Raw genomic sequence first — 56,748 nt, forward strand, 5'->3', positions numbered from 1 at the left:
TCAGACGCTACGCAACGTGAATAGCTACGCGTCTGCCCACGCCGCTCAACCCGCCCGACAGGGCCAAACCAACCGCCGGGACGAACTCAAGGCTGGATAGAAACTGGGGGCAACGTCACCGCCGCTCTGTCGGGAGCGGAGATTGCCTCCGAAATCGTAAGCCTTTCGCGTAACGTCGAACTGCTTACAGCGGCAGCGGAGGAATTTGTCGCTCTCCAGACCGAAGGGTCAATGCTGTCCGCTCAAGTGCAATCCGATCCGTCTTTTCGACGAATTGTCATGCTTTCGAATGAAATAGTTTCGACGGCCTCCAAGCTCAACGATCTGATCGCAACGAAGTACCAGCCCGCCAGGGAGGCTGCAGAGCATTCATTCCAGAACATGACGTCTGGCCTGATCGTCGTGTTGTTGGTGGGATACGTGTCGCTCATCATGATCCCCCTTTGGCGACGAATGCATGAGGAAGCCGCCCGTTTTAAAGCCATGTCCGCCGAGGTATGGAAGCTATCAACGGTCGCTCACAGGACAACGAACATCGTCATCCTGACGGATGTGGAAGGGCGCATTGAATGGACAAACAGCTCGTTTGAGAGGATCAGCGGCTATTCGCTCACAGAGGTCCGCGGTCGGAAGCCGGGGTCCTTCCTTCAGTTCGAAGAGACTGACCAATCGACGGTCGATCGGATCAGAGAGGCGGTTCGCGCCAAACGACCGGTTCAGGCCGAACTGCTGAACCGATCCAAGGCCGGCCAAGCATACTGGCTCAACCTAGACATTCAACCGCTCCATAGCGAAGGTGGCGAACACATCGGCTTTATGGCCATCGAAAGTGATATTACAGAATTAAAACGAGTGACAACTGATCTATTACGGAAAAATTTTGACCTCGCGGTGATGTCAGAGCTTGCCTGCATCGGTGAATGGGTTTTGGATCTTCAGAAGAACAGTGTCTATTGGTCGAGACAAGTGCGTCGCATTCACGAGGTCGATGAGGGGTATATCCCGACATTTGAAGCTGCAGTGGCCTTCTATCCCGTGCACGTCCGCCAACGACTGACCAGTGGTTTAGAATCCTGCATTGCGACCAAGGGTTCTTGGGAGTGCGAACTGCCGTTCTTGACTGCAAAAGGTAACGATCGTTGGGTGCGTGTTTACGCGACTGCCATCGAAGAGAAGGGGAGCGTTACTAAGCTCATCGGCGCGTTCCAAGACATAACCGACATTGTCCGCTCCCGCTCGGATCTCGAGATTTCTAGCCGCCGACTTGAAATGGCTGCTGAAGGCGCGTCGATCGGTCTATGGGAGTGGGACGTTGCAAGCAAAAGGCTATGGGTTCACCCTAAATGGTGGACCCATCTCGGGTTCGACGAACCCGGCGGCGCGTCGCCAATTACTATTGATGATCTGATCATCCATCCGGACGATCTGCGATCAGTGGTCGATAATCGTACCCGCTTTCTCCAAAATGGGGCGGCCCAGCTTACAAATGAGTTCCGCCAACGGGATGTGAACGGAGTTTGGCGATGGGTTTCGTCGACTGGGCGGGCGACTGCTTTCGACAAGCAGGGGAGGCCTTTGCGAGTATCAGGTGTTTATGTGGACATTCACGAACGAAAGTTGGCCGCCGAACGGGCTCAGTTCGCTGCCTCCCATGACCACTTGACTGGACTAATGAACCGAGCCGAGTTTGTCCGCCAGATCGATGCGCGAATCGCGCGCAGGCAGAATGCAGATGATACTTTTGCAGTTCTTGCCATTGATCTCGACCGTTTCAAGTACGTGAACGACTCTTTCGGCCACGCCGCTGGCGACGCAGTCCTGGCGGGCGTTGCAAGTAGGCTCCGGGCGATCCTGCGCGAGGCGGACATCCTTGCCCGTCTTGGGGGGGATGAGTTCGCGATCATTGTGGACGGAAGAGAGAACTGTCGTGAGAGGTGCGCGGCAGTTGCAGCCCGAATTCTCAACGAAATCAGGCGCGACTATGTCCATGAGGGCAAAAATCTTCAGATTGGCGCGAGTGTTGGTATAGCTGTTGCGGATGAAAATACCGTAGATCATGAGACGCTGATGCGTGCTGCTGATACGGCACTCTATGCCGTTAAGGAGAGCGGTAAGAACAGCTACCGCTTTTTCGACCAAGAGCTGGCCTTCAGAGCGCAGGAACGGCGCGACATTGAGGCGGATCTGCGCTTCGCACAAGATCGCGGAGAGTTCGAGCTGCACTTCCAGCCGCAGGTTGACCTGGTGTCCCGCCAATACACATCCTTCGAGGCGCTTATTCGCTGGCGCCATCCGCATCGCGGCCTCGTATCGCCGGACTTATTTATTCCCATCGCGGAGGAAACGGGCCTGATCGTATCGATAGGCCAGTGGGTTATTGAGGAAGCCTGCAGAATCGCTGCCCATTGGCCAGAGCCTTTACCGGTATCGATCAATCTATCGGCCGCGCAACTAGGACGGAGTGATCTGTTAGCCATTGTGACACAAGCTCTCTTGCAAACAAATCTTCATGCACATCGGCTGGAGATCGAGATGACAGAGTCGGTGTTCATGAATAAAGACGACACGCTTCTACGTGACATTCTTCAACTGCACGACCTAGGCGTACGGTTGGCCCTCGATGATTTCGGCACCGGCTATTCGTCACTCGGATATCTTCATAAACTGCCTTTCGACAAAATTAAAATCGATAAGAGCTTCATCGCCGATATCGCAACAAGCGCGCAGTCCGCCGCGATTATCTGTGCGATCGTCAACTTGGCGCGGAGCCTGGGGATCGAAACGACCGCCGAGGGCATCGAGACCGAAGAACAGGCGAGCTTGGTGCTAGCCGCCGGCTGCGCGATTGGCCAAGGATTTCTGTTCTCGCCACCAGTGCCAGAGGGTGAGGTCTTCACAGACGACCGGCTCACGACAGCAAATGGGGCCTTGCCCAACCGAACGCGTCGCCGTGCCGATTCAAATCGAGTTGGGGGGCTGAGCTAATGCTGCAGGACGGCTTCGATGAAATCATTAGCACTATTGATGCTGTCGGCGACAGCTCTAAGCGGCACGATATTGCGCTGGTGATCGCCAACATATTCGCCAATACACCATATAGATTATCAGCGGATCGCGTATCTGTGCTCGATAACGTATTACTTTATATGATTGATAGTTTAGACGATTGTACACGTTCCGTTATCGCAAATAAATTGGCTCAGATCGACACGGTGCCTATCGGCGTTATGAAGCGTCTTGCGAACGACGTCTGGCCCGATGTCTTCACGCCCGTTCTCCTCCACGCGCGCTGCCTTGATGGCAATTACCTCACAGAGCGGGCACTTTCGGCTACCGAGCGACATCTGCTTGTCATCGCTGATCGCGCTAACCTTATCGAGCTTGTAACTGACGCGCTAATCAGTCGGGCGTTGCCTGCAGTGCTACATCGCGTTGCCATCAATCCTGGCGCGCGCATGACCCAAGCCGGTTTTGCTAAATTGGTCGAACACGCGTCAGGCGATGACGCTTTAGCCAGGGCCATTTCGGATCGCCCGGACCTTCCACGCAATCTTCATCTGAGGCTGATCGCGACCGCATCTGCTAAATTACCATTGTGCGACAACAACGAAGCTGTACTTCAGCCAAAAATATTCCGCCGCGCTGGGCGCGATGATGCCAAGAAAATCACCGCCGACCAAACGTTAGATCTTAAAGCGCGCGCTGCAGCCCACGCGGAGTGCATAGCGCTTGCGTCCCAAGGCGCCTTAGACGATGCGGCAGTCGCAGCGTTTGCTTTGGCTCGGGATGGTGTGAGGGTGCGCGCGGCTTTGGTCGTTCTTGGCCACCTCAACCCCGAGGCAATCGATAGCCTCTTTCTGCAGTCCCGAACTGACGGTTTGATCGTTCTCGGTCGCGCACTGGGTTTGTCATGGACGACAATGCGCGCGGTCCTCCTCCTGCGTGAAGCCGGGGGGCATACTGCATTGGTAATGGAGAGATCGGCGTTCGCATTCGAACGACTTACCCCTGACACCGCACGCATGGCACTGGCAATCCAGCGAAGGCGATCGCACGAGTCAATCGCATGCGAATAGTCAGACACCTAACCGTGGGGTTCCTGTTTCGACGGGCTAAGGCACGTTGATCAAAAAAGCGGAGGGTCATTTAGTTCGTGAGCAGGAATACATGCGGAACTGGACCGCAGCGCGAGGCACCCTATAGGTTTTCTTGATAGTAGCAGCGTCATCGTTCCGGGTCTTGATCAAGTTAGCCTGAGCAGCCCTCACGAGGTCCGGTCCTGTCTGCCCGACTCTGAATGGCGGCTATTCGCACGCACTATGGATTCAGTCGCTGAGACGAAGCTGACGTTGCCCCTCTGGGCTAATCCAGTTTGAAGTTCGTTCTGGCCCATCGAGAGGACCAGAACATGAGGCGCAGCCGTTTTACGGAAGAGCAGATCATCGGCATCCTGAAGGAGCACGAGGCCGGGGTGCCGGTCTCGGACCTCTGCCGCAAGCACGGGGTCAGCGACGCCAGCATCTACAAGTGGAAATCGCGCTTCGGCGGGATGGACGTGTCCGAGGCCAAAAGGCTGCGGGCACTCGAGGACGAGAACGCGAAGCTGAAGCGCATGCTGGCCGACGCGATGTTGGACAACGTCGCGCTGAAGGATCTGCTGGGAAAGAATGTATGGTCCGCCCCGTCGTTGCAAGGTTCTTTGGAGCATTCTGACGGTCGACAGTTTGCGTAAATGTATCCGGCCTCTCGCGAGTGGGCTGCTGTTGCAGCCAGGCCATGATGAGATCCGCGCACACCGTTCCCAATAAATGGTTCGGGCTCAAACCCGCTTTTTTGCAGAGGGCTTACGGCATGCCGATCGACTGTCTCGTCATCACTCCTCGAGCCTCGCAATCTGTCGGCAGGAACGCTCAGGCGAAGGCGGGATCAACCCGCTCGTAGAGCGTCCCCGGACGGTTGATGATCGCCCAGGCTATGCGGGCGATCTTGTTCGCCAATGCAACGACCACCTTGTTGGCATGCATGCGGCGCTGGAGTTGGTCGAGCCAGACGCCAAGCCGATTTCGCGTGCGGTCAAGATGCAGCACACACGACCGTGCTCCGTGGATCAACAGGCGTCGAACGTAGCCATTGCCGCGCTTGCTGATGCCCCTGAGTGTCGTCTTGCCACCGGTCGAGTATTGCCGAGGCACGAGTCCGAGCCAGGCCGCGAGATCGCGGGCCTTCTGGAACTGACGGCCATTGCCAACGGCTGCGAGCAGAGCGCTAGCACCAAGAGGACCGATACCCGGCACGGTGAGCAGCCGCCTGGCCACATCGTCGCGATCAACAAGTGCCTCGATCTCTCGGGTAACCTCATCGATCCGGCCTTCCAGCCGCATCAGGTCCTCAAACAGCTCGGCCAGGAGGCGCCGAATCGGCACCGATAACCCATTGCTCTCGTCTCCGACCACCCGCGGTAGATCGAGCTTGAAGACACCCGCGCCCTGCCTGATTGCGACACCATACTCGATGCAGAAGGCACGCATTTGGCTGATCATGCGTGTCCGCTGCTTCACCATCATGTCCCTTGCCCGGTGCAGAGCTTGGATATCGATCTGCTCGACCGACTTCACTTCGACGAACCGCATCGTCGGTCGTGTCACGGCCTCAGCGATCGCCTCCGCATCCAGCGTGTCGTTCTTGTTCGACTTTAGGTACGGCTTCACGAATTGCGCCGGGATGATGCGCACGGTGTGACCGAGGGATCGGATCGTCCGCGCCAGCCACTGCGAGCCGGCGCACGCCTCCATTCCGACGATTGCAGGCTCGGCCCGTTCAAAGAATTGCAGCAGCGTCTCGCGACGGAATCGAACCCGCTGGGTCGGCTTACCACTCGCGTCGACACCCACGACGTGGAAGATGTTCTTCCCGATATCGACGCCATAAACATGCGCATCACGTGGCTTGTTGCAAAGCATGGCACTTCTCCCTCGGTTGCGACCTCAGCAGAATGAGGCGGAGAGACGGGGCGGACCATCCCATTAGTGGTGACGCCCGCGGCCGAGCGGAGAGCTGTCGCCCACCTCATGGACGCCCATGGGATGAGCGAACGGCGGGCGTGTAAAGCCACCGGCTTTTGCCGCATGACCATGAGGTACAAAACCGCGCGGGGGGATGACGCCTCACTGCGCGAGCGCATGAAGGCCATCGCCCGGGAGCGGCGACGGTTCGGCTACCGGCGTCTGCATGTGCTGCTCCGACGCGAAGGCTTCGAGGTCAACCACAAGCGGCTGTTCCGGCTGTACCGCGAGGAGCGGCTCACAGTTCGCCGGCGAGGCGGCCGGAAGCGGGCGATCGGGACGCGGGCGCCGATGATGATCCCGCTGCGACCGAAAGAGCGCTGGTCGCTGGAATTGGTCGCTCCGCGCCCGCCTTCGGCTGCGTCGCCGACCAGATGACCGACGGCAGGCGCTTCCGGATCCTGGCGATCGTCGACGACTGCACCCGCGAGTGCCTGGCACTGGTGGCGGACACGTCGTTGTCGGGTGTGAGGGTTGCTCGCGAGCTCGACAGGCTGCTGGCAGAGCGCGGCAGGCCGAAGATGATCGTGAGCGACAATGGCAGCGAGCTGACCTCCAACGCCATCCTGGCCTGGGCTGATGCGGCGAGGGTCGAGTGGCACTACATCGCGCCCGGCAAGCCGATGCAGAATGGCTTCATCGAAAGCTTCAACGGCCGCCTGCGGGACGAGTTGTTGAACGAGACGCTGTTCTCCAGCCTCGCCCAGGCCAGAGCCGCACTCTTGCGGTGGCAGCTCGACTACAACACCACAAGGCCATAGTCGAAGCTCGGATGGCAGACGCCGATGGACTTCGCGGCCAGATTCCACCGGCGGCGGGACTAGACGCTACGCCTCGCCAATGGCTCCGCGTCGGGCCACGGCGCTCAACCCACCCGAGGGGGCCAAACCAGCCGCCGGAACGAACTCAAAGCTGGATAAAGCCCGGGGCAACGTCAGCTATTTTGCTATCGGATTGTTGCCTCTATTCCCAGAACTCGTTGCGGATGGCGGCAACCTCGCCGGGAGCACGCTCTTCGCATCCCACGAAGGTGAAGGCGAGGCCTGGGCCACCGTCTCCGCCCGACAAGAGAAAATGACGAGGGAGCTCGGTCGTACCTGCATCCGAAGTGACAAGGCCGAAGCGCCGGATAACATCCGTCTCGTCGAGAGCCAAGGTGAGCCATTCCGTCGTTCGGCCATGGAGCACGTAGGCTTGCTCATCGTCGAAAACGACATGGAAAACGAAGATCGGCGGCGACACCGGCTGGTGCTGAAGAATGCCACTTTTCAGTATCCAGACCGATCGGTTGTTGGTCCCGGTATAGCGGGCTGCCCGATCGGCGCATTCGATCTCCGGCGTATGGGCCGCTGAAGGGTTCATGCCGAGCAACAACAACAAGGCCGCGATCGGCATTATCAGGGGTTGCCATCCACACTTGCCCACGTGTTCGGATGAGCGGCCGTCGCGTGCCGCGGCGCCGCGGTGGAGGCGGGAGATGCTGAAGGGGTTCGACTGCAAGCCGGCCTCCCGTCACCGTTGGTGATGGAACGCCGATCACATCTGCTCAATGCGCGGGCCAAATCCTGAAGAGCAGATGCACGATCGCTGAAAAAATGCTGAAATCAGCCTCTTGAACGATGCGTGGACAACAGCGCCATGGGCGTGATGGCTCGACGACTTCTTGTCTTTTCCAGCTTCACTCTTGATCTCGATCGGGCGTGCCTGATGAAGGACGGCGTCCGCCTTGCCCTCAGGCCCAAGAGCATGGAGGTCCTCCAGTATCTCCTGGAGCGAGCGCCAAGGCTTGTGACCAAGGATGAGCTGCTCGGCGCAATCTGGCATGATGTTGTCGTCGGCGAGGAGTCGCTGACACGCTGCATCAGCGACATTCGTGCGGTCCTTGGCGATCGGAATCACGAGATCATCAAGACCGTTCCGCGAAGGGGATACCTCATCGACATTGCGGTGGATGCCCCCCGGGCAACCGGCGATATCGCGATGGAGGTGCCCAACCTTGTCCATGCGAACGAGAACACCGGCCGCCGGAGCGGCGCCGCGCAAAGAGCCGTCAGGCCCATCGCGGCGATTGCCGGAGTTCTGTTCGTCTGCATCGCCGCCCTTGGCATTTTCCGAAGCCTCCAACCGGGTGTCGATCAGCAGGAGCCGTCGATCGCTGTCCTGCCCTTCGACAATATCTCGCGGGAAGCTGATCAGGCGCACCTGTCCTCCGGTTTGCCGGAGGACATTACAAGACGTCTCTCTGCATTTTCGGGCCTGCGCGTCATCGCGCGGCAGTCGTCCTCGCGTTTTGATGCCACGGCACAAGATGCCAGGGTCATTTCCGATCAACTCAAGGCGCGCTACCTCATCAGCGGCAGCTATCGCCGCGAAGGTTCGAGCGTCGTCATCACAGTCAATCTTGTGGACGGTTCAAACGCCGAGAATCTGTGGTCCCAACGCTACGATCGTGACTTCTCGGACCTGTTCTCCGTCTATGACGAGGTCGCGAGATCGATCGTCCTGCGATTGGCCTCTAGAATTACCCAGGCAGAAATCGAGCGCACCAACCTCAAGCCACCGGGCAGCCTCTCGTCCTATGAACTGCTGCTGCAGGGGCATCACAAGCTGACGCAAGTGTATGGAAGGGAGCGCGGCGCGACCCTGTTTGAAGCCCGCGAGCTGTTCGGGAAGGCGTTGGCGTCAGATCCGCAATCCGCACGCGCCATGCACGGCCTCGCTGTCACATATCTGATGTCCTATCTCGAGCCGACCAGCCATCCGGTCCTCAGAGCCGAGTATCAGGCCCCGTCGATAGCGGCGAAGGCCCTGGAGATGTCACGATTGGCGGTTTCCCTCGATGGGGAATTGGCTGAAGCGCGAACTACTCTGGCCCGTATTCTGTTCTGGAGGAACGAACGCGCCGAGAGCCTGGCCCAGTATGAGCGGGCGTTCGCCCTCAATCCCAATCTTGTCGATCCCCGTTACGCTATGGTCCTCGTCCACGAGGGACGGATAGATGAGGCTCTCGCGCACCTTGATAAAGCGATGAAGGTGGATCCGCTCTACACGCCGTTCACGAGCTTCGTCATGGGAAAGGCACACGCCGTCGCCGGGCGGAACAAGGAGGCGCTGCTCTGGCTTCGCCGGAGCACGACCGAAATGCCGCGATACCGGCCAGGTCTGGTCTGGCTGGCCGTCAGCGCAGCGGGCGATGGGCTTTCGGAGGAAGCAAGCCGCGCCTCCGAACAGGTTCGCGCTCTCGATCCCACCTTTTCGGCGGCCCGGTTCGTGGCAGACCTTGCCTTGCGCGACCCTGGGCATAGGGAAAGCGTTGCGCGCCGACTGGCGGAGACCGGCCTGCCGCCGTAGGAGCGCAATTTGCGAATTGGCGACACCGCCGTCTGCCAGTCGCTCGTTGGACAGACGAAGACGGAAGGCCCGCGTGCGGACCCACGGGGGGCGAAGGTGATGTGACCTGAGACCCCGAACCTCCTCCAGATTTGGGGAGAGTCCCTCGAACGTGGTGACGGACGATGCGACCCTCGCGGTCCCCCGCGCGAACTTCACAAACGTCTGCTTTTCGGCGACCATCCAACTTCCGCTTTAGAGGCGCGAAGCTGACGTCCTTGGCGGCGGACGGTTGCGCGCTGTGGCAAAATAGATTCCGTTCACCGGCCACGGCGCCAACAAAGGGTTGCAAACTCTCTCGCGGCCAGAATGCTTGCGCCTTCGCTGGTAAAGCCTGAGCCGCAGATCGAGCACTGGCAGGCGTCATGCCGGACCATCCGACCGATGATAGCCGCTGGGAACTGGCCGAGGATGGAGGTAAACCGCAGCTATGACCGTCGCCATAGATCCACAGTTTTTCAGGCTTGCAAGCGAGATCGCCGAGGCGCAAGGCCAACCGCTGTCGGTTTATCTAGAGGACCTCATTGCCGACGATTACGAGCGCCAGACGGGACACTGTGTCGTGAGCGTGTACGTGCCGGAGCCGATCGACGGCGACTGGACGCTCGTGCGTGACGAAGGCGAGAGCGATGAATCGTACGCCAGCCGTCGCGAATCCATCGAACTCCTCCTGGCGGCACTACGCAGCAAGTAGGATCGACGCCAAGTCTGGCTTCAGCTGTCACGATCGTCAGGGATCAGATTGGGGGCTGTGTCCAATAGGGCCGGATCCGCACTTCGCGTGAGCCGCATACTGAGCATTTGAGACGACCGCGGATCTCAAGATCGCGAACCTCTTCGGTTCCTCGCACCCGCATGCGCTCCCAGGTGATGTAGGCGTAGTTTCGGCAGGCCATGTTCATGCAGTGGACCCAGGCGCCACGAACCCCTTCAGATCGCAGAAGCGAGATAGTGAGCTTCGGCGGCACGGTGGGTCACGGCAGCTTCAGGAAGTCGATGGAGCCGAACATGCGCTGCCGTCGATACCCGCTGCTCACACTGCGCGCGTGGTCCAGCGCGAGGATGGCGATGTCGTGGAGCAGCGCGCGGACAGCTTCTCGCGGGTCACCACCAGCCTCGGCGATTGCGGCATCAATGTCGTCGTCGCTGATGATGAGGTCATCGGTCTCGTTGCGGGCCTGATCTGGAACCGGCTGAGCCACGTCGTCCTCCTCGTGTTCGTTCTTGTTATGTTCTAATGCAGCGGGCTCGCGCAATCCCCCTTGTGGACAGGCAAGAGGCCGCGGGAGGATGGAGCCATGTGCAATCTGTACAGCCTCACCAAAGGCCAGCAGGCTATCCTCGAACTTGCCGGCGCGATGATCGATCGCACGGGCAATCTGCCGCCCATGCCAGGCATCTTTCCGGATTATGCCGCTCCCATTGTTCGCAATGGTGCTGACGGCCGTGAACTGGCGATGGCCCGCTGGGGCATGCCGTCACCGGTCTTCGCTCTGGAGGGCAAAAAGACCGATCCCGGCGTGACGAATGTCCGGAACCTTGCCTCGCCGCACTGGCGCCGGTGGACCGGCATCGAGCACCGTTGCCTGGTGCCATTCACCAGCTTCTCGGAGTGGGATGCCGCGATCAAAGGGCCAGCGTGGTTTGCGGTCACTGAGGATCGGCCGCTCGCCTTCTTCGCCGGGGTCTGGACGACCTGGACCAGCGTCCGGAAGGTGAAGGAGGGCGAGGTGACCGCTGACCTCTATGCGTTCCTGACCACCGAGCCGAACGCCGAAGTCGGCGCGATCCACCCCAAGGCGATGCCGGTCATCCTGACCACGGCCGAGGAGCGCGAGGTTTGGCTCCGCGCGCCATGGTCGGAGGCCAAGGCGCTCCAGCGCCCCTTGCCCGACGGCTCACTGGCCGTGGTCGCGCGAGGGGCAAAGCAGGACCCTGCAGTGGTGTGACCCCAGACGAGAGTGCGGACGCAAGAACTCGCCAGGCGGCCATCTCAGGTGACGTTCCACTCTTTGCCGCGCTCCGTCTCGGCCGCTTCCGCCGCGCGTTTGCGTTCCTTGGCCATGAACCGCTGGTGATCGAGAAAAGCGAGGAAGCCAAGTGCAATGACGATGGCGGGTGTGATGTAGAGGGCCAGGATCCAGGTGCTGTTCATGGTTTTACTCCTCGGACCGGCTTCACCTGATCGCCTTGATGGGCGCCCCAGCGAACACCCGACGCGCGCCGAGGCGTGGCAGGAGCCCGCTGCCAACAATCGTCCAAACCGCGGCGATCATCAGGCTGCGGCCGCATGCCGGCCACGGTGCTGGACTGAACCGCTCCGGGATCTACCCCAGGGCCCATCAGGAGCCCTGATCCTCGCCAGGGCCTGTCAGGGCCAAGGCGTCGAGCGTTGCGATCTCCTGCATCGACCGCCCCGCAATACCCTGAAGGTCTCCGTACATGCCGACGGTCGCGTCCATCACGGCCCGCAGCTGTTCCTCACGCTTCGCCCAAAGGCGGGTCATGGCTTTGCGCTCGCGCTCCAGGTCAGCCTGCATGTCGCTGAAGCGCTCAACGATCGCCTCGATCCGATGCCGGAAGCGGGGGCCGGTCAGATACTGGTAGACGAGCTCCATCTTGGTCTGCTGGCCCTCAGAGGCCTGGCGGGCGCCGGCAAGCTCGATCAGTGTCTGCCGCAGGGCAAGCGCCACGGGCACCATGCAGCGCGGCTCGGTGACCCAAACGCCGTCGACCTGGTCGAAGGTCTCGACGCCCTTAGGCAGCGCGTTGGAGACGAGCAGCGCAATCTCGGCCCTTGCCGTGCGCTGATCCTCGCGGAGTTTGCCTAGCCAGCCATCGCTCCAGTTCTTCGTCCGCTTCGTCTCCCACAGGATCGTGCCGCAAACCTGGCCCGCCGGTCCCACCACCCGGTGAAGCACATCACCTCCAAATTCGCCCTTCGGGACCGGCTCGATCAGATCGCGCGGGAACTTGGCGCGCAGCACGGTCTCGAGCTCCAGTTCGAAGGCCTCGCCCTGCAGCTGCTGCGAGCCCTGTTCGGCTTTGCGGCGCAGCTCCTCGATCTGGCGCTGCATGGAGGCGATCTGCTCCTCCTTCTCGGTGACCTTGAGCTTGAGGCTGTCCTCCGCCTCCTGGCGCGCCTTGTCTCGGACCGCGATGAGAGACTCCTGGACCTTCTTCTCAACAGTGAGGTCGAGCTCGCGCTTCGCGTCATCGAGCTCGCGCTGTTTCTTGAGGAGCTCGGCCTGGACCTTCTGGGCCTCGCCAAGTTTTGCGTCCTTTTCCGCGAGGATCTGCTGGAGGTCTTTCAGCTCCCTCGCGCGCTGTTCGAGGTCGGCATTCAGCGCCAGGCGCGCCTTCTTAGCCTCCTCAGCCGCCACCTTCTCGCGCTCTGCTTTGAGCGTCGCCGCGACCTGTTCGGCAACCGAGGCCTTCTCGCGGGCAACCGCCTCCTGCTGCTCCTTCACGGCCGCCTCACGGGCGAGGATCTCGCGATCCTTTGAAGCCAGCCGCTGTTCGAACTGGCGACGGGTCTGTTGGAGAAGCGGCGCCGCAAGCGATTCCGTCAGCTTCATCTCGTGCTGGCAGTTCGGGCAGACGATCACAGGCTCAGACACGGTAATCACCACCCTTGAGAGATGAGGTTACATCAAGACAGACGGGCCTTCGAACGCTGGGCGGAACACCACCGCTTAGCAAGTAGCTGCAACGGCTAAATGCGGCTGGCTTCACGAAAGATTGGTAGATCGGCTTAGGAGGCACAACGCGAATGACCGATGTCCGTCAGCCTCATCTTGCCCACAAGGCCGGCCTGATGACGACTGATTGCGCGCTCTTCGGAGACTTCATGTCCTTCCGCGCCTGTGCCTCACGCCGGACCGGACAGCGAAGAAGTTGAGGGCTAAACATAGCCGCAAGATCCTCGGGAAGCTGGCCAATAATCACATGGACGTTAGCTGGTCCATAGTGGGCCCGGCCAAGATCAACCATGCGGCTGAAGGCAACGACCCCGGCGTGATCCCGCGCGAGCAGTTTAGCCAGCCGGATGGCATCGCCGCGATCAACCGCCGCCCGCTCGAGGATGGGGGCTAGGAAGCCATCACTAATGAGACCAAATGCGACGACCGCATGGTATTGCACGCTACTCATACGCGACCCCTCGCGACAAGAACAAAACATGAACATAAGGTCCGTTATCCCTTGGCGAGTCAATCGGAAAATCAATGCTGGATCATCATGCTGACAAACGATAACGGCTTGCATTCATGAGACAAAACGCCAGGAGTCTGGCTAGGCCCTAGTGAAAGCACTCGGCCATGCTGGCTGACACGTCAGCGCTTCCCTAGTGCAGCGTGTGATCGCCGGCCGATCTTTTGTTCATGCGGATCATCAGGTGCTACAGGCGGACATCGGCCCACCGCAACGGCAAAAGGTCGTACAGATCAACTGCGTTGTCCGGGCCAATGAATATTTGAGTAACCATGTCTGCATCTCTGCTAGTCAGTTTACTAATTTTACCACCGCAAAGGGCAGCATGTCGTCGGGGAGGACAAGATAGTTCTATGGCCGTCTGGACTGCGGAACATTGGGGTCACGAGCTGTCCCGTACTTTGCCTTCTACGCGGCGCGCCCCACCGCCGGTGCCAGGGCTCGAGCGCTACTGGCCTGCAGTGGACTCGTGGCGGCATAGAAAGGCGGCATGCATCGTTGAGTGCAAGTCTGAAGTTGAGAGATTTTTCCCAGGCATTCACGTTGCCCGTTCTGCACGGAAATCTAGAAGCATCAAGCGCGGCCGGCAGGGGCGAATGCGCAGTTGGAAGGCCGGCGGAATCGTCCACCTGTCCTCAGGCTTAGAGCTCGATCACGCGTGGGACTGTGAACTTGATGGTGGTGTTTCGCAGTTTTTCGTTCAGCCCTTGACCGTGAAGTATGTCTTCGAGGGGAAAACTCGTACCCACTGTCCGGATGCCCTAATCGTGGCGGCGGACGGGCTTGAGGTACGAGAAGTAAAGCTCGGCGAAGAAGCGTCACTTCCTGAAAACGAGAAACGCTGGCCAATCATTGCTGAGACGCTGAACGCCGCGGGCATCTCGTTTCGCGTGGTTACCGAGCACACGATCCGCGAGCCAATTCGCAAAGGAAACGTTGAATACATTCGCCGCAGACGCCGCTGTGACGTCGCTCCGGAGCATATCGTGGAGGCCTTAGGCCACCGCACGCGACGTTTCGTCGGTCAGTCGGCTTCCCAGGTACTATCAGCGGAAAACGGACTATCGGTTCAGGAGTTATGCGCCGCGATCCGATGGGGACTGCTCGCAATCGACCTTGATCTCGCTCCGATTGATGGTCGCACCGTTATTCTCGCAGGACCCCGTCTCATGAAGGGTGACACTCCATGAAGCGGCTCAGCTTCGTTGAAGGGACGGTCATCGAAATGAACGGCAGGCTATTCGAGCTTGGCCCGCCATATCTGGTAGATTCCGTGCCGACCTTTCAGCTCATCGAACGGGGCGAACCCGATGCGACCGCTGGATTGAAGACCGCGTACATTCGCACCCAAGCATCGCTTGAAGAAAGCTATGAGCGACGCCAACTCCGGCTTCTCCCACCCTCTGATGCCGTTCGTGGGGTGGGCAACGAGCAGCTTTTAGTGGAGCTGCCAGAAACGGAGCGCGCTATCGTTCTGTTCTGGAAAAACCTTATTCGACAAGTCGAAGCAGCACCAGATCGCCGCACTACGGCCGAGGAGGGACAGACCTCGCAACTCGCCTCGTTGCTCGTGAATCTGGGCAAGGAGCTTGGGGAGAAGTTTCTCGGAAAACCCAAACCTGTGTCGGTTCCAACTTACTACAGGCAACGAGCGAAATATCTGGCGGAGGGTACATTTAGCGGTCTACGACCTCGCCACAACCGCAAGGGAAACAGGCAACAGCTTCGACCTGAAACGAGGACGCTCATCGAACAGGTGATTGCGGAGGAGATCGCGAAGGCAAAGCGCTCCTACAAGAAAGGCGAAGTCCGCAAATTCACGATATTCACCGTCACGAGCGAGGTTCTGCGCCGACTCTCATCAAGCCTGCAGTGCTCTGTGGAAGACCTACGGCTACGCGGTGAATTTCCGTCTCAAACCACCTTCTACAACATTCTCAATCGCTTTCCCGCGTATGATCTCGCTGTCCTGCGCTACGGTCGAGCCCACGCGGACCACAAGTTCCGTGCCGTTCACGGCGGCAGCTCACCATCCTATCCACTTGAGGAGGCTCAATACGACGAAACCCAGTTGGATGTTTACTGCGTAGATGACGACTACGCCTATCCACTAGGTCGTCCGTGGCTATCCTGGTTTATCGATGGAGACACGTCGGCCCCGCTTGGGTTTCACCTGGGGTTCGAGCCCGCCTCCGACGTCGTCTTTGCAAATACAATACGCCATTGCCTCACTCCCAAAAATTATATCAAGGAGCGTTGGCCGCATCTCGGGGACTATAACATCTAAGGCGTGCCTAACCGGTTGACCTTTGATAACTCGATGTCAGCCCATAGCAGTACCATCCAGCAGATCTGCGACGAGCTTGATATCGATTGGACTTATGCTCCTCGGCGCCATCCGTGGCTCAAGGCGCAAGTCGAGGTGTCCTTTAAACAACTAAACAACCACCTTTTGTCCCAAATCCCTGGACATGTCCTCAAGAAAGAGATTCACTCCAGCGATTATGATGCTGCCAAGCATGGCATCATTTCTCTCAGCCAGCTTTATTACTGCATTCACGCGTGGATGGCGGGCTACTTCGTCAATCGTAGCCACTGGATGGGAGGAAAATCACCGCGTGAAAGATGGGTCGAGGGAACTAAATTAGTACCCCCGCCGATGTTCTGGGCGCTAGACCAGTTGGACCGGATTTGCACGGTGCGGCGTCGCTGTATAGTAGACCACAAGGGCGTCTACTATAAGCGAATTGCATACAACTCATTCGAGTTGCACCGGGAACGACACCGCTTCGACGATCGATTTCCATCTACGATTGCCATTCGTCCAGATGATGTGAGCGTCGCCTACGTTCGCCTACCTGACGAACGCTGGATAAAGGTGATGGCCGACGACAAGTCCCTGGCTGGTTTGAGCCTGCATCAGTACATGCGCATGCGCGCAGAAGCTAATAGAGCCAAAGAGAAATTCTTTGATGTTGCAGTCAAACGCAAAAATCTAGCCGATCAAGTTCGTGCGGCTGTACGGTCAGAAGGTAAAACAAAAGATCAATTGCGTGATCTTGCAAGGGTTATGGGAATATCTTCGCGTCTGGATGCTCTTGCGAATCCGCCGCTTGCTCCGAATCCGGATACCGAGTCCATGGTGGAGCCAACTGGCAATATAACATCGAAGAATTCGAAACGTCCCGTTCGACAGCTGGAGATTAGAGAGATTGGCTCATTCAATTGAACTCAATCACTATCACTTCAAAACGGTCGCAGACGAATTACTTTTCGCGCTGCATGATGTGACGTCGGCGGCAACGCGTCGCGGGCGTATCCTGGTGGGTTCATCCGGAGTCGGCAAGACGCGAATTTGTGAGTATCTGACCAGTAAGTTCCCACGGGTGAAGGACGGTCGGCGTATTACCGTCGACGGGAGCGAAGCGGTCGCTGATTACATCCCTGTGATTTACATGACGCTCGATATCGAAGCCCGTAAAACTGGCTTCCTTCAGGGCCTCGCAGAGGCTATCGGCACGAAAACACCCCACAAAAGACTGGAAAAGCATGTGATTGAGTCGCTGAAGTGGTGCGGTACGAGGTGGATCATCCTCGACGAGGCACAGCGTCTGCTCAAGGTGGGTGGCCAGTCATATCGTCCGGGATTAGTAGAGACTATCAAAGATATCCACGATAACTCCGGCGCCTGTTTCCTGCTTGTTGGCAACCCTGCGGCCGAGCGAGTTCTCGACCGAGATGCACAGATTCGTCGTAGGTTTGAGGATACAATGTATCTTCCCGCTTACGATTGGACAAATGACGTGGAGGCGAGTGAGTTCTGTAGCGTGTGCAAGAGTTTGTGGCAGGCCATGGGCGTTCATCTAGATCCAGCGCTTGAAGAGGATATTGTCTCTTTTTGTGAGCGGCTCCATTTTGTGTCGACTGGAATCCTTGGTGAACTAATAAAGCTGTTTTCCAAGGCAGAACAGATACGACGCTTCGAAAGCAAAAATATAGTCGATAACGACGTGCTTTACAGGGCTGTAAACTCTGCGTTTGCGCTGCATAAGCGAGAATATTCGAATAAGGCCTCTCCGGACAAAAAAGATGCAGCCAACCCATTTGCGCCGGGCTGGCAGCCACGAAAGGCGACGCCATACAAACCTGATTGGATGGGTTGAAGCGACAGATGCTCATTCACCTTACGCCGCGTCCCACAGAGTTCCTCGCGGCTTATCTGCTTCGTGTCGCCCATGCGAACGGATATCAAGGACTTAATTCTCTACGTGTTGAGCTCGGGCTGCATAGAAAGCTCCTGACCACCCGTGTTGAGCTTTCATCCGTGGCGCATCTTTGGCGTCATTCTTCGACGGACTGGAGCTTTCAAGCCGAATGGTGGGACGGCTACAAACAGGGTCGGTTGCCGGTCGGACGCAGCGGCTTGCCTGTTCGATACTGGACTGTCAGGCAGCCTCGGGTCTGTATCGCTTGCCTCTCTGACGGGCATGGTTTGAACCCCTGCTGGGACATCCAGGGCGTCACGTGTTGCCCAATTCATCAGTTATTGCTCGTTACGCACTGCGAATGTGGATTGGCCGTATCATGGTGGCGAAGCGGCCCATCGATGTGCAGTTGCGGGCTCGGCTATCAAAGCTCGGGAAAGGCTCCACCCGAAGCCAGCCTCGCGCTCTCGACCAACATCCTCACACTGGCCAGCGGCTCGGGGAGCATAGACGGACCAGTTGACGATTTGGCGGCGTACTGCCGCCTCGCTTGGTTCATCGACGCCTGGTCGGCGAATAGGCGCCGCAAATCTGGCATAGAGGCCATTCAGTCCATTACTGAACGTCCGCAGAGTTCGGGTAACGCTGCAGAGGCGCTATTGTTCTGGCCCACGGGGTTCGAAACATGGCTCGGTTCCATGCGGACTCATGACGCCGCAAATCTGGAACAGGCATTCGGTTCGCTATTCCCCGCAATGAGAAGACACTTTTCATCGGCGATCTACGATCCCGTTTGGCTGGCCGTTCGGAACTTTATTGGTTCATGCCCAGAGCAGTACCTCCTTCAGAGCCGGTCGAAAATGCTGGCAATAGGCAAGTCCGCCTGGACAAACGGATCATGCGCCTCGGCGAAGCTCGGGATTTCTCAGATTTCGCTCCGACGGCTCGTCGGCGGTCGGCTTATTGATGGGGTGGTCCAAGGCCCGACCGGTCGGAGGCGAACAGCGGTTCGAACAGAGTCCTTGCAGGAAGCGGAGCAGGAGCGAAAGACACGGCTGGATGCCAGCGCGGCCTCGCGGTTGCTTGGAATATCCTCGTACCAGTTTGAGCAGCTGCGAAAGGGCGGGCTCGTTGTGCCGGTTCAGTGGGAGGGTAAGAAGCATTGGTATAGGCCGAAAGACGTCGAAAATCTCGTCCACAGATTGACGCAAGTAACAGTGGGGACCATCCGGCCTGACGCTACGGCGCTACCGGCATTGCAAACGCGAGGCCGCGGTTCACTGCTGAAGTTGTTGCAAGCCGCGCTAGATCAGCGCGTGACGATTTTCAGAACGACTCCCGGGCCTGCGGTAGCGCTACACGATTTCGGCATGATACAATCCAAAGGAATGATCAACGACAACAATGGCACTTCCGTTTCAGTCAAAGAGGCTGCTCGACGGATAGGCATGCATCCACGCGTCGTTCCAATTCTTCTTGCTTCGAATTGTATCAAGGGGTCGAACAAAGAGCGATTTTCAGTCTGTGCTGCCTCCCTTGAGGCGTTCGCGGCTACCTGTTCCACGATCAGGTCCTTCGCCCGCGAACGCGGTACGAGTTCAGCCGGCATCCAGCGCCGCCTGAAGAGCGCGGGCATACAGCCGATCGTCCCTTCCAATTCCAACGCTGGCATTAGTGCCGTCTGGCGTCGGAACGACTTGGCCTCGGTTTGGCAATCTTGACGTCCGGCGGTATCGAATGACGGAACGACTAACGGCCCGAGTGCTGCTAAAGCCGGAGGAGGGCCTTTATCAGTACCTAACCAGGATTGCGGCGATCAACGGTTTCGGCCGCATCACCTTGCCTGATGCGCTCCGACCAAGCATATCGATGTCGGATCATATCATACGATCAAATGATCTGGTGCATCATACAGGACTTAGCAAAGACGAAGCCAGGAAGTTATTGCCTAGAAGGGTTTCGCTTGACGCCATAGAATATTATGGTGCCGTTCTTCCGTCGGAAATACTCAATCTCAAATCAACAAGGGTTTGCGCGGCCTGTCTCTCAGGCGCTCAGACCCACTGGACGTGGCAGTTGGTGGCGCTGGAGGTTTGCCCAATCCATCGCCTGCGGCTGATTGATCGGTGCAGACGATGCGTGGGCCTGTTTGATGCGGTCCAATGCAATTTTGAGTGCCACCGTTGCGCTTCCTCACGTGAGGAGCTCGGTGTCGAACACACCGATGTACAGTTGGCCCTCCAGCTAAGCTCTTTATTTTTGCGCGTCGGCCAACGACCTGATGCTTTATCGGATTGGCTGTTCGCTTGGCGGTACGTTTCCCGCGCAGCCGGCAGAAGCAGCCGCGGACGGGATCTCGCCAAAAGCATTGTTGTAGGCAGCGAGATACCCCTGCCCGAGTTTGCCGGGTTCACGGCTCAGCTTGTGGACTGTTGCAAGCCATCGCCAAGCGACTCCGAATGGGCGCGCGACGCGAAGCTTCGACTGAGACACCTTGTGAGGGTCAGCAACGTATCTTTCCGAGGGTTTCACCTAGCCGATCTTCCCTATGTCCACGAACCCGCGGTGTCTATCCAGCCAGTCCTGCCGGGCCTGGAGGCCTTCATAAGTGAGGCGGAAGCGGAAAGAACTACCGGACTACGCGCGCATGACCTGGTCGACCGATACGAAAAGCACCTTCGGGGCGCTCTCGAAAAGAATGGTGAGGGGCAGCTTGAGTTCGACATGGGCACCATAGCCCAGATCGAGCGAGCTGAGACCAACGCGGGTAACATATCGCCGCGGAGTCGCTATCGCGGAGGTATGACACAGAGGGCTTTAGCCGAGCACCTTGGACTCACGGTTGGCGATCTTCGCCAACTGCGCGATGCTGGACTCCTGGCGAATACGCACAACGGCAAACGTCCACTAATTGGTGAGAAGTCGTGGAGGGCGCTCATCCAATACATAGGTGAAATGTCTGTCTTTCTTCAGTGCGATCCAACTGAATATGACAGTTCAATTGAAGTTATGAGCCTGAGTAAGTTCAGGAAATTGTCCCGCGTTGGTATTCTGAAAATTATTGAAAATATTGAACGCGGTGAGATTGAATGCTTCCGATACTCAAATGAGATAAACTCCTTTTATGATCTGCTTATTGATGCGAAGCCGTTTAAATCGCGCTTGCGCCGAAGGCCGGGCTTTTCCCTAACCGTCTTTTGAACTGCCTGGATCGTCCAGAGGAGTGTTTTGCTCGCATCCCATCGACGATAGGACTGTTGCAGACATCAGGCCGATGAGAATCGCATTCTCACCTTTTGCTTGACGCGCTGGGTATTTGGGCATTTTGCGGTCTGAGAATCGCTGAAGCGATTCCGCTAAGTGTCTAATTTCACGAGGTGCGCATTCTCGCTTTTTGATTGAGTGACCAATAGGCCACGACGGTCTCGTCGGAGACGCCGGCGGCGAAGCGGCAATGGCGGGCCGCGGGGTCGAGCCGCAGGAAATGCGCCGTGAGGAGATCGCTCTCCCAGGCGTAGAGCTTGCGAATGACGCCCGGCGTGATGAGCTCTTCCAGCATGCGATGATCTCCCGAAGGCCGCATGGCGCCCTTCGATGGCTATCCCCTCACATGTCAGGCGTCGTCTCCCTCCTGCGCTCTAGACGAGTGACGGGCCGGGAGCAACGACGATATTGCAGTGCAACATGACACTGGCGTCATAGCTGGGCGCCGAAGGCGACGGACGAACGCAAAAAACCCCGGCCTTTCGGCCGGGGTTCGTCAGGATCGCCCGAGAGGGCCGTAAAATCAGCCCTTGAGCGCGCCGATGCCGCCGAACTTCTGGTTGAAGCGCGACAGACGACCGCCGCGATCCATCAGCTGCTGCGTGCCGCCGGTCCAGGCCGGATGGACCTTGGGATCGATATCGAGCTGGAGGACGTCGCCCTCCTTGCCGTAGGTCGAGCGCGTCGTGTACTCGGTGCCATCGGTCATCACGATCTTGATGGTGTGGTAGTCGGGATGGATGTCGGGCTTCATGGGTCGTCCTCGAAGGGCGCCGCTCTCGGAGGGCAGGCGCTAAGGGTCGTGTCCTGTGATGAGAAGCCGCGCTATTAAAGGAACTCGACCGCCTTTTCAAGCGAAGACGTGGGTTCGATAATCAGGAACGGGAAGGCGAGTCCACCATTCATGTCCATCGTTGAGATCCCCGCCGCAGGCGCTGCCGCCGCATCGTCGACGCGCCGGCCTAAACTCCGTCCGCTGCTGAAGTTCCTGCCCTTCATGCTGCGCCACCGCGGCATGATGATCGGCGCCGGCCTTGCCCTGCTCGTCGCCTCCCTCGCCACCCTCGCCGTGCCGCTGGCCATCCGCCGCATGATCGATTTCGGTTTCGCCGCCGAGGGGATGATCAACCAGTATTTCGGCATGCTCGTCGTCATCGCCGCCGTCCTCGCCGTGGCCTCGGCCGCGCGGTTCTATCTGGTGACGACGATCGGCGAGCGGGTGGTGGCGGATATCCGCACCAGCGTCTTCAATCACCTGGCGACCCTCTCGCCCTCCTTCTTCGACACCGCGCGCACCGGCGAGCTCGTCTCGCGGCTGACCGCCGACACGACGCAGCTGAAATCGGCGCTCGGCGTCTCGATCTCCATGGCGCTCCGCAACATCATCATGGTCTCCGGCGCCGTCGCCATGATGGTGATCACCTCGCCACAGCTCTCCCTCTACGTGGTCGGCGCCATTCCCTTCCTGGTGCTGCCACTCGTCGCCTTCGGCCGCAATGTCCGCCGCCGCTCCCGCGCCGCCCAGGACCGGCTCGCCGAGGCCTCGGCCTATGCCAGCGAGAACATCCAGGCCGTGCGCACCATGCAGTCCTTCACCGCCGAGGCGACGGTGACGCAGCGCTTCTCCGTGGCCGCGGAGGACGCCTTTGCCGGGGCCCGCGATGCCAACCGCGCCCGGGCCATCCTCACGGCCGTCATCATCTTCCTCGTCTTCACCAGTGTCGTCGCCGTGCTCTGGGCCGGCGCCCAGCAGGTGCTCGACGGCACCATCACCAGCGGCCGCCTGTCGCAATTCGTGCTCTATGCGGTCTTCGCCGCCAGCGCCCTGTCGCAGCTCTCGGAAGTGTGGAGCGAGATCAGCCAGGCCGCGGGCTCGGCTGAGCGGCTGGGCGAGATCCTCGCCGTCACCCCGGACATCACGGCGCCGGAGCGGCCCCTGCCGCTGCCCGAGCCGCCGCGCGGCGAGGTCGCCTTCGTCGCCGTGCGCTTCGCTTATCCCTCGCGGGCCGAGACGCGCATTCTCGACGACGTTACCTTCACCGTGAGGGCCGGCGAGCGGGTGGCGATCGTCGGCCCCTCCGGGTCCGGCAAGTCGACGCTCTTCGCCCTCGTCCAGCGCTTCTACGATCCGCAGGGCGGCGTTGTCCGCTTCGACGGCGTGCCGGTGGCCGAAACCGATCCTCTGGCCCTGCGCGCCCGCATCGCCCTCGTGCCGCAGGATGTCGCGATCTTCGCCGCCTCGGTGGCCGAGAACATCCGCTACGGTCGGCCGGGTGCTTCCGACGAGGAGGTGGTCGCCGCCGCGCGCATGGCCCATGCCGACGAGTTCATCGTGCGCATGCCCGACGGCTATGCCAGCCTCATCGGCGAGCGCGGCGTGACGCTGTCGGGCGGCCAGCGCCAGCGCATCGCCATCGCCCGCGCCATCCTGCGCGACGCGCCGCTCCTGCTGCTCGACGAGGCGACCTCGGCCCTCGACGCCGAGAGCGAGACGCTGGTCCAGGAGGCGCTGTCGCGGCTGATGACCGGGCGCACCACGCTGGTCATCGCCCATCGCCTCGCCACCGTCCTCGATTGCGACCGCATCCTCGTGATGGACCAGGGCCGCATCGTCGAGCAGGGCACCCACGCCTCCCTGGTGGCTGCCGGCGGCCTCTATGCGCGCCTCGCCGAACTGCAGTTCAAGAGCGCCGGACCGGCGGAACTGGTCGCGGCGCCCACGCCATGAGGTCGATCGCGCGGCCCTGCTCGTTGACGCGGCCACCGGTCCGCACGAAGCCCTGGCGGCGGTAGAAGGCAATGGCGCGGTCATTGTCGGCGTTGACGTCGAGCGTCAGGCCCGCCGGCGCCGCGGCCTTGGCCGCCTCCATCAGCGCTGCGGCGAGACCGCTCCCCTGATGGTCGACACTGACCAGCATCTGGTCGATCCAGCCGCTACCCGGATGGACCGTGACGAAGCCGCCGGGGGCCTCATCCACGAGCCCCACCAGGATCGCCGTACCGTCCGTCTCCATCGCCGCGAACCGGTCGAGGAGCCAGCCCCGCCGCGTCTCGAAATCGTAGAGAGGATAGGCCTTCCCCCAGGCGGTTACCCAGAGGTCGGCGAGGGCCGGCTTGAGGCTGGGCCGGTACGGGACGATCGGCCAGGTCACCGGTCGGTGAGGCGCAGCTCGATACGGCGGTTGCGGGCGAGCGCCTCCGGCCCGTCACCCTGATCGATGGGCTGGAACTCGCCGAAACCGGCCGCCACCAGCCGCTGCGGCGCGATCCCCCGGGCGATGAGATACTGGACGACGGCGATGGAGCGGGCCGCCGACAGCTCCCAGTTCGACCGGAAGCGCCCGCCCTGCATGGGCCGCGCGTCGGTATGGCCGTCGACCCGCAGCACCCAGGCGATGTCGGACGGTATGTCCTTCTCGAGCTGGATCAGCGCGGTGGCGAGCTTGTCGAGCTCGGCCCGTCCCCCCGGTTCCAGTTCCGCCTGGCTCGATCCGAAGAACACCTCGGACCCGAAGACGAAGCGGTCGCCGACAACGCGGATGTCGGAGCGTTCGGCGAGAATTTCGCGCAGGCGTCCGAAGAATTCCGAGCGGTAGCGTGACAGTTCCTGCACGCGCTGGGCCAGGGCGAGGTTGAGCCGCCGGCCGAGATCGGTGATGCGCGACTGGGCGTCACGGTCGCGGGCCTCGCTGGCGCCGAGCGCCTCCTCGAGCGATGCCAGCTGCCGGCGCAGCGCGGTGATCTGCTGGTTGAGGAGTTCGATCTGCGACAGTGCCGCCTGCGCCGTCTGGCGCTGCTGGGCGAGCTGCGCCTCCAGCGTGGTGGCCCGCCCGATCTGCGCTCCGGCCTGGCCCTGGGCGTCCTCCAGCAGGCTCTGCAGCCGCCGCCTTTCGACATCCGAGGTTCCGAGCGTTGCGGTAATGGCCGCGAGACCCTCCTGCAGGGTCTGCCGCTGGCCGCGCTCGAGCTGCAGCAATTCCCCAAGTTCGGCGATCTGGCGCTGCAGCCGCACCATGGCGTCGTCCTTGCCGGCAATGTCGCGCGACAGGAAATACTGCGCCAGCATGAATACGGAGAGCATGAAGATGATCGACAGGAGGAAGGTCGACAGCGCGTCGACGAAGCCCGGCCAGTAGTCGATCCCGCGCTCGCCGCGGCGTGACCGCGACAGGGCCATCAGACCGACCCCTTCTCGCGTAGCAGCTGTTCGAGCAGGCGCCGCAGCTCCTTCTGGTCGGCGGACTGGGCCTGCATCCAGTCACGCACCACCTGCTGCTCGGAGCGCATATGGGTGACGAGGCCCTGGATGCCCTCGGCCAGATTGGCCATGGCGGCACTGGCGCGCTGGTTCGACGAGCCGTCGCCCATGGCCTCGCGCAGCCGGTCGAAGGCCCGCTGCAGGTCGGCGACGCTCACCTGCGGCGATCCGCCGTCGCCGGAGCCGGGGCTGATGATCGCCATGTCCTGAACGGTCGAGGACAGCCAGTCCTCCACCTCGGTGTAGAAGCGGTTCTGCGCCTGGCTGGCCTGCAGGTCGAGGAAGCCGAGGACGAGCGAGCCGGCGAGGCCGAACAGCGAGGACGAGAAGGCGATGCCCATGCCGCCGAGAGGCTCGGCGAGGCCGCGCTTCATGTCCTCGAAGATGGTGCCGAGCTCGCCCTGGTTGGACAGGCTGTTGATGACCCGGCCGACCGAGGTCACCGTCTCGATCAGGCCCCAGAACGTGCCGAGCAGGCCGAGGAAGACCAGCAGGCCGGTCAGATAGCGCGCCAGTTCGCGGCCCTCGTCGAGACGGGTGGCGAGCGAATCCAGCAGCGAGCGCATGGTGACGGTCGAGATCGCCATCTGCCCGCTCCGCGCGCCGAGCATGGTCGCCATCGGCGCCAGCAGGATCGGCGGCCTCTGGACGGTGATGCCGGGATCAGCGAGGCGGAACGTGTTGACCCAGCGCGCCTCGCGGAACAGCCGGATGACCTGGCGGAACGACAGGACGATGCCGATCAGGCCGACGGCGACGATGACGCCGTTGAGGCCCGGATTGGCCATGAAGGCGGTCTGCACTTCGCGCTGCAGGACGAAGACGACGAGGCCGACCAGCGCCAGGAACACCAGCATCCGGAACAGGAAGATCCGCGGGGACGAGACCTTGAAGGGATCGAGTTCGCGGGCCATCGGCACTCTTCGAATGTTGTGGGTTCCGGGAGGTTAACCCCACCGGGCCCAGAAATGAAGCAGAGGTTATGGCAGGCTTGTGACGGCGGCCCCTCGCCGCCGCGCGGCGGCGCTCAGGCGCCGAGCAGGCCCTCCGCCTTCACCTTGTCGAGCGTCCGGTCGAGGGTGCGCGCCAGGCGGTCGAACAGGTCGTCGATCTCCTCCGGCGTGATGATCAGCGGCGGGCAGACGGCGAGTGAATCACCGAGATTGCGGATGATCAGCCCCTCTTCCTGCGCCACCATGGTGGCATAGGCGCCGATGCCGGCCTTGGGCTCGAAGGCCTTCTTGGTCGGCTTGTGGGCGACCATCTCCAAGGCGCCGACCAGGCCCATGCCGCGCGCCTCGCCCACCAGCGGGTGGTCGGCGAGGGCCTTCAGATGCGCCTGGAACTGCGGCGTCTTGGCCGCCGACTTCTCGATGATGCGGTCGCGCTCGTAGATCTCGAGGGTCTTCAGCGCAACCGCCGCGCCGACCGGATGGCCCGAATAGGTGAAGCCGTGGCCGAAGGTGCCGATCTTCTTCGATTCGATGATCGTCGCCTGATACATCTCCTCGGGGATCATCACCGCCCCCACCGGCATGTAGGCGGAGGTCAGGGCCTTGGCGACCGAGATGGAGTGCGGCTTGTAGCCGAGCGCCGAGGAGCCGAACCATTCGCCGAGGCGCCCGAAGCCGCAGATCACCTCGTCGGCGATCATGTAGACGTCGTAGCGCTGGCAGACCGCCATGATCTTCTCGAAATAGCCGGCCGGCGGAACGATGACGCCGCCCGCGCCCATCACCGGCTCGGCGATGAAGGCGGCGACCGTCTCCGGCCCCTCGCGCAGGATCATGTCTTCCAGGTCCTGGGCGCAGCGGGTGGCGAACTCCTCCTCCGTCTCGCCCTCATGGGCGAAGCGGTAATGGTGCGGGCAGGAGGTGTGCAGGATGCCGGAGATCGGCAGGTCGAAATCGGTGTGGTTGGCCGGCAGGCCGGTCAGCGAGGCCGAGGCGATGGTGACGCCGTGATAGCCCTTGATGCGGGAGATGATCTTCTTCTTCTGCGGCCGGCCCAGCGCATTGTTCATGTACCAGACCATCTTGACCTGGCTGTCATTGGCCTCCGAGCCCGAGCAGACGAAGAACACCTTGGAGATCGGCACCGGCGCCTTCTCCTTCAGCTTCTCGGCCAGTTCGATGGCCGGGTCATGGCTCTTGCCGCCGAACAGATGGGTGAAGGACAGCTTCTTCATCTGCTCGTAGGCGGTCTGGGCGAGCTCCTCATTGCCGTAGCCCAGTGCCGTGCACCACAGGCCCGACATGCCCTCGATATAGGGCTTGCCGTCGACATCGTAGACATAGATGCCCTTCGCCCTTTCCAGGACCAGCGTGCCGGTGTCGCGAATCGTCGCCTGATTCGTGTAGGGGTGAAGGACGGTTTCCAGGTCGCGGACCTGCAGATTGGTCAAAGCCATGATGGCCTCCTGCATCGATATGGGCCGAGTGAACCTGATTGGCTCTGCTGGTGTCAAAGCAGGGGAGGAATGCGGGCTTTCCCGCACCGCGGCGCGGGACAGGCGCCATCTGGGGTTACGGCTTTCTGCATGACTGGCCCACCCGTAACCTCCCCTCTCACGAGGCAAGGGAGACCACGGCGTCGCGTTCGGCCCCTATCGGCTGGGCCTGGCTCAGCCGTCGTGAATGAGCGGAACATCATGGTCTCCCTCCCCGCGTCAGCGCGTCAGCGCGTCGGCGCGGAGGGTGCGGGTGGGGCATCTCTTCTCCCTCCTCAACCTTCCGGCGGGGTCTCCTTCGGATCGGCTGGCGCGGTGGCGCTGGTCGCCGCCGTGCGTGTCTTCGGCTCGCGCCGCTTCAGCCGCCGCGGCGGCAGGATCTCCGGGTCGCTCACCACGGTCTTGGCGAGGAAGATGGCGGCGTCGAGCTTGGTGAAGGCGCGGCCGCGGTAGAACTTGAGGGCGTTCTCGTTGTTCTCCGCCACCTCCAGCACCAGATGTGTGCAGCCGCGCAGCCGGGCGAGATGTTCGAGCTGCTCCAGCACGAAGGTGCCGAGGCCGCGGCCCTGGAACTCCGGGTCCACCGCCAGCTCCTCGACGAAGAGCGGGCGCATGTCGCGGGCGCGGAAATAGCGCTCGTTCATCCAGTTGTCGGTGCCGATGATGGTGAGCGCGCATTCGGCATAGCCGACGATCCGCTCCTTGCCGCCCACGCGGATGACGAAGAGCAACTGCTCGATGCCCTTCTCGTCGAAGACCTCAAGGAAGCGCTTCTTCGATTTCGGCCGCTGGTACTCCACCGTCGAGCGGTTCACCTCGCGGAACACCGCCTTGATGAACTCCCAGGTGCGGTTGAGGTCGCGCTTGTTGAGATGGCGCACCCGCACCTGCGGTTCGGGGTCGGCGAGGTCGGCGGGGATCGTGCTGTCGGAGGCCATGGGATGAACAGGGTTTTCCGTTGCCGCCAGTCTCTACCGCATCGGAGGGGGCGAGCCTAGGCTCAGGACGGATTGGCCGGAGCAGGATGGCGCTGGTCGCCATGCGGTTGGGCAGCCGGCCGGTTGGACAATCCGGTGCGACGCCCTCGGTTGACCGGATGCGGCGTGACATCCTATGCCGAACAACAGGAAACGCATCATAATGAGAGGCTCCACCATGGCCCTGTCCCCCGCCACTCTGACCCGCCGCGCGACGATTGCCGCTGCAGCGGGCCTTGCCCTTGCCCCGTTCGCCGCCCGCGCCCAGGGCGCCTGGCCGCAGCGTCCCATCCGGCTCATCGTGCCCTTCTCGGCTGGCGGCGCGGCGGACAGCGCCGCGCGCGTGCTGACGGGCCACATGGGCGAGCGGCTCGGCCAGCGCTTCGTCGTTGAGAACCGCACCGGCGCGAGCGGGAGCCTCGGTGGGGCGGAGACGGCGCGGGCGACGGATGGCCACACCTTCCTGTGGGACGCGTCGAGCCACATCGTGAATCCGTCGCTGCTGCGCGGCCTGACCTTCGACTACGCCACCGCCTTCACGCCGATCTCGCTGGTGGTGACCTTCCCCTCGGCCATCGCGGTGAAGGCCGATTTCCCGGCGCGGACCCTCGGCGAATTCGTGGCTGCCGCCAAGGCTCAGCCGGGGAAGCTCACCGTCGGCACGCAGGGCAATGCGACGGCAGGGCACATCGGGCTTGTCGCCTTCGCGCGGGCTGCCGGCATCGAGGTGATCCACGTTCCCTATCGCGGCGGCGCGGCGGCGGCGCAGGATCTGGCGACGGGGGCGCTCGACGCGGTGTTCACGACGCTGGTCTCCGCCGGTCCGGTGGTGGACAGCAACCGCGCACGGTTCCTCGCCGTCGGAACGCTCACCCGGGTGGAAAGCCGTCCGGACATTCCGACCATCGCTGAGCAGGGCTTCGCAGGTTTCGAATCCAACGAATGGGCCGGGCTGTTCGGACCGGCGGGCACCCCTGCGCCCGTCGTCACCGCCCTGTACGACGCCCTGGCGGAGGCGATTGCCCAGCCGGCGCTGCGCGAGCGCCTGGTGCAGATCGGCTGCGTGCCCGTCGCCTCGCGCCCCGACGCCTTCGCGCGCTTCGTGACCGAAGGCCGCGCGGCGATGGCGACCCTGGTCCGCGAGGCGAATATCCGCACGGAGTGAGGCCTCGCGGCGCGGGGCTTTGCATCGCGCCGGGAATGGCGCGACCGCCACCCATTCCCCCCGCGCATGTCCCCCGCCCCTCGGGCCCGCTTGCCGTGGGGGGTACGGCAATGCCACCGTGCACGCCGCTTTCGAGGACCCGAGGGGAAACGTCCATGGCCGCCGATCTGTCGCTGATCGAGAAGAGCGCTACCGACATCGTCAAGCTCTTGAAGGCCGGCGAGGTCACGCCCATCGACCTCCTCGACACGCTGGAAAAGCGCATCAAGGCCGTCGACGGCAAGGTCAATGCCCTGCCAACCCTGTGCTTCGACCGGGCCCGCCGACGCGCACGGGCCCTGATGAAGAAGCCGAAGGAGGGCAGGGGCCTCCTGCAGGGCATGCCGGTGCCGATCAAGGACCTCACCGACGTCGCCGGCGTCCTCTCGACGCAAGGCTCGCCCATCTTCAAGGACTTCGTGCCGGAGGCCTCCAACATCCTGGTCGAGCATCTCGAGGCCCAGGGCGGCATCATCTACGCCAAGTCCAACACGCCGGAATTCGGCGCCGGCGCCAACACCTTCAACGAGGTCTTCGGCGCCACCGTGAACCCCTACAACACCAAGCTCTCGGCGGCCGGTTCGTCGGGCGGCGCGGCGGTGGCGCTTGCCACCGGCATGGCCTGGCTCGCCCACGGCTCCGACATGGGCGGTTCCCTGCGCAACCCCGCGAGCTTCTGCGGCATCGTCGGCATGCGCCCCTCGCCGGGCCGCGTCGCCGCCACCCCCGGCACCAAGATCGACTCGACCCTTGGCGTCGAGGGCCCGATGGCGCGCACCGTCGCCGACCTCGCCCTGCTGCTCGACGCCATGAGCGGCGACGACCACCGCGACCCGCGCTCGCTGCCGGCGCCACGCAAGAGCTTCCGCTCCATCCTCAAGGGCCCGTGGAAGCCGAAGCGCGTCGCCTGGTCGCCCGACCTCGGTATCACCCCGGTCGACCCGGAGGTGCGCGCCATCACCGAAGCCGCTGCCAAGCGCTTCAAGGAGGCCGGCGTCATCGTCGAGGAGGCCCATCCCGACTTTTCCGAGGTGCACGAGTGCTTCGGCACGCTGCGCGCCTATGCCTTTGCCACCACCAAGTTCGAACTGCTCAAGACCCACCGCGACAAGCTCAAGCCGGAGGTCGTCTGGAACATCGAGAAGGGCCTGAAGCTCACCATGGACGAGCTGACCCGCGCCGAGGCGCAGCGCCAGGCCATGCTGCAGCGGACCCTCGCCTTCTTCGAGCGCTACGACCTGCTGCTGACGCCTGCCACCATCGTCGCCGCCTATCCGGTGGAGCAGCGCTTCGTCGCCGAATGCGACGGCTTCACCTTCCCCGACTACGTGCAGTGGCTCTCCATCGCCTATGCGCTGACGACGGTCTCCTGCCCCGCCCTGTCGCTGCCCTGCGGCTTCACCCGGGACGGCCGGCCGATCGGCCTGCAGATCGCCGCCCGTCCCCATGGCGAGGACCGGGTTCTGGCCGGCGCCAAGATCCTGGAGGACATTCTCGGCATCGGGTCGGTGCGGCCGGTCGATCCCCGGGGCTGAGCGCCTCGGCGGATTTTTCGGACGATGGTCCTTTTATAGGAAATTAGTCATTGACAGCGATGCGCTGGTCGGGTAGTTTCTGACCATGTTCGACAACTGCGCCTCTGTCGGAGAATGAACGTCCAGGGCGCCGCTCGTCTCCTTTCCCCGGCGGGGCGAGGCGGGAATTCCCCCGTCCGTCATGGCCGGGCTTGTCCCGGCCATCCACGGCTTGAACACCGCAGTGGCTGCAGAATTCGCGGATGCCCGACACAAGGCCGGGCATGACGGTGGTGGGTCCGGCTCCAAACGAAAAGCGCGCCCGCCCGCGTCGTTAACGGACCATCCACCCCGTTCCGCGGTTTTCGCCCGAAGCCGTCCACCCGGTGTTAAACATGAGCCGGGTCGCGAAAGCTTGGGAGAGATGGCCGTGATACGCCACGCCTTGCGGCTCGTCGTCGTGGTCTGCTGCGGTCTCGGGGTGGTTCCCGCCGCCGCCCAGGACGTCCGTCCTTCCGCCATTCCCGATTTCGACGCGGTCGCCGCCGGCAACCGCGGCTTCGGCGGGTTCTATATCGCCGGCGGCCTCGGCTATGGGCTGCCGGCCCATCGCGACTTCACCATCGTTGATGGCTTCGCCTGCCCGGGCGCCGGCATTCCCTTTCTCGGGCCGGTCTCGGTTGGCGGCGGGTCGGGCTGCCGCACGTCGGCGGGCCTCGCCGGCCTGACCGCCCATGTCCTCGCCGGCTGGAATGCCGGCGGGCCGAACGGCTGGATCTCCGGCCTCGAGTTCCGCGGGCGGCTGGGGCGCGAGGGCGGCACCGGCCGGCTCGGCGGCTCGACCGTCGTCACCATCCCCGGCCTGACGGCCTATACCAACACGGCCTCCGGCACCTATCGCGCCAGCCTCGACGGCGGTCTCGCCGTCACCGGCCGCTGGGGCTATGCCTTCTCCGGCTTCATGCCGTTCCTGCGCGGCGGCCTCGGCGTGGCGCAGCTCACCGAGCAGGTCGATTTCGATGCCACGGGTTCGCGGTCCTGTACGCTCGGGCCGCCGGTCTCCTGCACCACCGGCGGGCGGGTGGCGAGCCGCACGTCGCGCTGGCTGCCCTCGGCGGTCTTCGGCGCCGGCATCGAGGTGCCCATCGGCCGCGCCTTCGTCCGGCTGGACGGCGAGGTCGAGGCGGTGTTCTCGCCCTCGCAGAACCTGCTGCAGAATCTCGCCGGCCAGACGCTGGTCACGGCGACCGGCACCGGCACCGGCGCGACGCCCGGCACGGTTGGCCAGGCCTCGCTCCGCTCGGAGAACTGGATCGTCTCGCGCAGGATCATGCTCTCCGGTGGCTTCCGGTTCTGACCGCGCCTCACTATGTTCGGGGGCTCTGAGACCGCGGGATGATCCCGGCGGCAATGACCCCGGCGCCGATGACCACCACCCGAATGACGACGCTTCCCTCCGGCCTGACGGTCGTGACGGACGCCACGCCTCACCTCAAGACCGCCTCGATCCAGGTCACGTTCGGCGTTGGCGGCCGTGACGAGCGCGGCGACGAGCACGGGATCAGCCACCTGCTCGAACATATGGCCTTCAAGGGCACGACCAAGCGCACGCCGCGCGGCCTGGCCGAGGAGATCGAGGCTGTCGGCGGCGACCTCAACGCCGCCACCGCCTCGGAGAACACGTCCTACTTCGCCAAGGTGCTGGGCGAGGACCTGCCGGTCGCCATCGACATCCTCTCGGACATCCTGACCGACCCGCAGTTCCACCCGGCCGAGCTGGTCAAGGAGAAGAACGTCATCGTCCAGGAGATCGGCGCCGCCGAGGACGATCCGGACGACGTCGTCGTCGACCATTTCATCGCCGAGGCCTATCCCGGCCAGCCGCTGGGGCGCACCATCCTCGGCACGCCGCAGGCGGTGCGGGCGGCGACCCCGGACAAGCTGCGCGCCTATATGGGCAGATCCTATGCAGCGCCGCGCGCCGTGGTGGCGGCGGCCGGCGCCGTCGATCACGACCGGGTCGTCGACGCCATCGCCCGGGCCTTCGAGAGGCTGCCGCAGGAGGCCCCGCCCGATTGCGAGAGCGCCCGCTATCGCGGCGGCGCGACCACCATCGTCCGGCCGCTGGAACAGACCAACCTCGTCTTCGGCTTCGAGGGCATGAGCTACCGCGACCCCGACATCTATGCCGTCGGCGTCTTCAACAACCTGCTCGGCGGCGGGCTGTCGTCGCGGCTGTTCCAGGACGTGCGCGAGGACCGGGGGCTCTGCTACGAGATCCACTCCTTCCACTGGTCCTACAACGATACCGGCGTCTTCGGCATCTCCGCCGGCACCGACCCGGCGGATGCCGTCGACCTGTTCAACCTCACCATGGACGTGCTCAACGCCACGGTGGACGGGGCGAGCGAGGCCGAGGTCGGCCGCGCCAAGGCGCAGATGAAGGTCGGGCTGCTCGGCGCGCTCGAAAGCTCGTCCTCGCGCACCGACCAGATGGCGCGGCAGGTGCTCGTCTTCGGCCGCACCCTCGATCTCGCGGAGATCGCCGCGCGCATCGACGCCGTCACCGTCGAGGAGGCCCGCGCGGCCGGCGCAAGGCTGGTGCGCTCCTCGCCGATGACCTTTGCCGCGATCGGTCCGAAACGCGGGCTGGACAAGGTGCGGAAGCTGGCGGAACAATTCCGGCCGACATGAACGCCACGACCAAGGTTCCAGCGCCCCGATCGTCAGCAGGCCGGCCCCTGTCGCTGCTGCGGGCGGTGGGCCTCGCCTACAGCGCGCCGGAACCGGTCATCGGCCCGAAGGTCATGCTGCGGATGCCCGACATGGCCGATTACGACGCCTGGATGCGGCTGCGCGAGGCGAGCCGCCGCTTCCTCGTGCCCTGGGAGCCGGCCTGGCCGCCCGACGACCTCAGCCGCACGGCCTTCCGCCGCCGCATCGCCCGCTACCGCCAGGACTGGCGGGATGACCAGGGCTATGCCTTCTTCCTCTACCGCAAGGAGGACGGCGCCCTCGTCGGCGGACTGACGCTGACCAATGTGCGGCGCGGGGTCGCCCAGACCATCTCGCTCGGCTACTGGATGGGCGAGGCCTTTGCCGGCCGCGGCTATATGAGTGCCGGCGTCCGCACCGCGATCCCCTATGCTTTCGGCGTCCTCGGCTTCCGCCGCGTCGAGGCGGCCTGTGTGCCGCAGAACGCCGCCTCGGTGGGGCTGCTGGAACGGGTCGGCTTCACCCGCGAGGGCCTTGCCCGGCAATATCTCTGCATCAACGGCACGTGGATGGACCACGCGCTCTACGCCTTCGTGCAGGGCGACCGGCTCGGCTGAGGCCCGGCCCCGTCAGTCGACGATGAACAGCCTCGCGCCCTGCGGCGCCCGCGACCGGTGCGCCTCGGCGCCGTCCGCCACCTGGTAGCTCATGCCCGGCTTGAGGACGAAGACGCGGCCGTCCTCCAGCGTGGTCTCCAGTTCGCCGGCAAGGCAGAAGAGCACATGGCCCTTCGAGCACCAGTGGTCGGAGACATAACCCGGCGTGTACTCCACCATCCGGACGCGGATGGCATTGTCCGCCGGGCCGAAATGCCGGGTGCGCCAGAGCGCCTCGCCGACCTCGCCGGGATGGCGCGTCGGCTCCACCGTGGACCAGTCGACGGTGCCGAAGGGAATGGCGGTCATTTTCATGGGAGGGGCCTCGGAAGGGAGCTTTGGGCTTGCGGGTGGGGGAAGGGTGGGTCCTCGGGGAAAGGCCTCCCGCGAGGCTTTGCCTGCTGCCATGTGCCGACGCAATGTGGCGCCGTCCTTTGCCGAATGGCGGCGAAGCGATTAGACAGCAGCGATGACCATCTGGGGAAAACTGGCGGGCGCCGCCGCGGGCTTCATGCTGGGCGGACCGATCGGCGCGCTGCTCGGCGCGCTGGCCGGCCATTTCATCGTCGACGAGCGCCTGCTGGCCCCCGAGCAGGGCCCGCCGCTGCAATCCGTCGTCTTCACCATCGGGCTGATCGCGCTGGCCGCCAAGATGGCCAAGGCCGACGGTGTGGTCACCCGCGACGAGGTCGCCGCCTTCCGCCGCCTGGTGGCCGTGGCTCCCGAGGACGAGGCCCATGTCGCCCGCCTCTTCGACCTCGCCAAGCAGAGCACCGCCGGCTTCGACGCCTATGCCCGCCAGCTGGCCGAGCTCCTGAAGGACGAGCCGGACACGCTGGAGGACCTGATCGACGGCCTCTTCGGCATCGCCACCGCCGACGGCGCCGTCCATGCTGCCGAACGGGCCTATCTCGCCGAGGTCGCCAGCATTTTCGGCCTGTCCGAGCCGGCCTTTGCCCGCATCGAGGCCCGCCATGTGGTTGCCGGCCCGCGCGACCCCTACCGTGTCCTCGGCATCGCCCCCGATGCCGCCGACGGCGAGATCAAACAGGCCTGGCGCGCTCTCGTCCGGCAATATCATCCCGACCGCCTGATCGGGCGCGGCGTTCCCGCGGAATTCGTCGCCATCGCCACCGGCAAGATGGCCGCCATCAACGAGGCCTATGATGCCCTGCGCCGGGCGAGGGGCTTCGCATGACCGGCTCCTGCGACCACGACCACCACCACGACGACGGCCCGCTGGAGCGCCCCGATTCGCCCTGGGCCGGCGGCCTCGCGCTGTCGCCGAACCACGACGCGCGCCGCGCCCCCGTCGACATCCTGCTGATGCACTATACCGGCATGCCGGACGGCCTGGCGGCGCTGCGGCGGCTCTGCGACCCGAACCCGCCGCGTGTCTCCGCCCATTACGTCGTCTTCGAGGACGGCGAGATCGTCCAGTGCGTCGCCGAGGGCCGGCGCGCCTGGCATGCCGGCGCCGGTTCCTGGCAGGGCCGCGAGGACGTCAATTCCCGCTCCATCGGCATCGAGATCGTCAATCCGGGTCATGAATGGGGCTACCGGCCCTTTCCCGAGGCGCAGATCGCCGCCGTGATCAACCTGTCGCGCGACATCCTCACCCGCCATGCCATCGCGCCCACCGGCATTCTCGCCCATTCCGACACGGCCCCGGGCCGCAAGCAGGATCCCGGCGAGCTCTTTCCCTGGGGACGGCTCGCCGACGAGGGGGTCGGCCTGTGGGTGTCTCCCGCGCCGCTCCAGCCTGGTCCGACCTACCGCCGCGGCGAGGAGGGCCCGCCCATCCAGGCGCTGCAGGCGCTTCTCGCCATGGCCGGCTACGGCCTCACGGTGACCGGCGTCTTCGATGCCGCCACCGAGGCGGTGGTCACCGCCTTCCAGCGCCACTGGCGGCAGGCGAGGGTGGACGGTATCGCCGACGCCTCGACCCTGCGCACGCTCCGCGACCTCCTGGCGGCGCGCTGACGAAAGGCCATGCGCCACAGCGGCAGGGGTGATCTGTCCCGCGTCAGCCGTGCCACCTTCGACGGCGGGCAGCCCCGCATCGCCCGTGACGGCGCTAGCATGGTCACCAAATCCTTGCCGGAAACCGTTTCTTAACGGCCAGCCGCGTTAATGAGGCGTTGACGACACGAGGCCCGCGGACAGGCCCGGTGGGTCGTGATCGTCACCGACGCCCGTGATGCCATGCCGGTCCTGCGAGAGCCGCCGATTCCGACGCCACAGACGCGCGCCCCCCGCGCGCGTCCGGCGGCAGGGACGCGCCCGTCCGACCGCCGGTCTCGCCCCGTCGGCGCGGTGCGCGGGAGGATCGGCATGACGGCAGAAGGTGGCAGGGGAGGCGCGGGAGACACGTCCCGGCACGTGCCCGTGCTGCTGGCCGAGGTCGTCGCCGCCCTGGCGCCTGCCGATGGCGAGGTCTTCATCGACGGCACCTTCGGCGCCGGCGGCTACAGCCACGCGATCCTCGCGGCGGCCGCCACCCGCGTCGTCGCCATCGACCGCGACCCGACCGCCATTGCCGGCGGCGCCGGGATGGCCGCCCACCATGCGGGCCGGCTCACCCTCGTCCACGACCGCTTCGCCCGGCTCGACGCCATCGCCGCCGAAAGCGGCCACCCGGCCGTCGACGGTGTCGTTCTCGACATCGGCGTCTCCTCCATGCAGATCGACGAGGCCGAGCGCGGCTTCTCCTTCCGCTTCGACGGGCCGCTCGACATGCGCATGGCGCGCGAGGGGGAGAGCGCCGCCGATCTCGTCACGCGGCTCGAGGAAACCGCCCTCGCCAACCTGATCTACACCTATGGCGAGGAGCGCCTGTCGCGGCCCATCGCCAGGGCCATCGTCCGCGAGCGGGCGGTGGCGCCGATCCTCACCACCCGGCGCCTTGCCGACATCGTCGCCCGCGTCGTGCGCTCCAAGCCCGGCGACATCCACCCGGCCACCCGCACCTTCCAGGCGCTGCGCATCGCCGTGAACGACGAGCTCGGCGAGCTCGAAGCCGCGCTCGACGCCGCCGAGCGGGTGCTGAAGCCGGGCGGGCGGCTCGCCGTCGTCACCTTCCACTCGCTGGAAGACCGCATCGTCAAGCAGTTCCTCGTCGACCGCTCCGGCAAGAGCCCCGGCGGTTCGCGCCACGCCCCGGCGAGCCGGCCGCCCGAGCCGACCTTCACCCTCCTGACCCGCAAGGCAGTGGCGGCCTCCGAGGCCGAGAGCCGGGTCAATCCGCGCGCCCGCTCCGCCAAGCTGCGCGCCGCCGCCCGCACCGCCGCTGCCGCGAGGACCCGCCGATGATGCGCCTCCTCAACATCGTGGTTCTGGCGGCGCTCGTCTCCGCGGCAGCCTATGTCTACAGCATCAAATATGAGGCGGCCCGCCATGCCGGGCAGGTCGCCAAGCTGCAGCTGGAAATCAAGCAGGAGCGCGAGGCCATCGCCGAGCTGAAGGCCCAATGGGCGCAGCTCAACAGCCCCGACCGGCTGCAGGCGCTGGCCGAGAAGCACCTGCGGCTGCGGCCGCTCGCCATCAACCAGTTGCACGACCTCGCGGGTCTGCCCGACAAGCCGGTGATCGACCCTGATCCGATCGGCTCCATGCTGGAAGCCCTGGGCTCCGGGGCCGATCCCGTGACGACGGGGTCGGTGCCGGGCATGCCGCTGCCGCAACGCCGCCCGGCAGGAGGCCGCTGATGACCCAACGGCCGTCCTTCCTGATGCGTGTCCGCCACGCCATCGCCTGGGTGCTTGCCGGTCCGCAATCGGAGCGACTGAAGAAGGCCAAGGCACGCGTCCGCCTCGCCATGCTCGGCTTCGCCGCGCTCTACGGCGCCATCGCCGTCAGCCTGGTTCTCTATGTGGTCCGCTACGACCGGACGTCCGAGTCGGGCGTGCGCAGCGCCGATGCGGTGTCCTCGACCCGGCCGGACATCCTCGACCGCAATGGCGAGGTGCTGGCCACCGACGTGCGCGCCATCTCGCTCTATGCCGAGCCGAAGAAGCTCGCCGCCAGTTTCGACGTGGACGAGGCGACCGAACTGCTCACCGCCGTCCTGCCCGATCTCGATGCCCGCGAGGTGCGCGAGCGCCTGCGCTCGGGCCGGGGCTTCGTCTGGCTACGGCGCGAGATCTCGCCGACCCAGCGCGACCAGATCCACCGGCTCGGCATACCCGGCGTCGGCTTCCTGCGCGAGGCCAAGCGCTCCTATCCCAATGGGCCGACGCTGTCCCATGTCCTCGGCATGGTCAATGTCGACAACCAGGGCCTCGGTGGCATCGAGCGCTACATCGACAACCAGGGCCTCGCGGAGCTGCACCGCGCCGGCTTCATCACCGACCGCAACCAGGCCTCGGTTCAGCTCTCCATCGACCTGCGCGTCCAGCATGTGCTGCGCGACGAACTGGTGCAGGCCCATCAGAAGTTCCGTGCCAAGGCGGCCGCCGGCGTCCTCGTCAACGTCAATACCGGCGAGGTCGTGGCGCTGGCCTCGATCCCCGACTATGACCCCAACCGGCCCTCGACCGCCGCCGGATTCGATCGCGCCAACCGCATCACCACCGGCGTTTACGAGATGGGTTCGGTGATGAAGTCGCTGACCACCGCCATGGCGCTGGATTCCGGCCGGTTCACCATCAACTCGACGCTCGATGCCCGCTTTCCCATGGCCGTCGGCCGCCACCAGGTGAGGGACTTCCACGCCCAGCGGCGTGTCCTCACCCTGCCCGAGGTCTTCACCTTCTCCTCCAATATCGGCACCAGCCGCATGGCGCTGACCCTTGGCGGCGACCACCAGCGCGCCTTCCTGCGCCGGCTCGGCCAGTTCGACCGCGTCATCACCGAGATCGGGCCTTCGACCGCACCGCTCGTGCCGCGCCGCTGGGCCGATATCACCGCCGCCACCGTCTCCTTCGGCCACGGCATGTCGGTGGCGCCGCTCCAGGCGGTGATGGGCACCGCCGCCCTCGTCAATGGCGGCCGCCTGATCCCGCCGACCTTCCTGCGCCGCACGGCGGAGGAGGCCAATGCCGTCGCCCGCCAGGTCATCCGTCCCGAGACCTCGCAGGCCATGCGCTTCCTGATGCGGCTCAATTCCGAGCGCGGCTCCGGCCGGCGCGCCGAGGTCGACGGCTTCTATGTCGGCGGCAAGACCGGCACCTCGGAAAAGGTCATCGGCGGCCGCTATTCCAAGGACAAGAACATCAATTCCTTCATGGCGATCTTCCCGTCCGACCAGCCGCGCTACCTGCTCCTCGTCATGCTCGACGAGCCGCGGGGCATCCCGGAGACCCATGGGCTGGCCACCGCCGGCTTCAACGCCTCGCCGACGGCCGGCCGCATCATCGCCCGCTCCGCGCCGCTGCTCGGCCTGCAGCCGCGGTTCGACATGCCCCCGGCCATGCAGGCGATCCAGGCCGGCTACCGCATGCCCGGACGCTGAGTCGCGGGGCCGCCCCATGGCCGCCACAGTGCCAACCTGATATCCGCGAACAGAGAACGCCGAATCCCGTGCCGCCCATGGACCTTTCCGCCCTGCTCGCCGAGGACGCGCCGCCGGCGCTCGCCGGCCTCGCCGTCTCAGGCCTGACCGCCGACAGCCGGGCCGTCGGGGCGGGAACCGTCTTCTTCGCGCTGAAAGGGGAGAAATCCGACGGCATGGCCTATGCGGCCGCCGCCGCGGCGGCGGGTGCCGCCGCCATCGTCACCGACAAGACCGATGCGCCGGCCGCGGTCGGCGGCGTCCCCGTCGTCGCCGTCGCCCATGCGCGCCTGAGCCTCGCCCTGGCGGCGAGCCGCTTCCACGCCCGCCAGCCCTGCACCATCGCCGCCGTCACTGGCACTTCGGGCAAGACCTCCGTCGCCGCCTTCCTGCGCCAGATCTTCGCCGCCGAAGGCCATCTGGCCGCCTCCATAGGCACGGTCGGGGTCGTCCGGCCCTCCGGCGAGGTCTATGGCGGGCTGACGACGCCCGACCCGGTGACGCTGCACCAGACGCTCGACACGCTCGCCGGCGAGGGCGTCACCCATGTCGCCTTCGAGGCCTCCTCGCACGGCCTCGACCAGCGCCGGCTCGACGGGGTGCGCATCCGGGCGGCTGGCTTCACCAATCTGTCGCGCGACCATCTCGACTATCACCACACGTTCGAGGCCTATCGCGCCGCCAAGCTCAGGCTCTTCACCGATCTCCTGCCGGCGACCGGCACCGCCGTCGTCATGGCGGGCGCCGAGGGTGAGCCCTTCATCGCCGCGGCGCGGGCGCGCGGCCAGCGGCTCATCGTCATCGGCCGTGATCCGGCGCTCGCCGCCGACGGCATCGCCATCCTCTCCGAGGCCATTGCCGGCGCCGCCCAACGGGTCGAGATCGCCGCCTTCGGCCGCCGCCATGCCATCCGCATTCCCCTGCTCGGCCGCTTCCAGATCGACAATGCGCTGGTTGCGGCGGGGCTCGCCATCGGCTGTGGCATGGTCCCGGACCGGGCCTTCGCCGCCCTCACCAGCCTCGAGGGGGCCAGGGGCCGCCTCGAATTCGTCGGCGCCAAGGACGGTGCCCCGGTCGTCGTCGACTATGCCCACAAGCCCGGCGCCCTGGAGACCGTGCTGGACGCCGCCCGCCCCTTCGCCACCGGTCGCCTCGTGGTGGTGGTCGGCTGCGGCGGCGACCGCGATCCCGGCAAGCGACCGATGATGGGGCGCATCGCCGTCGACAAGGCCGACCGCGTCATCGTCACCGACGACAATCCGCGCTCCGAGGACCCGGCGGCGATCCGCGCCCAGATCCTTGCCGCTGCCCCCGGCGCGGAGGAGATCGGTGACCGCGCCGAGGCGATCCGCGCCGCCATCCGCGACCTCGCGGCGGGCGATCTCCTGGTCATCGCCGGCAAGGGCCACGAGACCGGCCAGATCGTCGGCGCCACGACGCTGCCCTTCTCCGACCACGAGGTCGCGGCCGCCGCCATCCGCGCCTATTCCTCCTCCAGCCCCGCCGTGAAAGGGCCCGCCGCATGACCCAGCCGCCGCTGTGGACCACCGAAGCGCTGGCCCGCGCCATGGGCGGCCGCCTGACCGGCCAACCGGCCGCCACGGTCTCGGACATCTCCATCGACACGCGCAGCCTCGTCGCCGGCGAGGCCTATGTCGCCATCAAGGGCCTCGCCCATGACGGTCATGCCTTCGTCCAGGCGGCGCTCGACAAGGGCGCGGCGGTCGCCGTGGTGTCGCAGGACTGGGCGCAGGCGGCCCCTCCCGGCGCCTATATCGTCGTCGCCGACCCGCTGAAGGCGCTGGAAAAGGCCGGCGCCGTCGCCCGGGCCCGCACCGCCGCCAGGATCGTCGCGGTGACCGGCTCCATCGGCAAGACCTCCACCAAGGAGGCGCTGGCCCATGTTCTCTCCCGCGAGGGCCGCACCCACGCGCCGCCGAAGAGCTTCAACAACCATATCGGCGTGCCGCTGACGCTCGCCCGCATGCCGGCCGGGAGCCAGTTCGGCGTCTTCGAGATCGGCATGAACCATGCCGGCGAGATCACGCCACTCAGCCGCATGGTGAAGCCCGACGTCGCCGTCATCACCAATGTCGAGGCCGTGCATATCGAGAACCTCGGCACGATCGAGGCCATCGCCGACGCCAAGTCGGAGATCTTCGCCGGTGTCGAACATGGCGGTGCGGCGGTCCTGCCGCGCGACAGCCGGCATTTCGAGCGGCTCGCCCGGGCGGCGCGCGCCGCCGGCATCGAGACGATCGTCACCTTCGGCGAGCACGAGGAGGCCGACATCCGCCTGCTCCGCGCCGTCCTCGCCGCCGATTGTTCGACCGTCTTCGCCCGGGTGATGCAGACCGACGTCACCTACAAGCTCGGCTCGCCCGGCCGGCACCTTGTGATGAACTCGCTCGCCATCCTCGCGGCCGCCAAGCTCGCCGGCGCCGATCTCGCCCTTGCCGCCCTGACGCTCGGCGAGACGCGCGCCGTCGCCGGCCGGGGCGAGCGCAGCCAGCGGCGCCTCGCCTCGGGCTCCTTCACCCTGCTCGACGAGAGTTACAACGCCAACCCGGTCTCGGTGCGCGCCGCGCTCGCCGTGCTCGGCACGGCACCGAAAGGCCCGGAAGGCCGCCGCCTCGCCGTCCTCGGCGACATGCTGGAACTCGGTCCCGAGGCCGCCGAACTCCATGCCGGCCTCGCCGAGGCGGTCGACAAGGCCGGCATCGACCTCGTCTTCTGCTCCGGGCCGCTGATGGAAAACCTCTGGAAGGCCCTGCCGGCGCACCGGCGCGGCGCCTGGGCCGCAACCTCCGCCGAACTCGGTGCCCTGGTAATCCGCGCGCTCCGGGCCGGCGACGTCGCCATGGTCAAGGGCTCGCGCGGCAGCCTGATGGCGCAGCTCGTCGAGACGCTGAAGCAGAAATTCCCGCCCGTCCCGGCCGACGAGCACCAGGGGGCCGTCTGACGGTCCGCCGCGGCGGGCTTTGCGTCCGTCCCGCGGCAGGGCATATCGGAGCGGAAGAGACCGGGGGCGGCAGCGGTGATTCGCGCCGGACACCGCGGCGTGACGGACCGAAAGACGACGACACCGATGTTCGCCTTCCTTGCCGAATTCTCCGGCGTCTTCTCGCCGCTGAACATCTTCCGCTACATCACGTTCCGCACCGGCGGGGCCATTTTCACGGCCCTGATCTTCGTCTTCCTGTTCGGTCCGGGCCTGATCCAGCTCCTGCGCCTCAAACAGGGCAAGGGCCAGCCGATCCGCGCCGACGGGCCGGAGTCGCACCAGGCCAAGAAGGGCACGCCCACCATGGGCGGCCTGATGATCCTCTCCGGCCTGCTGGTGGCGACGCTGCTCTGGGCCAATCTGCGCAGCCCCTATGTCTGGATCCTGCTCTTCGTCATGCTCGGCTTCGGCGCCATCGGCTTCTATGACGATTATCTCAAGGTGACCAAGCAGAGCCATGCAGGCTTCTCCAGCAAGGCCCGGCTGGCGCTGGAATTCCTCATTGCCGGCCTCGCCGTCACCGCGGTGATGATGGTGACGCGCGAGCCGCTCAACACCTCGATCTTCTTCCCCTTCATCAAGGACCTGTCGATCAATATCGGCTATCTGATGATACTATTCGGGGCTTTCGTCATTGTCGGGTCGGGCAATGCGGTGAACCTCACCGACGGCCTCGACGGCCTCGCCATCGTGCCGGTGATGATCGCCGCCGGCACTTTCGGGATCATCGCCTATCTCTCCGGCAACGCCTTCTTCGCCAATTACCTGCAGATCACCCATGTGCCCGGCACCGGCGAGATCATCGTCATCATCGGGGCGCTGATAGGGGCCGGCCTCGGCTTCCTGTGGTTCAACGCGCCCCCCGCCCAGATCTTCATGGGCGATACCGGCTCGCTGGCTCTGGGCGGCCTCATCGGCACCATCGCCGTGGCGGTGAAGCACGAGATCGTGCTGCTCGTCGTCGGCGGCCTCTTCGTGCTCGAGGCGGTCTCGGTCATCGTCCAGGTCGTTTCCTACAAGCTCACCGGCAAGCGCGTCTTCCGCATGGCGCCGATCCACCACCATTTCGAGAAGAAGGGCTGGTCCGAGTCGCAGGTCGTGGTCCGCTTCTGGATCATCGCCTTCGTCCTCGCACTGGCCGGCCTGTCGACGCTGAAGCTGCGGTGACATGATCCCCGTCTCCACCTTCAAGGGCGCCACCGTCGCCGTCTTCGGCCTCGGTGGCTCGGGCCTCGCCACCTGCGCCGCGCTGGCGGCCGGCGGCGCCCGCGTCATCGCCTGGGACGACAGTTCCGCTTCCGTCGCCAGGGCCGCCGCGGCCGGCCACGAGACTGCCGACCTGCGCGGCCTCGACTGGTCCGGCGTCGCCGCCCTGGTCCTCGCCCCCGGCGTGCCGCTGACCCATCCGGCGCCGCACTGGAGCGTCGGCCTCGCCCATGCCCGCGGCGTCGAGATCCTCGGCGACATCGAGCTCTTCTGCCGCGAGCGCCGCGCCACCACGCCGCACGCGCCCTTCGTCGCCATCACCGGCACCAACGGCAAGTCGACCACAACGGCGCTGATCACCCACATCCTCGGCGCGGGCGGCCGCGATCCGCAGATGGGCGGCAATATCGGCACGGCGATCCTGTCGCTCAGCCCCCCCGCCGCCGGCCGCAGCCATGTCATCGAATGCTCCTCCTTCCAGATCGACCTGACACCCTCGATCGACCCTTCCGTCGGCATCTGCCTCAATATCACGCCCGACCATCTCGACCGCCACGGCACGCTCGACCTCTATGCCGGCGTCAAGGAGCGGCTCGTCGCCGGCGTGCAGCCGGGCGGCACCGCCATTCTCGGCATCGACGACCGCCACAGCCAGGCCATGGCCGACCGCGCCGAGCGTGCCGGGCACCGCACCGTGCGCATCTCCATCCGCAATCCCGTCGCCGACGGTCTCTGCCTCGACGGGGCCGACATTCTCCGCATGAAGGCGGGGGCGGCGGTGGAGCGGTTCTCCCTCGCCAATGCGGGGGCCCTGCGCGGCACCCACAATGCCCAGAACGCCATGGCCGCCTATGCCGCCTGCGAGGCGCTCGGCCTGACCCATGGCGAGATCGTCCGCGCCATGCTGACCTTTCCCGGCCTCGCCCACCGCATGGAGCAGGTCGGGCGGATCGGCGCCGTGCTCTTCGTCAACGATTCCAAGGCGACCAATGCTGATTCCGCCGAGAAGGCGCTGGCCGCCTTCTCCGACATCTACTGGATCGCCGGCGGCACCCCGAAGGAGGGCGGCATCGCCCCGCTGGCGCGCTTCTTCCCGCGCATCCGCAAGTCCTACCTGATCGGCCAGTCGGCCGAGGATTTCGCCCGGACCCTCGGCGCCCATCCCCATGTCGTCGCCGGCACGCTCGACAAGGCGGTGGCCCTGGCGGCGGCCGATGCCGCGGCGGACGGCGCCGCCAATCCTGTCGTCCTGCTCTCGCCGGCCTGCGCCAGCTACGACCAGTTCCCCAATTTCGAGGTGCGCGGCAAGGCTTTCCGCGACCTCGTGCTCGCCATGCCGGGTGTGGAGAAGGCCTGAGACGGGCCATCCTCCCCGGGCGACGGACGGTCCGTTTCGGAGAGGAAAGCAGGGCCCGACCCTTACCCTCCCCTTGTCGCTCCGCTCCAAGGCGAGGGGGACTACGGCGTCCCGCGACGTGTTCGACGGCTGCGCCAGGCGCGTCGGATGCAGGAGGGCCTGAACGTCAAAGTCCCCCTCTCCTCGCGAGAGCGAGGGGAGGGTGCGGGTAGGGCCATGGATGGCGTGGCTCCTGCCACCAGCAAAGACCCCGCGCGCCCCGCGCAGTTAACGAAGCGTTGAGCGGCGCCCTTTAGATTTCCTGAAAGCCGTGTCGCGGACGGCATCAGATGGAACGGGGACGGCGCATGATCTCCAGGGCTGAACGCACGGCCTTCGGCGAATGGTGGTGGACCGTTGACCGGTTGCTGCTCTCGGCGCTGTTCGGGCTGATGCTCGCCGGCATCGTCCTGTCGCTCGCCGCCTCGCCGGCGGTCGCCCATCGCATCGGCCTCGACACCTTCCACTTCGTCAACCGCCAGGTCTTCTTCCTGGTCCCGGCGACGATCGTGCTCATCGCCACCTCCTTCCTGTCGCCCTATTGGGTCCGGCGCCTCGCCTTCGTCGCCTTCCTCGGCGCGCTTGTCCTCGTTGTCGCGACTCTCGTCATCGGCGCCGAGATCAAGGGCTCGCGACGCTGGCTCAGTTTCGCCGGGATCGGCCTGCAGCCCTCCGAATTCCTCAAGCCCGCCTTCGTCGTGCTCGCCGCCTGGCTCTTCGCCGAGAGCGCCAAACGGCCGGAAATGCCGGCCAACCTTCTCGCCATGCTGCTCCTCGGCGCCACCGTGACGCCGCTGATCCTGCAGCCCGATGTCGGCCAGACCTCGCTCGTCATCGCCGTCTGGGCGGCGCTGTTCTTCATGGCGGGCATGCGCTGGCTCTGGGTCTTCGGCCTGGCCGGGGTCGGCGCTGCCGGCATCGCCGCCGCCTATTTCACCTTCCCGCATGTGCGCCGCCGCATCGACAAGTTCATGGAGCCGGGCACCGCCGACACCTTCCAGGTCGACGTCGCCATCGACGCCTTCCAGCAGGGCGGCTGGTTCGGCAAGGGACCGGGCGAGGGGACGGTCAAGCGCATCATCCCCGACAGCCATACCGACTTCATCTTCGCCGTGGCGGCCGAGGAGTTCGGCGCCATCCTCTGCCTGGTCATCATCGCCCTCTTCGCCTTCGTCGTGCTGCGCTCGCTGAACCATGCGCTCAAGGACGAGGACCCGTTCTGCCGCTTCGCCGTCGCCGGGCTCGCCATCCTCTTCGGCCTGCAGAGCTGCATCAACCTGATGGTCAACCTCCACCTGATCCCGCCGAAGGGTATGACCCTGCCTTTCGTCTCCTATGGCGGTTCCTCGCTGATCGCGCTGGCCTTCGGCATGGGCATGCTCATCGCCCTGACCCGGCGACGGCCGCGTGCCGAGACGCTGGCCGAGCTTCATCATTACCAGGCGAACCGGGGCTGACATGAAGCAGCCCCTCGTCCTTGTCTGCGCCGGCGGCACCGGCGGCCATCTCTTCCCCGCCGAGGCCCTGGCGGTGGCGCTTTCCGCCCGCGGCTGCCTCGTCGATCTCGTCACCGACGAGCGGGCGGAGAAATATGGCCGCGCCTTTCCCGCCCGCGCCACCCACATCGTCTCTTCCGCGACCATCGCCTCGAAGAACCCGATCGCCCTGGCGAAGGCCCTCTTCGCGCTCGGCAGCGGCTATCTCCATGCCCGCAAGATCATCACCGTGCTGAAGCCCGCTGCCGTGATCGGCTTCGGCGGCTATCCGACGCTGCCGCCGCTGTTCGCGGCGACGCAGGTCGGCGTGCCGACCCTGATCCATGACCAGAACGCCGTGATGGGCCGCGCCAACCGCCAGCTCTCCGGCCGCGTCACCGCCATCGCCACCTCCTTCCCCGGCGTCCTCGACGGCAACCCGGCGCTCGCCGCCAAGGCGACCTTCACCGGCAATCCCGTCCGCCCGATGGTCATCGCCGCCGCCGCGACCCCCTATGATGCACCGCTGTCCGGCGGGCCGTTCCGGCTCTGTGTCTTCGGCGGCAGCCAGGGCGCCCGGGTCATGAGCGAAATCGTGCCGGCGGCGCTCGAACAGGTGGATGCGGCGCTGCGCGCCCGCCTGCAGGTCGTGCAGCAGGCCCGCGCCGAGGACCAGGCCGCGGTCGAGGCGACCTATGACCGGCTCGGGGTGAGCGCCGCGGTCGCGCCCTTCTTCGTCGATCTGCCGGACCGTCTCGCGGCGGCCCATCTCGTCATCGCCCGCTCCGGCGCCTCGACCGTGGCCGAACTCTCGGTCATCGGACGGCCCTCCATCCTGGTGCCGCTGCCCCATGCGCTCGACCAGGACCAGCTGATGAACGCCGCCACCCTGGCCGCGGCGGGCGCCGCCACGGTGGTCAAGCAGGCCGATTTCACGCCGGACTGGCTCGCCGGCGAACTCTCCCGGCTGCTCGCCGATCCGACGCCCCTCGCCGCCGCCGCCGCCGCTGCCCGCGCCCAGGGCCATGCCGACGCCGCCGACCGGCTCGCCGATCTGGTGATGAAGACGGCGGGGCTGGTGTCGTGACGTCTCGCCTGGAATGCCCCTCCCGCACCCTCCCCGCGCTCCGCGCGGAGAGGGGGACTACGGCCTCCCGGGTACCCGTCCGGCCTTTGCGCCAGGCACGACGCTCGCATGGGCTCGCCGCCGTCATAGTCTCCCTCTCCGCGCAGCGGGGAGGGTAAGGGTGGGGCCCTTCTGGCCTCGATTGCCCAGCCTGCTTTCGACCTTCATGCAGCCCCAATTCTCCCGCTTCTGACCGCACCCTCCGCCTCCGCAAGAAGACGCCCCATGAAACTGCCCCGCGACATCGGACCCATCCACTTCATCGGCATCGGCGGCATCGGCATGTCCGGCATCGCCGAGGTGCTGCTCAATCTCGGCTACAAGGTGCAGGGTTCCGATGCCGCCGAGGGCTACACGATCAAGCGGCTGAAGGACCGGGGCGCCACCATCACCATCGGCCATGCCGCCGAGAACCTCGCCGCCGCCGAGGTCGTGGTCGTCTCCACCGCCATCCGCCGCGACAATCCCGAGCTCGTCGCCGCCCGCGAGCGGCGCATTCCCGTCGTCCGCCGCGCCGAGATGCTGGCCGAGCTGATGCGGCTGAAATCCTGCGTCGCCATTGCCGGCACCCATGGCAAGACGACGACGACCTCGATGGTCTCGACGCTGCTCGACGCCGGCGGCTTCGATCCCACCATCGTCAATGGCGGCATCATCAATGCCCTCGGCACCAATGCCCGCCTCGGCGCCGGCAACTGGATGGTGGTCGAGGCCGACGAAAGTGACGGCTCCTTCCTGAAGCTGCCGGCCGACGTCGCCATCGTCACCAATATCGACCCCGAGCACCTCGACCATTACGGCAATTTCGATGCGGTGAAGACGGCCTTCCGGTCCTTCATCGAGAACCTGCCCTTCTACGGCTTCGGCGTCATGTGCATCGACCACCCGGTGGTGCAGGACATGGTCGGCGCCATCGCCGATCGCCGGGTCGTCACCTATGGCGAGAATCCCCAGGCCGACGTGCGCCTCCTCGACGTCGACCTCACCGGCGGCCAGTGCCGGTTCAAGGTGCAGTTCCGCGACCGCACCGGCGCCCTCCGCGAGGAGATCGACGACCTCGTCCTGCCCATGCCCGGCCGCCACAATGCGCTCAACGCCACTGCCGCCATTGCCGTGGCCCACGAGCTCGGCATGGCCGGCCCGCAGATCCGCAAGGCGCTCGCCGGCTTCGGCGGCGTCAAGCGCCGTTTCACCCGCACCGGCGCCTGGAACGGCGCCACCATCTTCGACGATTACGGCCACCATCCCGTGGAGATCGCGGCGGTGCTGAAGGCGGCCCGCGCCTCCACCGGCAGCCAGGTCATCGCCATCGTCCAGCCGCACCGCTACACGCGCCTCGCCTCGCTGTTCAACGAGTTCTGCACCTGCTTCAACGATGCCGACCATGTCATCGTCGCCGATGTCTATGCGGCCGGCGAACAGCCGATCCCCGGCGCCTCGCGCGACGACCTCGTCTCCGGCCTGCGGACGCGCGGCCATAAGTCGGTCATGGCGCTGGAGAGCCCGGCACGCCTCGCCAGCATCGTCGCCGGCCTCGCCCGGCCGGGCGACTACGTCATCTTCCTCGGCGCCGGCAACATCACCCAATGGGCCTACGCCCTGCCGGGCGAGCTCGAGAAGCTGGCGCGCGACTGAACGGCCGGGGCAAGACGCGGAGGGCCGCCCATGTTCGACGACATCACGCCGCTGCTGCGCCGCCTCGCGCCGGACCTGCGCGGCCGCCTCGCCGCCAACGAGCCGCTGGCGCCGCTGACCTGGTTCCGCGTCGGCGGGCCGGCCCAGATCCTCTTCACGCCCGAGGACGAGGCCGACCTCGCCTATGCCCTGTCGCGATTTCCCGCCGACCTGCCGGTCATGCCGGTCGGCGTCGGCTCCAACCTCATCGTCCGCGACGGCGGCGTCGCGGGGATCGTCGTGCGCCTGCGTCCCCGCGGCTTCGGCGAGGTGACGGTCGCCGGCACGCGCATCACCGCCGGCGCCGTGGCCCCCGACAAGCGCGTGGCGGAGGCGGCGGCCGCCGCCGGCCTCGGCGGGCTCGAATTCTACCACGGCATTCCCGGCACGATCGGCGGCGCCCTCACCATGAATGCCGGCGCCAATGGCGGCGAGACCAAGGACGTGCTGGTCGAGGCGCGTGCCGTCGCCCGCGACGGTGCCGTGCTGACCTTCACCAATGCCGCCATGAATTTCGCCTACCGCAAGTCCGATGTCGGCCGCCCGGTGATCTTCACCGGCGCCGTCTTTCAGGGGCTGCCCACCGACCCCGCCGTCATCCGCGAACGCATGGACGCCGTGCAGCACCACCGCGAGACGGTGCAGCCGATCCGCGAGAAGACCGGCGGCTCCACCTTCAAGAACCCGCCCGGCCATTCCGCCTGGAAGCTCATCGACGCCGCCGGCTGCAGGGGCCTCCGCCTCGGCGGCGCGCAGGTGTCGGAGATGCATTGCAACTTCCTCATCAACACCGGCACCGCCACCGCCGCCGACATCGAGGCGCTGGGCGAGGAGGTGCGCCGGCGGGTGAAGGAGACGAGCGGCGTCGAGCTGCAGTGGGAGATCAAGCGGGTGGGTGTAAGCGGTAAGGCGTAAGACGCTTTACTGTAGGTCGAGTCGTCCCTATGTCTCACGCGACCCGTTGCGTCAGGAGGACACCATGTCGAAGGCTGCTCCGAAGGTGCATGTCTCCAAGATTTCCTCGAAGAGCCAGACCGTGCTGCCGCGCGCGGTCCGCGACCACCTGAAACTCGGCCCGGGCGACAAGGTCCGCTACGTGATCACCGAAAAGGCCGTGATGATCGAGAAGGATGACGACCTGATCGACGATCCCTTCATCACCTTCACGGAATGGGCAAGCCCCGAGGACGACGCGGCCTATGCCGACCTCTGAGCCATTCGACACGCGCCCCGGCACCATCGTCGTCGTCCCGTTTCCCTTCTCCGACCGACTGGCGGAGAAACGCCGCCCGGCCGTCGTGGTGTCGAGTGAACGGCTGGCGGCCATCGGCTTCATATGGGTCGCAATGATCACCAGCATCGGCCGCGGCGATCCCGATGCCGTCGTTGCGATATCGGAGCTAACCGGAACGGGTTTGTCGCATCGCTCCTTTGTTCGCCCCGCCAAGATCGCCTGCATCGAGCCCGCGCGCATCCTGCGCGTCATCGGCGCCCTGCCTCCGCCGGATCTCGTCGCTGTCGTCGATCGCCTGCACGCCTTTGTCGGCACCCCTTCATCCAGCTTGGCCCGGAGCCTCTGACCATGACCAAACCCCATGTCGCCGTCCTCTATGGCGGCTGGTCCGCCGAACGCGAGGTCTCGCTCGCCTCCGGCACGGCCTGCGCCGATGCGCTGGAAAGCCGCGGCTACCGGGTGACGCGGGTTGATGTCGGCCGCGACATCGCGCTCCGCCTGGCCGAACTGAAGCCGGACGTGGCGCTCAACGTCACCCACGGCCGCCCCGGCGAGGACGGCACGCTGGCCGGCATCCTCGAGGTCATGCAGATCCCCTACAGCCATTCCGGCGTCATGGCCTCGGCCCTGTGCATGGACAAGGCCATGGCCAAGAGGGTGATGGCGGCGGCGGGCGTGCCGGTGCCCGGCGGCCTCGTCGTGCCCCGCCGCGAGGCGGCGCGCGAACATCTCCTGCCGCGCCCCTATGTGATCAAGCCCAACACGGACGGTTCGTCCCTCGGCGTCTTCATCGTCACCAGGGACCACGAGCACCCGCCGCAGGAGCTGCACGCTGCGGACTGGGCGCTGGGCGACACCGTGCTGGTCGAGCCCTTCATCGCCGGCAAGGAACTGACCTGCGCCGTCATGGGCGATCGGGCGCTGGGCGTCATCGAGATCACCTTCGCCGGAACCTTCTACGACTACGAGGCGAAATATGCGCCGGGGGGGTCACAGCACCTGATTCCGGCGCCGCTTAAACCAAATATTTACTCTGAGGTCCAAAGACTGTCCCTCGCAGCGCATCAGGCGCTCGGCTGTAAAGGGGTCAGCCGTGCGGACTTCAGATACGACGATACGCCCGGCGGAACCGGGCAGCTCGTCTGCCTCGAAGTCAACACGCAGCCCGGGATGACCGGGACTTCGCTCGTCCCCGACATGGCCGCTCACGAAGGTGTCTCGTTCGCCGAGCTGGTCGAATGGATGGTATTGGACGCGTCTCTCGATCGTTGACCGCCAGGCTCGCCGGAGCCGGGGCGGACGCGCTCGCCCAGGCCAGCGACAGGCTGCGGACCTCCGCCGCCCCGTCGCGCCGGGAAGCCGCGGTCGACGGCTATTCCCGGCCGAGCGCCGCCGGGATTCGCCTGCGCCGGCTGTGGAGCCGCGCCGTCAGTCTCCGCCTGCCGCGCCGCACCGGTCTCGTCGCCACGCTCCTCCTCTTCGCCGCCACCGGGCTCTATGGCGTCCAGCGCGGCGGTCACTGGCCGGTCGTCAACCAGGCACTGCTCGCGGTCGGTGACCGTGCCGCCAACGCCGCCGGCCTGCAGGTCCGCGGCGTCCGCCTCACCGGCAACAGCCAGATGAGCCATGCCCAGGTCCTCGAGGTCGCCGGCGTCCATCCCGAGACCTCGGTGCTGTTCTTCGACGCCGACGAGGCGCGGGAGCGCCTCAAGGCCAATTCCTGGGTCGCCGACGCCACGGTCCAGAAGCTCTATCCCGACCAGATCATGATTTCCGTGGTCGAGCGCGAGCCCTTCGCGCTGTGGCAGCGCGACGGCCGCATCCAGGTCATTGCTGCCGACGGCCGTGTCATCGTCGACCATCTCGATGCCCGCTTCCAGCACCTGCCGCTGATCGTCGGCAAGGGCGCCGAGACACGCGCCCGCGAGATCGTCGGCCTGCTCGGCGACCATCCGGATGTGGCGAAGGCGGTGCGTGCCGCCGTGCTCGTCGCCGAGCGCCGCTGGACCCTCGTCCTCAAGAACGGAATCGACGTGCGCCTGCCCGACACCGACCTCGACCGCGCCATGATCGACCTCGCGCGCCTGGACGGCGAGCGCCGGCTGATGACGCGCGACCTCACCATGATCGACATGCGCGTGCCCGGCCGCGTCACCGTCCGCCTGTCGGAGGATGCGATGAAGGCCCACGAGGCAGCCCTCAAGGAACGCGACCGCGAGCGCGCCCGCCGCCGCGCCCTGCAGGGCCAGCGCATATGACCGCTCCGTTCCGCCACGGCCTGACCCCGAAGATGCGCCCGATTTCGCCGCGGCGCTCGGCGATCATGTGCGTCCTCGACATCGGCACCTCGAAGATCGTCTGCATGATCGTGCGGCTGAGGCCGCGCGAGGGCACCGACATCCTGCCCAACCGCACCCACAAGGCCGAGATCCTCGGCATCGGCCATACCCGCGCCCGCGGCATGAAGGCCGGCGCCATCGCCGACATGGCCAAGGCCGAAGCGGCGATCCGCCAGGCGGTGGATGCCGCCGAGCGCATGGCCGAGGTCCAGGTCGACCGCGTCATCGTCACGGTCTCCGCCGGCCGGCTCGGTTCCGAGCACTACGAGGCCCGCGTCACCTGCCCGACGCCCCGCGTCGAGGAACAGGACCTGCACCGCGTGCTGCAGGCCGCCTCCGACCATTCGGTGCGGCAGGGCAGGGCGGTGCTCCATTCCATGCCGATCGGGTTCCGCCTCGACGACACGCGCGGCATCAAGGACCCGCGCGGTATGCTCGGCTCCTCGCTCGGCGTCGACATGCATGTCGTGACCTGCGACGCCGCCACCGCCCGCAACCTCATGCTCTGCATCGAGCGCTGCCACCTGACGGTCGAGGCGCTTGTCGCCGCCCCCTTCGCCGCCGGCCTCGCGGTGCTGACCGACGACGAGGCCGAACTCGGCACGGTCTGCCTCGACATGGGCGCCGGCACCACGACGCTGTCGGTCTTCGCCGGCGGCCACTTCGTCCATGCCGATGCCGTGGCGGTGGGCTCCCACCACGTCACCATGGACATCGCCCGCGGCCTTTCGACGCGGCTCTCCGACGCCGAGCGCATCAAGGTGCTGAACGGCGCCTGTTTCGCCGCCAAGTCCGACGAGCGCGACATCGTCAACGTGCCCTCCATCGCCGAGGACGAGCGCGACATTCCCCATTCGGTGTCGCGGGCGCAGATCATCCGCATCATCCGCCCGCGCATCGACGAGATCCTCGAAATGGTGCGCGACCGGCTGGTCGCCGCCGGCTCCGCGGCCGAGGTCGGCCGCCGCCTCGTACTCACCGGCGGCGGCGCGCAACTGCCCGGCCTCGCCGATCTCGCCGCCCAGGTCTTCGGCCGCCAGGTCCGGGTCGCCCGGCCGGTCGGCATCACCGGATTGCCCGACAGCGCCAAGGGGCCGCCCTTCGCCGCCGCGGTCGGGCTCACCGTCTATCCGCAGATCGCGGGTGCAGAGCATTTCGAACCGCAGCGGCGCTTCCTCGCCGCCACCGGCACGGACGGCTATTTCACCCGGGTCGGCCGCTGGATCAGGGACAGTTTCTAGACCCATACCCGGCCGCAGCCATGCGGTCCGGGCCTCCCAACGCGAAGCCGGTTGCCGCCGGCGAAGCACCGACAGTAGAACAGCGACGTGGCAGTCGCGTGAGTGATTCGAACGAGGCTCATGATGACCATCAACCTGAAGATGCCCGACATTCGGGAACTGAAGCCCCGGATCACCGTATTCGGCGTCGGCGGCGCGGGCGGCAACGCCGTCAACAACATGATCGAGGGCGGCCTGCAGGGCTGTGACTTCGTTGTCGCCAACACCGACGCCCAGGCGCTGTCCTCCGCCAAGGCCGAGCGCATCATCCAGATGGGTCTGGCCGTGACCTCCGGCCTCGGCGCCGGCTCGCACCCGGAAGTGGGCGCCGCGGCTGCGGAAGAGGTCATCGACGAGATCCGCGACCAGCTCTCCGGTTCGCACATGGCCTTCATCACCGCCGGCATGGGCGGCGGCACCGGCACGGGTGCTGCCCCGGTCATCGCCCGCATTGCCCGCGAGCTCGGCATCCTCACCGTCGGCGTCGTCACCAAGCCCTTCCACTTCGAGGGCGTGCGCCGCATGAAGACGGCCGAGGCCGGCATTGTCGAGCTGCAGAAATCGGTCGACACGCTCATCGTCATCCCCAACCAGAACCTGTTCCGGGTGGCGAACGAGAAGACGACCTTCACCGACGCCTTCGCCATGGCCGACCAGGTGCTCTATTCGGGCGTCGCCTGCATCACCGACCTGATGGTCAAGGAAGGCCTGATCAACCTCGACTTCGCCGACGTCCGCGCCGTCATGCGAGACATGGGCAAGGCGATGATGGGCACGGGCGAGGCCACCGGCGAACGCCGCGCCATCACTGCCGCGGAAGCCGCCATCGCCAATCCGCTGCTCGACGAGACCTCGATGAAGGGCGCCCGCGGCCTCCTCATCTCGATCACCGGCGGCAACGACCTCACCCTCTTTGAGGTGGACGAGGCGGCGACCCGCATCCGCGAGGAGGTCGACCCGGAAGCCAACATCATCCTCGGCGCCACCTTCGACTCCGCCCTCGACGGCACGATCCGCGTCTCGGTCGTCGCCACCGGCATCGACCTGTCGGCCCAGGGCACCAATACCCAGACCATCGCCGAGATGACCGCCAAGCTGCGCCAGAGCGCACAGCGCATGGCCCAGCTGCAGCAGCCTGCCCCGGCCCCCGCGCCCCAGCCGGTCGCCCCGGCCGCGGTCGAGGCCGAGCCGCAGATCTATGACCTGCCGCCCGCCGACATGCCGGCCCCGGCCGCCGTGGTCACCGAGAGCGAGGTCGTCCTGCAGCCGGTGGTCGCCAAGCCGGCGCTGTTCCGCGAGGCCCCGGTGGAACTCGACCAGCCGCTGATGCCGCCGCGCGACGAGCCGATCCCCTCGCGCGACTTCATCCCGCCGGCCGCCGAGAAGCCGATGCGCCCCGTGCGCATGCCGACCCAGGACGAACTGCCGCCGATCGTCCGCCAGCAGATGCGCGCCGAGCCGGCCGTGGCCCCGCGCGCCGAGGACAATCCGGTGGAGCGCAAGCGCACCTCGCTGATGGAGAAGCTCCAGTCGATCGGCTTCACCCGCAAGCCCGAGGTCGCCGAGGCTCCCGCCCCGGCGCCGCGCGCCGCCCCGCCGCTGCAGCCGGCCCGGCCG

The 56,748-nt window shown here is 65.4% G+C and carries 50 protein-coding genes and 3 pseudogenes; 40 read left to right on the forward strand and 13 right to left on the reverse strand.

Annotated features, from left to right (window positions below):
• Positions 1–231 precede the first annotated feature (231 nt).
• From Q0C57_RS17000 to Q0C57_RS17010, 3 genes and pseudogenes are all read left to right on the forward strand, one after another.
• Complete coding sequence (locus Q0C57_RS17000) at positions 232–2,985, forward strand: EAL domain-containing protein (RefSeq protein ID WP_296577921.1); 2,754 nt, start codon at positions 232–234, stop codon at positions 2,983–2,985.
• Positions 2,985–4,076 (forward strand): DUF2336 domain-containing protein, encoded by a 1,092-nt coding sequence (locus Q0C57_RS17005; RefSeq protein WP_296577923.1) that lies wholly within the window; start codon positions 2,985–2,987, stop codon positions 4,074–4,076. The genes Q0C57_RS17000 and Q0C57_RS17005 overlap by 1 nt, the downstream gene beginning before the upstream one ends.
• A 332-nt stretch (positions 4,077–4,408) precedes the next feature.
• Positions 4,409–4,666 (forward strand): annotated as a pseudogene (locus tag Q0C57_RS17010) (transposase); the annotation flags it as partial.
• Positions 4,667–4,910: 244 nt separating this feature from the next.
• Here the strand turns inward: Q0C57_RS17010 and Q0C57_RS17015 are convergent.
• Complete coding sequence (locus Q0C57_RS17015; RefSeq protein ID WP_296577925.1) at positions 4,911–5,960, reverse strand: IS110 family transposase; 1,050 nt, start codon at positions 5,958–5,960, stop codon at positions 4,911–4,913.
• 66 nt (positions 5,961–6,026) lie between these two features.
• On the opposite strand from Q0C57_RS17015, the pseudogene Q0C57_RS17020 reads away from it, so the two are divergent.
• Positions 6,027–6,982: pseudogene (locus Q0C57_RS17020) on the forward strand (IS3 family transposase); the annotation flags it as partial.
• Positions 6,983–7,025: 43 nt separating this feature from the next.
• Here the strand turns inward: Q0C57_RS17020 and Q0C57_RS17025 are convergent.
• Entirely contained in the window at positions 7,026–7,562 is a 537-nt protein-coding gene (locus tag Q0C57_RS17025) for a hypothetical protein (RefSeq protein ID WP_296577927.1), read from the reverse strand.
• Between the two features lie 123 nt (positions 7,563–7,685).
• On the opposite strand from Q0C57_RS17025, the gene Q0C57_RS17030 reads away from it, so the two are divergent.
• Positions 7,686–9,413 carry a winged helix-turn-helix domain-containing protein gene (locus Q0C57_RS17030; RefSeq protein WP_296577929.1) on the forward strand — a complete coding sequence of 576 codons (1,728 nt, stop codon included), beginning with the start codon at positions 7,686–7,688 and terminating at the stop codon, positions 9,411–9,413.
• Positions 9,414–9,882: 469 nt separating this feature from the next.
• Positions 9,883–10,146, forward strand: coding sequence for a hypothetical protein (locus tag Q0C57_RS17035; protein WP_296577931.1), 264 nt, complete (start codon positions 9,883–9,885; stop codon positions 10,144–10,146).
• A 280-nt stretch (positions 10,147–10,426) separates the two neighbouring features.
• On the opposite strand, the gene Q0C57_RS17040 is transcribed toward Q0C57_RS17035, so the two are convergent.
• Complete coding sequence (locus Q0C57_RS17040; RefSeq protein ID WP_296577933.1) at positions 10,427–10,654, reverse strand: hypothetical protein; 228 nt, start codon at positions 10,652–10,654, stop codon at positions 10,427–10,429.
• A gap of 96 nt (positions 10,655–10,750) precedes the next feature.
• Between Q0C57_RS17040 and Q0C57_RS17045 the strand changes: the two genes are divergently transcribed.
• The gene (locus Q0C57_RS17045; RefSeq protein WP_296577935.1) at positions 10,751–11,401 is read left to right on the forward strand and encodes an SOS response-associated peptidase; all 651 of its coding nucleotides are present in this window, start codon (positions 10,751–10,753) and stop codon (positions 11,399–11,401) included.
• Between the two features lie 44 nt (positions 11,402–11,445).
• On the opposite strand, the gene Q0C57_RS17050 is transcribed toward Q0C57_RS17045, so the two are convergent.
• Together Q0C57_RS17050 and Q0C57_RS17055 are read right to left on the reverse strand one after the other, a co-directional pair.
• Complete coding sequence (locus tag Q0C57_RS17050; RefSeq protein WP_296577936.1) at positions 11,446–11,607, reverse strand: hypothetical protein; 162 nt, start codon at positions 11,605–11,607, stop codon at positions 11,446–11,448.
• Between the two features lie 187 nt (positions 11,608–11,794).
• Entirely contained in the window at positions 11,795–13,072 is a 1,278-nt protein-coding gene (locus tag Q0C57_RS17055; RefSeq protein WP_296577938.1) for a DUF2130 domain-containing protein, read from the reverse strand.
• Between the two features lie 328 nt (positions 13,073–13,400).
• Between Q0C57_RS17055 and Q0C57_RS17060 the strand changes: the two genes are divergently transcribed.
• From Q0C57_RS17060 to Q0C57_RS17090, 8 genes and pseudogenes are all read left to right on the forward strand, one after another.
• Positions 13,401–13,547 carry a hypothetical protein gene (locus Q0C57_RS17060; RefSeq protein WP_296577939.1) on the forward strand — a complete coding sequence of 49 codons (147 nt, stop codon included), beginning with the start codon at positions 13,401–13,403 and terminating at the stop codon, positions 13,545–13,547.
• Between the two features lie 713 nt (positions 13,548–14,260).
• Complete coding sequence (locus Q0C57_RS17065) at positions 14,261–14,854, forward strand: TnsA endonuclease N-terminal domain-containing protein (protein ID WP_296577941.1); 594 nt, start codon at positions 14,261–14,263, stop codon at positions 14,852–14,854.
• Positions 14,851–15,951 (forward strand): hypothetical protein, encoded by a 1,101-nt coding sequence (locus Q0C57_RS17070; RefSeq protein ID WP_296577943.1) that lies wholly within the window; start codon positions 14,851–14,853, stop codon positions 15,949–15,951. Before Q0C57_RS17065 ends, Q0C57_RS17070 begins: the two co-directional genes overlap by 4 nt.
• 33 nt (positions 15,952–15,984) lie before the next feature.
• Positions 15,985–16,893: a hypothetical protein gene (locus tag Q0C57_RS17075; RefSeq protein ID WP_296577945.1), complete on the forward strand. Its 909-nt coding sequence runs from the start codon at positions 15,985–15,987 to the stop codon at positions 16,891–16,893.
• Positions 16,877–17,827, forward strand: a complete 951-nt coding sequence (locus Q0C57_RS17080) for a TniB family NTP-binding protein (protein ID WP_296577947.1) — start codon at positions 16,877–16,879, stop codon at positions 17,825–17,827. Before Q0C57_RS17075 ends, Q0C57_RS17080 begins: the two co-directional genes overlap by 17 nt.
• A gap of 8 nt (positions 17,828–17,835) precedes the next feature.
• Positions 17,836–19,590, forward strand: coding sequence for a TniQ family protein (locus Q0C57_RS17085; protein ID WP_296577949.1), 1,755 nt, complete (start codon positions 17,836–17,838; stop codon positions 19,588–19,590).
• Positions 19,591–19,606: 16 nt separating this feature from the next.
• Positions 19,607–19,975: pseudogene (locus tag Q0C57_RS21165) on the forward strand (TniQ family protein); the annotation flags it as partial.
• 459 nt (positions 19,976–20,434) lie between these two features.
• The gene (locus Q0C57_RS17090) at positions 20,435–21,070 is read left to right on the forward strand and encodes a hypothetical protein (protein WP_296577951.1); all 636 of its coding nucleotides are present in this window, start codon (positions 20,435–20,437) and stop codon (positions 21,068–21,070) included.
• 169 nt (positions 21,071–21,239) lie between these two features.
• Here Q0C57_RS17090 and Q0C57_RS17095 read toward each other — a convergent pair whose 3' ends face one another.
• On the reverse strand, positions 21,240–21,428 hold the full coding sequence (locus tag Q0C57_RS17095; protein WP_296577953.1) for a hypothetical protein: 189 nt from the start codon (positions 21,426–21,428) through the stop codon (positions 21,240–21,242).
• A 228-nt stretch (positions 21,429–21,656) separates the two neighbouring features.
• Positions 21,657–21,887, reverse strand: coding sequence for a 50S ribosomal protein L31 (gene rpmE / locus Q0C57_RS17100; RefSeq protein ID WP_296577955.1), 231 nt, complete (start codon positions 21,885–21,887; stop codon positions 21,657–21,659).
• Between the two features lie 150 nt (positions 21,888–22,037).
• Between rpmE and Q0C57_RS17105 the strand changes: the two genes are divergently transcribed.
• Positions 22,038–23,861 carry an ABC transporter transmembrane domain-containing protein gene (locus tag Q0C57_RS17105; RefSeq protein ID WP_296577958.1) on the forward strand — a complete coding sequence of 608 codons (1,824 nt, stop codon included), beginning with the start codon at positions 22,038–22,040 and terminating at the stop codon, positions 23,859–23,861.
• Here the strand turns inward: Q0C57_RS17105 and Q0C57_RS17110 are convergent.
• The 5 genes from Q0C57_RS17110 to Q0C57_RS17130 form a co-directional block, all read right to left on the reverse strand.
• The gene (locus tag Q0C57_RS17110; protein WP_296577960.1) at positions 23,815–24,285 is read right to left on the reverse strand and encodes a GNAT family N-acetyltransferase; all 471 of its coding nucleotides are present in this window, start codon (positions 24,283–24,285) and stop codon (positions 23,815–23,817) included. The genes Q0C57_RS17105 and Q0C57_RS17110 overlap by 47 nt on opposite strands.
• A complete protein-coding gene (locus Q0C57_RS17115) occupies positions 24,282–25,310 on the reverse strand; it encodes a peptidoglycan -binding protein (protein WP_296577962.1) in 1,029 nt (342 codons plus the stop codon). The genes Q0C57_RS17110 and Q0C57_RS17115 overlap by 4 nt, the downstream gene beginning before the upstream one ends.
• Positions 25,310–26,305, reverse strand: coding sequence for a flagellar motor protein MotA (locus Q0C57_RS17120; protein WP_296577964.1), 996 nt, complete (start codon positions 26,303–26,305; stop codon positions 25,310–25,312). The genes Q0C57_RS17115 and Q0C57_RS17120 overlap by 1 nt, the downstream gene beginning before the upstream one ends.
• 113 nt (positions 26,306–26,418) lie before the next feature.
• Positions 26,419–27,801: an aminotransferase gene (locus Q0C57_RS17125; RefSeq protein ID WP_296577966.1), complete on the reverse strand. Its 1,383-nt coding sequence runs from the start codon at positions 27,799–27,801 to the stop codon at positions 26,419–26,421.
• A gap of 314 nt (positions 27,802–28,115) precedes the next feature.
• Positions 28,116–28,778 (reverse strand): GNAT family N-acetyltransferase, encoded by a 663-nt coding sequence (locus Q0C57_RS17130; RefSeq protein ID WP_296577968.1) that lies wholly within the window; start codon positions 28,776–28,778, stop codon positions 28,116–28,118.
• 217 nt (positions 28,779–28,995) lie between these two features.
• On the opposite strand from Q0C57_RS17130, the gene Q0C57_RS17135 reads away from it, so the two are divergent.
• The 5 genes from Q0C57_RS17135 to Q0C57_RS17155 all read left to right on the forward strand — a co-directional run bounded on the left by Q0C57_RS17135 (position 28,996) and on the right by Q0C57_RS17155 (position 34,867).
• Positions 28,996–29,982 (forward strand): tripartite tricarboxylate transporter substrate binding protein, encoded by a 987-nt coding sequence (locus Q0C57_RS17135; protein WP_296577969.1) that lies wholly within the window; start codon positions 28,996–28,998, stop codon positions 29,980–29,982.
• A gap of 155 nt (positions 29,983–30,137) precedes the next feature.
• Entirely contained in the window at positions 30,138–31,556 is a 1,419-nt protein-coding gene (locus Q0C57_RS17140) for an amidase (RefSeq protein ID WP_296577971.1), read from the forward strand.
• Between the two features lie 409 nt (positions 31,557–31,965).
• On the forward strand, positions 31,966–32,892 hold the full coding sequence (locus Q0C57_RS17145) for a hypothetical protein (protein ID WP_296577973.1): 927 nt from the start codon (positions 31,966–31,968) through the stop codon (positions 32,890–32,892).
• Positions 32,893–32,960: 68 nt separating this feature from the next.
• Entirely contained in the window at positions 32,961–34,229 is a 1,269-nt protein-coding gene (locus Q0C57_RS17150) for a pitrilysin family protein (RefSeq protein ID WP_296577975.1), read from the forward strand.
• A complete protein-coding gene (locus Q0C57_RS17155) occupies positions 34,226–34,867 on the forward strand; it encodes a GNAT family protein (RefSeq protein WP_366937846.1) in 642 nt (213 codons plus the stop codon). The genes Q0C57_RS17150 and Q0C57_RS17155 overlap by 4 nt, the downstream gene beginning before the upstream one ends.
• A 12-nt stretch (positions 34,868–34,879) precedes the next feature.
• Here Q0C57_RS17155 and Q0C57_RS17160 read toward each other — a convergent pair whose 3' ends face one another.
• Positions 34,880–35,221: a DHCW motif cupin fold protein gene (locus Q0C57_RS17160; RefSeq protein WP_296577978.1), complete on the reverse strand. Its 342-nt coding sequence runs from the start codon at positions 35,219–35,221 to the stop codon at positions 34,880–34,882.
• 154 nt (positions 35,222–35,375) lie between these two features.
• Here Q0C57_RS17160 and Q0C57_RS17165 point away from each other — a divergent pair, with 154 nt between their 5' ends.
• The 19 genes from Q0C57_RS17165 to ftsZ form a co-directional block, all read left to right on the forward strand.
• On the forward strand, positions 35,376–36,104 hold the full coding sequence (locus Q0C57_RS17165) for a TerB family tellurite resistance protein (RefSeq protein WP_296577981.1): 729 nt from the start codon (positions 35,376–35,378) through the stop codon (positions 36,102–36,104).
• The gene (locus tag Q0C57_RS17170) at positions 36,101–36,889 is read left to right on the forward strand and encodes an N-acetylmuramoyl-L-alanine amidase (protein WP_296577984.1); all 789 of its coding nucleotides are present in this window, start codon (positions 36,101–36,103) and stop codon (positions 36,887–36,889) included. The genes Q0C57_RS17165 and Q0C57_RS17170 overlap by 4 nt, the downstream gene beginning before the upstream one ends.
• A gap of 351 nt (positions 36,890–37,240) precedes the next feature.
• Complete coding sequence (rsmH, locus tag Q0C57_RS17175) at positions 37,241–38,218, forward strand: 16S rRNA (cytosine(1402)-N(4))-methyltransferase RsmH (RefSeq protein ID WP_296577987.1); 978 nt, start codon at positions 37,241–37,243, stop codon at positions 38,216–38,218.
• Entirely contained in the window at positions 38,215–38,613 is a 399-nt protein-coding gene (locus Q0C57_RS17180; protein ID WP_296577990.1) for a hypothetical protein, read from the forward strand. Before rsmH ends, Q0C57_RS17180 begins: the two co-directional genes overlap by 4 nt.
• The gene (locus Q0C57_RS17185) at positions 38,613–40,358 is read left to right on the forward strand and encodes a penicillin-binding protein 2 (protein WP_296577992.1); all 1,746 of its coding nucleotides are present in this window, start codon (positions 38,613–38,615) and stop codon (positions 40,356–40,358) included. The genes Q0C57_RS17180 and Q0C57_RS17185 overlap by 1 nt, the downstream gene beginning before the upstream one ends.
• Positions 40,359–40,435: 77 nt before the next feature.
• Positions 40,436–41,923: a UDP-N-acetylmuramoyl-L-alanyl-D-glutamate--2,6-diaminopimelate ligase gene (locus Q0C57_RS17190; protein WP_296577994.1), complete on the forward strand. Its 1,488-nt coding sequence runs from the start codon at positions 40,436–40,438 to the stop codon at positions 41,921–41,923.
• On the forward strand, positions 41,920–43,359 hold the full coding sequence (locus Q0C57_RS17195) for a UDP-N-acetylmuramoylalanyl-D-glutamyl-2,6-diaminopimelate--D-alanyl-D-alanine ligase (RefSeq protein WP_296577996.1): 1,440 nt from the start codon (positions 41,920–41,922) through the stop codon (positions 43,357–43,359). Before Q0C57_RS17190 ends, Q0C57_RS17195 begins: the two co-directional genes overlap by 4 nt.
• 126 nt (positions 43,360–43,485) lie before the next feature.
• A complete protein-coding gene (gene mraY / locus Q0C57_RS17200; RefSeq protein WP_296578030.1) occupies positions 43,486–44,568 on the forward strand; it encodes a phospho-N-acetylmuramoyl-pentapeptide-transferase in 1,083 nt (360 codons plus the stop codon).
• A gap of 1 nt (position 44,569) precedes the next feature.
• Positions 44,570–45,964 (forward strand): UDP-N-acetylmuramoyl-L-alanine--D-glutamate ligase, encoded by a 1,395-nt coding sequence (gene murD / locus Q0C57_RS17205; RefSeq protein WP_296577999.1) that lies wholly within the window; start codon positions 44,570–44,572, stop codon positions 45,962–45,964.
• 347 nt (positions 45,965–46,311) lie between these two features.
• Positions 46,312–47,460 (forward strand): putative lipid II flippase FtsW, encoded by a 1,149-nt coding sequence (gene ftsW, locus Q0C57_RS17210; protein ID WP_296578002.1) that lies wholly within the window; start codon positions 46,312–46,314, stop codon positions 47,458–47,460.
• Between the two features lies 1 nt (position 47,461).
• Complete coding sequence (gene murG, locus Q0C57_RS17215) at positions 47,462–48,565, forward strand: undecaprenyldiphospho-muramoylpentapeptide beta-N-acetylglucosaminyltransferase (protein WP_296578004.1); 1,104 nt, start codon at positions 47,462–47,464, stop codon at positions 48,563–48,565.
• Positions 48,566–48,829: 264 nt separating this feature from the next.
• Positions 48,830–50,239: a UDP-N-acetylmuramate--L-alanine ligase gene (gene murC / locus Q0C57_RS17220; protein WP_296578007.1), complete on the forward strand. Its 1,410-nt coding sequence runs from the start codon at positions 48,830–48,832 to the stop codon at positions 50,237–50,239.
• Positions 50,240–50,269: 30 nt separating this feature from the next.
• Positions 50,270–51,193: a UDP-N-acetylmuramate dehydrogenase gene (gene murB, locus Q0C57_RS17225; RefSeq protein ID WP_296578010.1), complete on the forward strand. Its 924-nt coding sequence runs from the start codon at positions 50,270–50,272 to the stop codon at positions 51,191–51,193.
• Between the two features lie 64 nt (positions 51,194–51,257).
• Positions 51,258–51,491, forward strand: coding sequence for a type II toxin-antitoxin system PrlF family antitoxin (locus Q0C57_RS17230; protein ID WP_296578012.1), 234 nt, complete (start codon positions 51,258–51,260; stop codon positions 51,489–51,491).
• On the forward strand, positions 51,478–51,858 hold the full coding sequence (locus Q0C57_RS17235) for a type II toxin-antitoxin system PemK/MazF family toxin (protein WP_296578014.1): 381 nt from the start codon (positions 51,478–51,480) through the stop codon (positions 51,856–51,858). The genes Q0C57_RS17230 and Q0C57_RS17235 overlap by 14 nt, the downstream gene beginning before the upstream one ends.
• Before the next feature lie 2 nt (positions 51,859–51,860).
• Positions 51,861–52,784, forward strand: a complete 924-nt coding sequence (locus tag Q0C57_RS17240) for a D-alanine--D-alanine ligase (RefSeq protein WP_296578017.1) — start codon at positions 51,861–51,863, stop codon at positions 52,782–52,784.
• Complete coding sequence (locus Q0C57_RS17245; RefSeq protein WP_296578020.1) at positions 52,781–53,770, forward strand: cell division protein FtsQ/DivIB; 990 nt, start codon at positions 52,781–52,783, stop codon at positions 53,768–53,770. Before Q0C57_RS17240 ends, Q0C57_RS17245 begins: the two co-directional genes overlap by 4 nt.
• Positions 53,767–55,092, forward strand: coding sequence for a cell division protein FtsA (ftsA, locus tag Q0C57_RS17250; protein ID WP_296578023.1), 1,326 nt, complete (start codon positions 53,767–53,769; stop codon positions 55,090–55,092). The genes Q0C57_RS17245 and ftsA overlap by 4 nt, the downstream gene beginning before the upstream one ends.
• Before the next feature lie 123 nt (positions 55,093–55,215).
• Positions 55,216–56,748 (forward strand): cell division protein FtsZ (gene ftsZ / locus Q0C57_RS17255; RefSeq protein ID WP_296578025.1); only part of this gene is annotated, 1,533 nt, incomplete at its 3' end.

Origin of the sequence: Phreatobacter sp. (assembly GCF_022843985.1) — a bacterium.
Taxonomy (GTDB): Bacteria; Pseudomonadota; Alphaproteobacteria; order Rhizobiales; family Phreatobacteraceae; genus Phreatobacter.

Coding starts and splice junctions, on each gene's coding strand:
- Q0C57_RS17000 (WP_296577921.1), top strand. CDS start 232: ATGCTGTCCGCTCAAGTGCAATCCGATCCGTCTTTTCGACGAATTGTC.
- Q0C57_RS17005 (WP_296577923.1), top strand. CDS start 2,985: ATGCTGCAGGACGGCTTCGATGAAATCATTAGCACTATTGATGCTGTC.
- Q0C57_RS17015 (WP_296577925.1), bottom strand. CDS start 5,960: ATGCTTTGCAACAAGCCACGTGATGCGCATGTTTATGGCGTCGATATC.
- Q0C57_RS17035 (WP_296577931.1), top strand. CDS start 9,883: ATGACCGTCGCCATAGATCCACAGTTTTTCAGGCTTGCAAGCGAGATC.
- Q0C57_RS17045 (WP_296577935.1), top strand. CDS start 10,751: ATGTGCAATCTGTACAGCCTCACCAAAGGCCAGCAGGCTATCCTCGAA.
- Q0C57_RS17050 (WP_296577936.1), bottom strand. CDS start 11,607: ATGAACAGCACCTGGATCCTGGCCCTCTACATCACACCCGCCATCGTC.
- Q0C57_RS17060 (WP_296577939.1), top strand. CDS start 13,401: ATGGACGTTAGCTGGTCCATAGTGGGCCCGGCCAAGATCAACCATGCG.
- Q0C57_RS17065 (WP_296577941.1), top strand. CDS start 14,261: ATGCGCAGTTGGAAGGCCGGCGGAATCGTCCACCTGTCCTCAGGCTTA.
- Q0C57_RS17070 (WP_296577943.1), top strand. CDS start 14,851: ATGAAGCGGCTCAGCTTCGTTGAAGGGACGGTCATCGAAATGAACGGC.
- Q0C57_RS17075 (WP_296577945.1), top strand. CDS start 15,985: ATGTCAGCCCATAGCAGTACCATCCAGCAGATCTGCGACGAGCTTGAT.
- Q0C57_RS17085 (WP_296577949.1), top strand. CDS start 17,836: ATGCTCATTCACCTTACGCCGCGTCCCACAGAGTTCCTCGCGGCTTAT.
- Q0C57_RS17095 (WP_296577953.1), bottom strand. CDS start 21,428: ATGCTGGAAGAGCTCATCACGCCGGGCGTCATTCGCAAGCTCTACGCC.
- rpmE (WP_296577955.1), bottom strand. CDS start 21,887: ATGAAGCCCGACATCCATCCCGACTACCACACCATCAAGATCGTGATG.
- Q0C57_RS17105 (WP_296577958.1), top strand. CDS start 22,038: ATGTCCATCGTTGAGATCCCCGCCGCAGGCGCTGCCGCCGCATCGTCG.
- Q0C57_RS17115 (WP_296577962.1), bottom strand. CDS start 25,310: ATGGCCCTGTCGCGGTCACGCCGCGGCGAGCGCGGGATCGACTACTGG.
- Q0C57_RS17120 (WP_296577964.1), bottom strand. CDS start 26,305: ATGGCCCGCGAACTCGATCCCTTCAAGGTCTCGTCCCCGCGGATCTTC.
- Q0C57_RS17125 (WP_296577966.1), bottom strand. CDS start 27,801: ATGGCTTTGACCAATCTGCAGGTCCGCGACCTGGAAACCGTCCTTCAC.
- Q0C57_RS17130 (WP_296577968.1), bottom strand. CDS start 28,778: ATGGCCTCCGACAGCACGATCCCCGCCGACCTCGCCGACCCCGAACCG.
- Q0C57_RS17135 (WP_296577969.1), top strand. CDS start 28,996: ATGGCCCTGTCCCCCGCCACTCTGACCCGCCGCGCGACGATTGCCGCT.
- Q0C57_RS17140 (WP_296577971.1), top strand. CDS start 30,138: ATGGCCGCCGATCTGTCGCTGATCGAGAAGAGCGCTACCGACATCGTC.
- Q0C57_RS17150 (WP_296577975.1), top strand. CDS start 32,961: ATGACCACCACCCGAATGACGACGCTTCCCTCCGGCCTGACGGTCGTG.
- Q0C57_RS17155 (WP_366937846.1), top strand. CDS start 34,226: ATGAACGCCACGACCAAGGTTCCAGCGCCCCGATCGTCAGCAGGCCGG.
- Q0C57_RS17160 (WP_296577978.1), bottom strand. CDS start 35,221: ATGAAAATGACCGCCATTCCCTTCGGCACCGTCGACTGGTCCACGGTG.
- Q0C57_RS17165 (WP_296577981.1), top strand. CDS start 35,376: ATGACCATCTGGGGAAAACTGGCGGGCGCCGCCGCGGGCTTCATGCTG.
- Q0C57_RS17170 (WP_296577984.1), top strand. CDS start 36,101: ATGACCGGCTCCTGCGACCACGACCACCACCACGACGACGGCCCGCTG.
- rsmH (WP_296577987.1), top strand. CDS start 37,241: ATGACGGCAGAAGGTGGCAGGGGAGGCGCGGGAGACACGTCCCGGCAC.
- Q0C57_RS17180 (WP_296577990.1), top strand. CDS start 38,215: ATGATGCGCCTCCTCAACATCGTGGTTCTGGCGGCGCTCGTCTCCGCG.
- Q0C57_RS17185 (WP_296577992.1), top strand. CDS start 38,613: ATGACCCAACGGCCGTCCTTCCTGATGCGTGTCCGCCACGCCATCGCC.
- Q0C57_RS17190 (WP_296577994.1), top strand. CDS start 40,436: ATGGACCTTTCCGCCCTGCTCGCCGAGGACGCGCCGCCGGCGCTCGCC.
- Q0C57_RS17195 (WP_296577996.1), top strand. CDS start 41,920: ATGACCCAGCCGCCGCTGTGGACCACCGAAGCGCTGGCCCGCGCCATG.
- mraY (WP_296578030.1), top strand. CDS start 43,486: ATGTTCGCCTTCCTTGCCGAATTCTCCGGCGTCTTCTCGCCGCTGAAC.
- murD (WP_296577999.1), top strand. CDS start 44,570: ATGATCCCCGTCTCCACCTTCAAGGGCGCCACCGTCGCCGTCTTCGGC.
- ftsW (WP_296578002.1), top strand. CDS start 46,312: ATGATCTCCAGGGCTGAACGCACGGCCTTCGGCGAATGGTGGTGGACC.
- murG (WP_296578004.1), top strand. CDS start 47,462: ATGAAGCAGCCCCTCGTCCTTGTCTGCGCCGGCGGCACCGGCGGCCAT.
- murC (WP_296578007.1), top strand. CDS start 48,830: ATGAAACTGCCCCGCGACATCGGACCCATCCACTTCATCGGCATCGGC.
- murB (WP_296578010.1), top strand. CDS start 50,270: ATGTTCGACGACATCACGCCGCTGCTGCGCCGCCTCGCGCCGGACCTG.
- Q0C57_RS17230 (WP_296578012.1), top strand. CDS start 51,258: ATGTCGAAGGCTGCTCCGAAGGTGCATGTCTCCAAGATTTCCTCGAAG.
- Q0C57_RS17235 (WP_296578014.1), top strand. CDS start 51,478: ATGCCGACCTCTGAGCCATTCGACACGCGCCCCGGCACCATCGTCGTC.
- Q0C57_RS17240 (WP_296578017.1), top strand. CDS start 51,861: ATGACCAAACCCCATGTCGCCGTCCTCTATGGCGGCTGGTCCGCCGAA.
- ftsA (WP_296578023.1), top strand. CDS start 53,767: ATGACCGCTCCGTTCCGCCACGGCCTGACCCCGAAGATGCGCCCGATT.